The organism is Bacillus sp. EKM202B (assembly GCF_011066025.1).
Taxonomy (GTDB): domain Bacteria; phylum Bacillota; class Bacilli; order Bacillales; family Bacillaceae_G; genus Bacillus_A; species Bacillus_A toyonensis.
The window spans coordinates 1-57485 of record NZ_JAAMNK010000013.1; the positions used below are offsets into that span (position 1 = coordinate 1).

The following is a 57485-nucleotide window of genomic DNA, read 5'->3' on the forward strand; positions in this document are numbered from 1 at the left end:
GAACCATTTGATACTCTTCGTGAAAAAATTGTACTAGATCTTACTTTAAAAGTTTTACAAGTACAACAAGTACAAGTATAAAACTAAAAAAGCATTGTCTTTGATAAAAAGACAATGTCTTTTTTATTATTATAAAACATATATAATGATGAAATGGTCGCGTACAAAAAACATATTTTTATGAATTTCATTAGACGGGGGGATGGTGATGAAAAATCCATGGGTTGGTCAGGAAATATGGAACAAAGTTTATAAAGGGAAAAAGCTGAATGTTCAAGATGATGCACGCGAAATAAGAAAAAAGGAAAAAATTGAAGAAACAGAATCAGAGAAAGAAGATAAAGCAATTGAATTAAAGAAAGAAAGTAAAAAAACAGAATCAAAAAAGGGAGATAAAGCGATTGAATTAGAGAAAGAAAATAAAGAAACAGAATCAAAAAAGGGAGATAAAGCGATTGAATTAGAGAAAGAAAATAAAGAAACAGAATCAAAAACGGGAGATAAAGCGATTGAATTAGAGAAAAAAAGTAAAGAAACTGAGTCGAAAAAAGAAGAAGAAACAATTGAATTAGAGAAAGAAAGTAAAGAAACTGAGTCGGAAAAAGAAGAAGAAACAATTGAATCAGAGAAAGAAAGTAAAAAAACAAAGTCAAAAAAAGAAGAAGCAGTTAAATCCGAGAAAAAGAGTAAAGAAACAGAGTCACAGAAAAAACGTCAAGATTCAGAATCAAAAATAGAGACCTTAGTACGTTCAAAAATAGTAAAAACCCCATTTTCTATTATTTCAGATGTGACTAGTTTTATAAAATTCCCTAATATGAATGTGAAAAATCAAGAAGTATTTGTATTTCGGAATCAAAAAGATGAAAGGGGTCGTGAATTGGATACTAAGTTATTAACTACAGTGCAACATTATCAAGGAGAAGTTAATTGTAATTTAGTTTCTTCAAACCTTTATGAAAAGAGAGTGCTTTTAGAACTTTCTAATCAAAAAATAAAAAGTAATATGGAAGAGAATTGGGTAGGAACATCTTCGTGGATTCCTATACACGGAATAATTTTAGATAAGGAAGATGAAGGAGGAGTAAATAATTATATACCTGCGAAATTACCAATAGAAATAGGGAAGTATAAAGGTGAAATTAATTTACGAGAAAAAGTGGTATTTAAAGAAAAAGTTATAGAAATAAAAGAGGTGTCACAGGAAATTATTTTAACAAAAAAAGAGTTTTTATTACCAAAAATAATAAGGAAAGGAAATAATCCATCTAAAATTGAAAAAGGGAGCTTACTCGTAGAAGGTTATATTTTTCAATGTATTGAATTTATATCGGAACGAAGTACACCGCATGATAACGCGTATCAGTTAATACAAAACCTTGTATTGGAATTAACTGTGCAATTGTTACAAGAACAGGAAGTTTGGGTGCGGATTAGATAATTAATCATCTCTACATCAATTAGTTAAAAATTTCTTCAGGAAAATGTATTAGAGAAACTTAAAAATAATGCTAGCAAGTTTGTAAATGAGCTTGCTAATAAGCGTTTGGGAAAGATATGAAATACAATTGATGGATCGCTTTAAAAAACTAATTCTTTTAATAGATGAAATGGATAAATCTTTGTTAAAACATGAGGTGTAACACAAAGTGTATCCACCCCCATTATAGAAAACTTACAATTTAAACAGTAATACATGTTTATCATAATGTTTTAAACACCAATTATATTTTTTTAGAATAATTGGATGGACAACTTCTTTCGTAGTATCGACCTCAGTATAGCCATATTTCTTATAAAAGTTTTCTAGTTCCTCAAAAGGAAGACAATACACATTTTGTACTTGTAATTTTTTCGCAGTTTCTACTAAAAATGAAACAAGTTCCCCAGCTAATTGTAGACCTCTAAATTTTGGGAGAATAAAAATCCCACCCATTTCTATAGTATTATCATCTATTTTGATTAGTCGTCCAACACCTGCGTACTCATTGTTGTATGTAATGATTGCAACTTTATCTCGCTTTAAATCGCTCCGTACAAATCCTATTGATTCGTATTGATTATTAATCCATTCTAGATCATTATATGTAGCCAGTTGAATACTCATATGCATCCTCCTTCAGAAAACTTTTACTATTTCCATTATACATAATATATTTTCAGGAAAAAGTGGTTAAAATGGCATGATTTTTATTAACAGTTCAAGTTTTGGAGAATAGTGCATACAATATAAAGTGTTTTCCTTTCTTCATTTAAGTTTTACGTATATAATTTAAAAGTACTATTTTTATTTTATTATTTTATATTTATAACAGAATAGAGGTTTAAAAATGGGTGTTAAAATCATTACGGATAGTGCGGCGGATTTACCGGTAGAATTGCTGCAAGCATATGATATTGATTTAATTCCACTCCGTGTATATGATGAAGCAGAAACAGAGTATTTAGATGGAGTTACATTAGAGTCAGTTACATTATTGCAAAAAATGAGAGAAGGCGCTGTTTATAGAACATCATTGCCTTCACTTGAAACTTTCCAAGAAAAATTTGTTTCTTATGCAAAAGAAGGTAACCCTTGTATATATTTAGCTTTTTCATCTGAACTGTCTGGTACATATCAATCTTCAATTGTCATTAAAGAGGAAGTAAAAGAAACATATGCAGATTTAGATTTGGAGATTATTGATACGAAATGTGCTTCGCTTGGTCAAGGGCTTGTCGTTTTAGAAGCTGCTAAAATGGCGAAAGACGGCGCATCAAAAGAAGATATTTTAAAACGTGTCGCTTTTTTAATGAACCATATGGAACATATCTTCACTGTGGCTGACTTACAGTACCTTGTTAGAGGTGGACGTTTAAGTAAAGTAGCAGGTTTTATCGGCGGTTTATTAAACATTAAGCCGATCTTAAATGTGGAAGAAGGAAAACTTGTACCACTTGAAAAGGTAAGAGGGAAAAAGAAAGTACTTGGCCGAATTGTAGATATTATGGAAGAGCGTGGGAAAGAACTTAAAGGTCAAACAATCGCAATGACTCATGGCGACGACTTAGAAACAGCTGAAGCGTTAAAAGCATTAATTACGGAAAGATTCGGCTGTGAAGTATTTATCGTAAATACAATTGGAGCAGCAATCGGTGCACATACAGGACCTGGCGTTATAACATTATTTTTCTTAAATGAAGTAGAGTAAAGGATTGATCTTTTGATCAATCCTTTTTTATTTTTAATCTGTGATAATTGGTCGATATGGTATTGGTGAAGTGATACTTATATCAGTAATCGTGTACAGAGATAATAAAGTTGTTTAATTTACAATAAAGTCGTTTAAAACACAATAAAGTTGTTTAAAAACGCCAGTCATGTTATTCAACAATCGAACTATATAACGAAACGATTTCTTGTCAAAATTAAAAATATTTGAAATAATTGTTATTAAGTTAAAGGAGGGCGATTACAGAAAAGGTGATACGACTTTCTCTTACTTAAGAATTGTGGAATAGTTAAAGAATCCGATTAATTATATTCCGAAAGGGTGTGTGTAATATATTATCAACTAATGTTTTTACTTATAAATCTAAGGATGGACAAACAGTAATAATTAGAGAAGCTAAAGAACAGGACGCAGAAAGAATGCTAAATGCTGCTTCAAAAGCTTTAATAAATGCTCCATACATGCTAAGTACGGTTGAGGATGTAAAAAAGATGAGTGTTGATGCTATTCAAAAAACGTTAAAAGCTTATCATGAAAATCCAAATTATGTACAGTTTATTGCTGAAGTTGATGGTAAGTTAGTCGGTGCAATCGATTTTAAGAACGGAAACAAAGAAAAAATTAGTCATCAAGGGGCTTTTGCGATGACCATACTACCTGAATATCGAAATTATGGTATTGGAAGAGCTCTTCTAGAAACGTTAATCAATTGGGCTAAAAATAACAGTAAGATTGAAAAAGTTTGTCTTGAGGTAATGGAAGATAATCTAGGTGCAATCCAGTTATATAAGAATCTAGGATTTTTTGAAGAGGGTAGAAAAGCAAAGGGTGTAAAATTGGATGACGGCTATCAAAATTTAATATTAATGGCTTTATTCGTTTAAAATTGAACATTATTCAACAATAGGCGCTATTGTTGAATAATGTTCAATTTTAAACGACTTTATTGTTATATTTTTAAGTACAGTGAAGTATCTTATATCGAAAATTATACATCTATATTTTAACCCCGTCCTAAATTTAGAACGGGGTTATGCTTGTTTTAGGTTTAAAAGTAAATAACTTTATTGTCTTTTTTACACATCGTATCATTCATGTGTTTATGCTATTTGTGATTGAGTGGTGAAAGAAACGAATATAAATCTAGTCCTGCTCATCAAAAAACGAAATATTTAAAGATATTAAAAAATTGTAGTTTCATATATAATTGGGTAGGGAGAAATATCTGTAACTATTTGTAAAAATAGGAGGCGGCTATAAAAATGCATGAAATTGCTAGGTGGGATTTAGATCGATTATATTCGTGTGAAGATATTATATTTCCGATATTAGAGTTGAAAGAACAATATATAGTGACAAAGGATGTGGAAATCCTTTCAAAACTTATACAGGCTATTGAAAATGCAGAATACTATTTGTATTGCCGATCGGCTGAAGAAAGTGTTTCATCTGACAATACTATATTGACTGTGAAAGTAAAGGAACTAAAAAGTGAAGTACAGCAAGTAATACAACAAAGTGAGGTGGCAATTTCTGATAATATTAATACTAGGTTCATAAAAGATGAACTAAATGCGTGGGAAAATATGTACATACAATTAAGAAATAAGATAGAAATAGAGCACAATAATAAACAATTATCATTTGGTCAAGCAAATCATATTGCAATGAATAGTGATAATGAAAAGGAAAGGTTAGAAGTATTCGAGTTACTTACAAGTGCTTTGCATAAGGAAAAAGAAATCTTTGCTACTGTATTAAATCAAATAGGGCGATTACGTAATACAAAAAGTAACGAAATAGGGGATAGAGAGATTTTAACACAATCTCTCCAAGCGAATGAAATCTCTGAAACTGTATTATTACAAATGTGGGATGCGACAGAAGAAAATCTAGATAAATTAGCCAGCGTTTTAAAAGTGTATAAGAACGGAAAAGCTTTCATTACATGGCATGAACTTATGACAGTAAAGGAAAATAATGAGGCTATTATTCCTTTTTCAGAAGCAGTACAAAACATATATGATGCATTAAAAGATATTAATGAAGAATTAGCAGAATTTGCACGTAATGCGATAGAAAGTGGATGGGTAGATGCTGAACCGAGAGAGAATAAACCACCAGGTGGTTTTTGTGCTCCATTTTTCATTGAGAAAGAATCACGAATCTCCATGCGTTATGATGGGAGTATAGATAGTGTAAGAGTACTTGCTCATGAGCTAGGACATGCTTGGCATTTTTATAATATGAGTTTTGAACACTCTACTTCTTTTTTAGATGATTATTTGCCAATGAGTACAGCTGAATCAGCGTCTATTTTCTTTGAAACAGTACTCATAAACTATTTAATCGAAACAACAAAGTGTATAGATATGAAAAAGTCATTACTTAGCTGGAAAATAAGAAATACTTTTAATTATGTTATGGCCATTCGAGCATCATTTCAATTTGAGAAGAATTTTTATGAAAAATGTAAAGAAGGTCCCATAAGTGCTGACGAAATTGAGAAGTTATCTATATTGGCACAAGAAGAAGCATATGGACATGCTTTAAGTGAATATCAGCCGTTCGTGTGGATTAAATATATTCAATTTTATATTGCGGATGTTCCTTTTTACAATTATCCGTACACATTTGGATATTTAGCAAGTTTTAGTTTATTAGAAATAGCGAAGCAAAACTCAAGTACATTCCATTTAAAGTATAAAGAATTTCTACGAGAAACAGGAAAAGCTCCAGTAGAAGAGCTCATGAAAAAACATTTTCAAATAGATATAACAAGCTATGAATTTTGGGATAAAGCTTTTATACAAATTTCTAAAGATATTGATGAATATTTGCAGCTTATGTAAGGAGAGGATGACATGTTTCAAGCACTAATTTTCGATATGGACGGAACGTTATTTCAAACAGATAAAATTTTAGAAGTATCGCTAGATGATACTTTTAATCATTTGCGGTCACTACAATTATGGGATGCAGTAACGCCAATTGATAAGTATCGTGAAATTATGGGTGTGCCGTTACCGAAAGTTTGGGAGACGTTATTACCAGACCATTCTATTGAAGTGAGAGAACAAACAGACGCATTTTTTTTGGAAAGATTAATTGAAAACATAAAGAGCGGAAAAGGTGCTTTATATCCGAATGTAAAAGAAGTATTTACGCACATAAAAGAAAATAATTGTTCAATATACATCGCTAGTAATGGCTTAAAAGAATACTTACAAGCAATCGTATCTTATTATGCTTTGGATCAGTGGGTTACTGAAACATGTAGTATTGAACAAATACAATCGCTAAATAAAAGTGACTTAGTCAAAACCATTTTGAGCAAATATGATATAAAAGAGGCAGCCGTAGTTGGAGACCGACTATCTGATATAAATGCAGCGAAAGATAACGGTTTAATTGCGATTGGATGCAATTTTGATTTTGCACAAGAAGATGAACTGGCTCGTGCCGATATAGTAATAGATGATTTAATGGAGTTGAAGGGAATATTGTCTGAAGTGCAGAATACGCATGCTACGAATTGAATAAGGTAACAACCATAAAAATGCTCAGAATAAATGATTCTTGAGCATTTTTATATATTTTTATATTAAGGGAGGGAATTTACTTGAAAGATATACATATTCAACAAATAGAAAATTTAATGAAATATGAAATTAGTCATCTCGTTCAGGACAGTAAGGAAGGAGGTTTTAACTTCCTAATAAAATTAATAAATGAATATGAAAACAAAATAAATGTATTTAATAAAACTGGAGAATGTTTATATGGTATTTTTCAAGGGGAAAAGTTAATTGGAATAGGAGGGCTAAATGAGGATCCATATACAGAAAATAATAAGATTGGTAGGGTAAGAAGATTTTATATTGCAAAAGAATACCGAAGGAAAGGATTAGGGAGGTTACTGTTAGTGCGAATTTTAAGTGATGCTAAAAAATATTTTAATATCGTTGTCTTAAATACAGATACGGAACAGGGTGACAAATTTTATACTTCGGGTGGATTTGTGAAAGGGAAAAAATATGTAGGAGCGAGCCATTATTTGAACTTATATAAAAGGATGTAGTGAATTATTATTTATCCACTTTGATAGAACTTTTGTTCTATTTTTATGTGGATTGATGATATAATTCATTTGAATCTATTATTAGAATGGGGAATTGGATGATGGGAGAAAATAAAATTATTCATGATTTCAATGAATATTCAATTTGGTTAAATACATTGAAAGGTATGAAAGAAGAATTGTGGGTGGCACCAATATCAGAGGGGAAATGGACTATTGGTGAGATTGTATCTCATATTATGAATTGGGATGAATGTCTTTTAAGTAAGGTCTTACCATCAGTGAGAGAAGGAAAGGGAGTGGAGTTCCCTGACTTTAATACATATAATAAAATAGCCTCTATTTATGCCAAATCGGGTATATCTAAGATGAAACTTCTTGAAGAAGCAAAAACAAAAAGAGAGTTACTCGTAAAAGAACTTAGTTTATTGCCTGCTGGAAATCTAAAGAAACCTGTAACTGCCAATGGAGTATCACATTGTCCTCATACTGGAACGCCGTATTCTCTTATATATATTATTAAAGAATTTGTAGATCATGATAAACATCATAAAAGACAGGTTATGCATTTTTTTAATGAAAATCAAGTTGTTAACCGATAAAGAAAGATCCTGCAAATGATATTTGTGGGATCTTTCTTAAATTATAATGTAACATTCATTTGTTTCAATAATCTATTTGGATTACCTTTTACATAATAAAAATGCGGATTATTCTCATCATCATATAGCATAATATAAGGTTTTTCATTTTGTGGGAGCAGTATAAGTACTTCGTCTATTGTAGTATGTAACCATTGATTCGTAATAGAAATAGGTTTAGATAAAGGGATTTTTATCATATGTCCATCTTTCGGAACGACGTTTAAGTTTTTAAATGGTCCAGTTATTGCTTTAGCGTATTGAACTGCTTCTTTTTGGATTGCTGGATCTAAAGATTGTTTTTGAATGACCATTTCTTTTTTGCAATCAAACACTTCAATTTGTTGATTTGTATTTGCGAGCACATTTGTTGATAATAGGAAGAAAAGAAGAGAAATGAACCCGATTTTTTTTTTCATAATACAACACCTCATCTTTACTATACCCTCAAAAGGTTTAAATATTTTTCTGTCACATACATGTAACAAAGAAGTTGTATGATACAATTGGTTTTTGTTTAAAAGTAATGGAGGATAAATTATGAAAGTATTGATTGCAGATGATGAACAAGATATGTTGAAAATTTTAAAAGCTTATTTTGAAAAAGAAGGCTTCGAAGTTTTATTAGCAAAAGATGGAGAGGAAGCACTTCAAATTTTTTATGATGAGAAAATAGATTTAGCTATTTTAGATTGGATGATGCCGAAACATAGTGGTATTACAGTCTGTCAGGAAATAAAAAAGAATTCAAGTGTAAGAGTGTTAATGCTTACGGCGAAAAGTGAAAGTGAAGATGAATTAGCAGCGCTTCAAAGCGGGGCAGATGAATATGTGAAAAAACCATTTCATCCAGGAGTACTAATTACCCGAGCGAAAAAGCTTGTACAACAGGATGATGTAATTCAAGTGCAAGATGTAAAGATAAATTTCGCCAAAAATAAAGTATATAAAAATGATATAGAATTAGATATTACAAAAACAGAACTAGAATTAATAAAGTGCTTTTTAAATCATAAAGGAATGATTTTAACGCGTAAAAAATTGTTAGATATCGTATGGGGATTTGACTATTTTGGAGAAGAGAGAACGGTTGATACACATGTGAGGAGATTGCGTAAAAAAATCGGAGAGAATATTATAAAGACGCATCGTGGTTTAGGTTATAGTCTGGAGGAACAAAGTGAATAAACTTGGAAAAAAGCTATTTTTCAGCATTTCTTTAACGGTTATTCTTATTTTTATGATCTCTTTATTATTAATTAATTATCTTTTACCGAAATATAATATTTATAAAACACGTGAAAACTTAAATAAATTTACAATGCAAATACAAAATACATCAGTAAAAGATTTAGAAGATGTTATCCATACAATTGAAAATGAAAGTAATGTTTCAATTGTGTATACGCCAATCAACCAGTCAATAGTTGATATGAACGAAGCACTACACACAAAACTTATGAGAAAGAAGGTAACATTAAATAAACTGTGGATTACGAAAGACGAAGTCATAAAAGTGAAAACGGAAGGGCAATCGAATAAACTATATGATCAAGGAAAGGTAAAAGCAAGCTTTTTTGCTAAATATATTGCGAAAGATGATACGATAATTTTAATTGGGACTTCTATTGCAAATTCAAATGAAATTATTAATACGTTAAATACATTCTACTTATACATTTTGTGTTTCTCACTCCTTCTCATTATTTTACTTGTGTGGATACTTTCAAAAACAATCACGACACCATTGAAAGAATTAAGTGATGTCGCAGAAGAAATTTCACGTTTGAAGTTTAAAAGAACGAAAGTGAAAACGAACGATGAAATAGGAGACTTAGCCAATAGTATCAATATTATGAGTGATAAATTGCATGAAGCACATCAAGATTTAACAGATCGTAATGAACATTTAAAACAATTTATGGGTGATATGACTCATGAATTAAAAACACCTATCGCATTAGTAAAAGCATATTCTATGGGAATAAAAGATGGTTTAGATGATGGTACGTACGTAGATACAATTATTAAACAAACTGATCAAATTTCAAATCTAATTGAAGAGTTATTACGATTTTCTAAACTAGAAAGAGATATATTACAAAAAGAAGAATTCCCTATTGAGCCACTAGTCCAAAGTATAATAGATAAACATAAGATTGAACTGGAATCGAAAGAAATCAATTTGCAAGTGAACAATACTGTTGGTGATACAATCATTTATGCAGATTTAAATAAAATGGGAATGGTGTTTCAAAATTTAATTTCTAATGCGATTAAATATACAACGAATCAAAATGTGGAAATTTATTTACAAAATAGAAACGATGGTATATATTTTCAAATTCAAAATGGTATTCATGCTGAACAAATTAAAGATATCGATAAAATTTGGGAACCATTTTATGTATTAGAATCTTCTCGTAGTAAAGAAAAATCAGGTACAGGATTAGGATTAGCGATAGTGAAAAGTATTTTAGAAAGACATGGTTTTGAATATGGAGCCTCTACTATAGATGGAGAGATACAGTTTGATATTTATATGAAGAAGGGCTAATTAAAAACTAAAAAACATCGTCTATTTTCAATAGGAGACGATGCTTTTTTATGATTATAAGACAGTATTAAGTGGAACTATATAATTTTGAAAGCTCATAGGGAGAATGTTCTACAAATTTCTCAAGTTATTGTATAAAATATAAACTGAATTTTCAGTAATTTTGTTGTATAGTAAGAAGAGAAGTATTGGGGAGGGAAGGGCATGGAGAAAAAGAAAATTGCAATTACACTATCAGCTATTTTATCTTTATCAATTACATCAGGAGTTTCTACTATCACTGCGTATGCAGAAAATAAGGAAACAAACACTAGAAATGAAAATGGCGTTAAGTTAAATGGAAAAGTTTCAGAAGCATTACATTCGAACACAAAAATTGAATTAGAAAATGGGATGACAAAACCTATTTACTCACTTGATGAAGCGATTATTGAAAATTTGTTTGTAGAAACAGAAGTTGATAGTGATCGCGATGGTAAAAAGGATCGTGTATCAGTAAAGGTTATGCGTCCAAAAACTGATCCAAATGTGAAAGTTCCTGTTATTTATGAAATGAGTCCATATCGAGCTGGATTAAAAGATGTTCCTGTATATAATGTAGATGAAGAATTGTATGCGTATGAAGGAAAACCGTATGGAGCGGTTAATCTTGGTTCGTACGGAAACTATTACGTGCCAAGAGGTTATGCAGTTATTTTAGGGGAAAGTATCGGTACTGGAAAATCAGATGGCTGTCCTACGACTGGAGACGAACAGGAAATATTGGGGACGAAGTCTGTCATTGATTGGGTAAATGGGCGTGCGAAAGCATATACAGAAGATGGAAAAGAAGTAAATGCAAATTGGTCCACTGGAAATGTAGGTATGACAGGGGTTTCTTATAATGGTACGTTACCAAATGCTGTTGCGACGACTGGAGTTGAAGGGTTAAAAACAATTATTCCAATCGCAGCGATTAGTAGTTGGTATGATTATTATCGTGCAAATGGCGCAGTCATTGCGCCAGGTGGGTATCAAGGGGAAGATACAGATAATATGGCAGAAGCAGTACTAACAAGGGAAAACCCTGAAGTTTGCGGACAAGTTATAAAAGAGCTCACTGATGGACAAGACCGGAAAACTGGTAATTATAATGATTTTTGGGATAAACGTAACTATGTGAAAGATGCTAAAAATGTAAAAGCGAGCGTATTTGTCGTTCACGGTTTAAACGATTGGAACGTAAAAACGAAGCAGTTCGCGCAATGGTGGGATGCACTTGGAGAAAATGATGTACCTCGTAAAATGTGGTTACATCAAGGTGGACACGGCGGAACATCAAGTAATAACTGGCAGCAAACACAAAATAAATGGTTAGATTATTGGTTGTACGGAATTGAAAATGGAATTATGGATGAACCAATGGTTGATGTACAACGAGAAAATAAAACATGGGAAAAGTTAAAAAATTGGCCAGATCCAGCGGCTGTGCCGTCAAAAATCCGAATGTATTTAAGTAATAAAGCAGTCAATTTGCCATTAAGTATGGGATCTGCTAATAAGACTTTCTCATTCGTAGATGATGCAAAAATGAAATCAAACCAATTAGTAGCAAACCCGGAATTAGAAGTAGCAAATCGATTAGTGTATACAATGCCAGTATTGCAAAAAGATACACGAATAAGCGGTACAGCACAAGTTTCATTCAAAGGAAATATTGACCGTTCTGTAGCGAATTTAACAGCTTTACTTGTTGATTACGGTGGAGCAAAGCCTGAAATCGTCACGAGAGGCTGGATGGACCCGCAAAACTTAAATAGTATAAAAAATTCAACAGCACTTCAACCTGGAAAAGATTATACATTTACATGGGACATGCAGCCAGATGAATATGTATTTAAAGCAGGACATCAAATTGGGATCGTTTTAATTGCTAGTGACTATGATTATACAATTAGACCGAAAGCGGGTACGAAGCTTACAGTAAAATTAAGCGAAGTAATATTACCGATTGTGAAATAAATGATTTTTAATGAAGAGCTTACTATATAGTAAGCTCTTTAAATTTTGGGGTGTAATTGTTTATCAATACGAGGAGGCGATTATGAATTTCTATTAAAAATACTTACAACAAATAAAACAATTGCATTTAGGATTAAAATTCCACTAAAGGTAAGCCCAGCAGCACCTCCAGCGAAACCATCTCCAACTTTTTCACCAATTACATGCATAGTCGCGAAGAAAATGATGGGGGAAGAAAGGATGAAAATGCCACTGGCAATTTTCCATATTCGCCTATACTTCTTTGCAATAAAGAAAATTAGAGCATTAAAAGTGATAAGAAGAAAAAGAAATCCAATTAATGAATTCATCATATCATCCTTTCGAAATAAGTCTGAATTTTCGATTTCTATATATTCATTTTGAAGGAAATATTATACAATGTGATTATATTCTATGGAAAGCGAGTGATATAGTATGACAGTCAGCTCTTTCGAATTTTCATTAAAATTAAAGGTACAGGAAGATTAATTGAATTGAAATCTTCCGTACGTATAAAACGGAGGAGAAAATAAATGTTTAGTTTTTATAGTACACTTTGTACGGAACTTTATGATTACACAAAGCCTGTCGGTTATTCTTTAAATGGTGATATTGAGTATTATGAAGAACGTTTAAAAAATTGTAGAGGAAGAATTCTTGAAGCAGCTGTAGGATCAGGACGTGTCATTATTCCATTTCTTGAAGCTGGTTTTAACGTTGATGGGATAGATTATTCGCCTGAAATGCTAGATTCTTGCCGTAAGCGGTGTAAAGAGAGAGACTTACATCCTAATTTATATGAAGGAAGCTTACATCGATTTTCACTACCACATAAGTATGAGGCGATTATCATTCCTACTGGATCCTTTTGTTTAATTGAAAATCGTGAGGATTCTATAAATGCTTTGAAATGTTTGTATGAACATCTTAATCCAGGTGGGCGCTTAATTGTAGATCTTATACTTCCGTATGACTGGAAGACAGGTGAAATTCACACATCGACTTTTTCTCTGCCAAGCGGAGACGGAATTACGTTAGAAAAGAAATCAATTGAAATGGATTGGCTGAACCAAATTACTGTATCATATTTAAAATATGAAAAGTGGAGTAAAGGACAGTTAACGCAAACAGAACTACAACGTTTTGCAATGCGGTGGTATGGTATAGAAGAGTTTAAACTCCTTTTAGAAAGTATTGGTTTCTCTAACATTACTTGCTCTGCTGACTATGTATATGAAAAAGAGCCGTCAAATGCAAATCAAATGGTTACGTTTGAAGCTGTGCGAAAAAAATAGTACAGAAACTATTAATAAAAATAAGGCAATCGATACGAAATCGACTGCCTTATTTTCTATTTTATGTAATTGTTTATAGAGAGCGATAGGAGGGAAATAAATGAAATTCATATTAATATTTGGCCCACAAGCAGTTGGGAAAATGACAGTGGGGCAAGAATTAGCAACATTAACCGGTTTAAAACTTTTTCATAACCATATGACAATTGATTTAGTAAGTCCAATTTTTGATTACAGTACGAAAGAAGCAAAAAGACTAGTAAGTTTATTTCGTAATGAAATATTTGAAGAAGTATCTAAAAGTGATTTATCTGGAATGATTTTTACTTATGTATGGGCATTTGACCTCCAATCCGATTGGGATTATATACATCATGTAGTAAGTATTTTTGAATCAAAAGGTGGGACGGTATATTTTGTAGAGCTGGAAGCGGAATTAGATGAAAGATTAGAACGGAATAAAAGCCCGCATAGATTAGAACATAAACCGAAAAAAGAGATATTGAATGGTCTGAAAATAATTTAAAAGAAACGATGAAAAAGCATAGATTAAACTCTCTTCATGGTGAAATTGAAAAAGAAGAGTATATAAAAATTAATAATACTTACTTGAGTCCAAAAGAAGTAGCGGAAATGATTAAAGAGAAGTTTCGATTGTAAAATTTTTAAATGCTGATACGTTTTCATTGTCCAAGCATTCTTCTACTACCTACATATACTATTTATGTTAAAATCGGTCACTATTTTAAACAGGACTGCTATTTTAATATATATAACTATTCAAGGAAAAGGGGAGAATAAATTTGGAAAACGAAGAACAAGGAAGAATTGAACATCAAGTGTATTCTAATCGGGTAGTTAGATCAGAATTTGATGAGAATTGGGAAACGTGTATTTCAAAAAGCGGTTATGTAATCTATGTAGCTACAAGTGATCATGCGGAAGTAATAGTACTTCTTGCAGATGGTTCAAGTAAATTATTAATCTTTGGAAAAGGCGGTAAAGTAGTAGTAGGTGGCGGCGGAACGAGTCATTACAGCAAACCACATATTGCAAGAAATATATAAGGTAGAACGTGTTTATTAAAAAGACACTCGAAAACGGTTAGCCACTCATGTTTAGAAAATGGGTGGCTAACCGTTTTTATTTGTTTAAGTGATTTTAGAAAAACTTAATTTATTATTAACTTATGCATCATTCATATCATTTCGTCAAATGAATGTCACATAAAGGCTTTATAGTGTGAGTAGGAAGTGAAGTATACACAAAGCAGGAGATGAAATGATGAAAAAAGCGTTGCAATATATATTCATATTACTTACGTTAGTAACAGTAACGAATGCTCTTTATTCAAAATATGAGAAGTATAAAGAGATTGAAAATAATAAGAAAATAATTGGTGAAGTTGCTAAGAGGTATGATATTCCAGATTGGATTCCACTATCTATCGCAGACCATGAAACAAAATTGAATCGAAAAGCGATAGGGGATAAGGGCACATCATTTGGATTATTCCAATTGCATCGGGGCGGATTAGCACCAGCCTCTTTATCTGAAGAAAGTTTAATGGATTCACAAATCAATGCAAAAATAGCAATCACTAATATGGTCAAATCATATGAGCGCGGTGTGAAAAAAGGATTAAAAGATTGGGAGTTATTAAAATATGTCGCTAATACATCAGGATGGCCAGGTAATTTAGGAGAAGACTGGACGGATAAAAACACGAAATATAATATAGGTTTGGAACAATCATATAAGCAATATAAGAAAGTGAATTAAGAAAAGCATTTCCTATTTTGGGAAATGCTTTTTCTATGTTATAGTATAATAGTGTTTTAAAATGATGTTATTTTAGTATACTTCAAATTTTGTTATGTATTATTTTTATATTAAATAATCATTTAAAGTATTTTTTTATATAAGGAGCAATAATTAGAGAAATGAAAAATATAGACTTTATACTAGAAAGTGATGAGACATTAAAACCGTCAGAACGATTAGTACTATTATTATTAGAGAAGCATAGAATGTTATATACAAACGATCTATTGGCATTGTCTAATTTATCATATAAAACATTAACGGATTCATTAACTGCCCTTGTTTTAAAATCATATGTGTTAAAGGAAACAGGTAAGGGGAGAAGGCAAAATTGTTATAGATTAGTATGATAAGTCTGCTCATTTTAGAGGGTTTATACGTATTTTTTTCAAATGAAAGGTTAAAATACATTTTAACTTTCAAATGATAAATGTTTATTAGGCAGCTATTTTTTGATATGCATAATGTGCTCGGTTTTTTAATATATATTTTTATTTCATTATTATAAATCAAATTCAGTTAAGGTAAAAACGATTAAATTATTTAAAGAATTATAAAAATGAAACATAAAAACAATCCATTTGTTAGATGGATTGTTTTTTTATTGGGATAATAAATTATAAAAATAATAGTATTATGTAAACAATTTTAAATGGAGAAGTAATGCGCCGTTAGTAATAGAGTTTATCACGCTATTTGCCGGGAAGTAAAACTCCCACCTCAAAACTCGGCTGGGGCAAAGAAGTTAGGTGGGAGTGGGGCTGGACCGATTGGTGAGGGCTGATAATCAGTGGGGGTGAACATAACCTACATTGATTAAAGTTTTACTTTATAAAAATAAAAATGTTATATCTTAATAAAAAGATGTAATTGTAGAATGATTCATATTAATATTAGTTATAGGTTGGCATAAAATTCAACTTGTAGTCTGTAGTAAAATGGAACGATTGAATTAAATAATAATTTATTTTTAATAAAGGTGTGAGATTAATGGATGAAACGCAAGTAATGGTTTATTTCAATCTGTCCGGAGATGAATTTCCAGTAGAGGTTGTTTCTGAGAGATTGCAAGTAAGCCCAACTATAAGTTATAAAAAAGGGGACATAATTAGAAAAACAAACGAAACTGAAAACATAACAAGAAACTATACATCTTGGCAAATAAGTACAGGATATCAGGAATCATTAGATGTAGGAGATGTAATGGAGCAAGTAATTCTAAAACTAAAAGATAAGTCAGCCATTATTAATGAACTAAAAAGAGAATTTGGATTAGAATGTAGATTCACTATTGTAATTAAAATAAATGATGGCCATACACCAGCTGTTCATTTAGATAATCCAGTAATTGATTTTGCTAACAGTATTAAAGCTGATTTTGATATTGATTTATATGCGAATCCTTATGTTGAGGAGATAAAATAAAGTGCTAAGTAAAAAAACTCTTCTACAATAGTAGAAAAAGAATAACATAAACTACTATTTTATTGCAGCATACATAAAAAATCTCGATGTAAATATGGAAATGTCGTCGAATGCTATCTTTAATTGGTTAATTTGTGAGATATTTTTGTGAAGGAACTTATTTTATAAGAATAGAATTTAGTTTAGTAAGAAAACGTGCCTATGGTAGTGAAAAATATGGGTTGGGGGGACTTGAAATGAGGAAACTCAAAAGAGTAAATGTTCCTAATATACCAGAGCAACTATCACAACCTAGTGACAATCGTACTATAAACAAAAAGAAGTTAAGACGACTTATTTTAATGGTTCTTTTTATTGCAGCGACTACTTTGTATGTTCAATATATTTTAACGAAACAGCAAGAGATAATAATGAATAAAAAAGATACGATTACAAATCAAAAGAAACAATTAGTTACATTAAAGAAGGATCAATCGTTTCTAAAGACTAACATTGAGAATTTAACGGATAATGAAGAGGAAATTTTGAAGTTTGCGAGAAAAGAGTACCAATTTTCTAAGTCAAATGAAACGATTTTCGTATTACCAAAGTAATGAAACAGTTAGCGTTGGCTAACTGTTTTTTATTTGTAAATGAAGTACGAAAACAAAAAAGCTAAATTTTTGCATGGTACAAGGAGTTCTAACATAATGTAAGATGTACAGTTGAAGCCATTACATCAATGGAATTCAATTATCCATAATTATGAAATATGTGTAAAGATAAATGTTGTTAAAATTCTGATAATTTTATATAATATTCGTAAGCGGATACATTTTTTAATGAATGTTGAGTTTATCGCTCGTACGACTATTAAGAAACCCGTTATCCTTGTATAAGAAAGGAAGATAGCTGTGTATGCTTCAAATACAATTTATGTCGTAGGGGATGCGAAAGCGCCTCAAAATAATCCCATTACGGAAAAGTTTAAAAGCTATTTTGTAGCTTTTGTACTTGTGAAGGAGACAGGGGAAATTGTAGATGCAGATTGCTCAGCGACAATTGCATTAACATCTCAATTCGTTAAATATTTATTTCTACATAAAAATATTAATGATCCAGCGCTAGTAACAGAAATAAAAGATCGTTATTTCGGTTCATCTCAAAAGGCATTATTAGTAGCGCTAAAAGATGCGAAAAAAAATATAATCAGATTGCTGCTTTGTCTACTCAATCATAGACAAAATCCAGCCGTAAGGAAGTTCTTGCGGCTGGATTTTTTTATTGGACAACGAAAGGATGAGCGAAATGAAAATTACGGATATAAAGGTGAAGCGTCGTTGTGTAAAGCTTCATACTCCATTTAAAACCGCACTTCGTACCGTAACTGAAATTGAAAGTATTGATGTGTTTATTCATACAGATGAAGGAATTGTTGGAAAAGGAGCTGCGGCCGCAACACCGGTTATTACGGGAGATTTCGCTAGTGGGATTGAGGAAGCTATATTAGGGCCGCTGCGTTCATGCTTAATTGGTCAAGATATAATTCAATTTCAGCAGTTATTACAGCATATCCAAATGAGTTGTATAGGAAATACAAGTGCGAAAGCGGCGGTTGATATCGCTTTATATGATGTGTATTGCCAATATCAAAACGTCCCACTTTACGCATTATTAGGCGGTAAGAAAGAAATCTATACAGATATTACAGTAAGTGTAGATGATCCTATTATTATGGCAAAAGAGGCAAAGCAACATATAGAAAAAGGATTTCAAACTTTAAAAATTAAAGTTGGTAAATCTGTGCATTTAGATTTAGAGCGTATTGAGGCGATTCGAAATAGCGTACCAAAAAATACAACGTTACGATTAGATGCAAACCAAGGATGGAATCCAAAAGAAGCGGTTTCTATTGTTAAAGAGATGGAAAATCGTAATTTAAATATAGAATTCATTGAACAACCAGTTCACGCGAAAGATTTGGATGGATTAAAGTACGTAAAAGAAAATGTACAAACGCCTATTATGGCTGATGAAAGTATATTTTCAGCAAGTGACGCATTAAAACTCGTGCAAGGAAGCTATGCGGACTTAATCAATATTAAATTAATGAAATGCGGTGGTATACGTGAAGCGTGGCGTATTGCAGATATTGCAGAAGCGGCAGGTGTGAAATGTATGGTTGGCAGCATGATGGAATCTTCACTTTCCGTTAGTGCTGTAGCACACTTAGCTGCTGCACATCCAAATATTTATTATTTCGATCTTGATGCACCGCTATGGTTAATGGAAGAACCGGAAGGAATGACTTACTCCGGCTCAAAGGTAAACCTTCATTCTAAAGTGAATATGTAATCTTAGAAGAAATGACTAGTAACTTACCTTTTAAGGAGGATATATATGAAAAAAGTAGGAACTGCATTATTAACAACTCTATTTATATTTTCATCGTTTACATCGGCAAATGCTGAAGAGAAGAAAGATAGCAAAGCGTTTATAGATGTATCTGCCGCAACGTTATGGACTGCACCTGATTCGTTACGGCCAATTGATGCACCGAGTGCAACAAATCCAGTTGATTTATGGAAATGGACGAAATCAATGACGCTCGATGAAAAACTATGGTTAACAAATGCAAATAAATTAGAAACGCAAGCACTACTCGGTCAAGAAGTAACGGTTGTTGATAAGAAAGGTGACTGGGTAAAAGTGTTAGTACACGGACAACCGACACCGCGAAATGAAGAAGGTTATCCGGGATGGATGCCGGAAAAACAATTAACGTATAATCAAGAGTTTGCAGATAAAACAAACGAACCGTTCGTATTAGTAACGAAACCGACCGCAATTTTATATATAAATCCTTCTGAAAAACAAAAAGCACTTGAAGTTAGCTATAATACGCGACTGCCGCTACTAAGTGAAGATAGCATTTCATACCGCGTATTGTTGCCAAATGGACAGAAAGCATGGCTACGAAAAAATGATGGAGCGGTTTACCGTTCTCAAGAGGATATTCCAACACCGACAGCCGATGATTTAATCAACACAGGGAAAATGTTTTTAGGTTTACCATATATATGGGCTGGTACAAGTGGGTTTGGATTTGATTGCTCTGGATTCACACATACGATTTATAAATCGCACGGTATTACAATACCGCGCGATTCTGGACCGCAATCAAGAGCGGGGGTTGCCGTTGATAAAGAAAACTTACAAAAAGGGGACTTAATCTTCTTTGCGCATGATCAAGGGAAAGGTAGTGTCCATCACGTTGGGATGTATATTGGTGATGGTAATATGATTCACTCACCAAGAGCTGAAAGATCAGTTGAAATAATCCCGTTAAATACACCAGGATATATAGAAGAATACGCTGGTGCTCGCCGTTACTTACCGTAAAAAATAGAGGGGGTTTGGAAATGAAAAAGGTAGTTCGCTACTCGTTAGTTAGTACTCTATTAGTTTCTTCATTTTTAGTTGGTTGCGCAAAAGAAAAAACAGTTACAAAGCCGAAAGATGAGAAAAAAGTATTGCAGCTACTAGAAACGGGTGAAATTCCATCATTAAATTCAGGGAAAGTAACAGATGCGATATCATTTAACGTTTTGAATAACGTAATGGAAGGGCTATTCCGATTATCGAAAAATGATGAAGTAATTGAAGCCGGAGCGCAAAAATATGAGGTTAGTAAGGATGGAAAGACTTATACATTTCATTTACGTGATGCGAAATGGTCTAACGGAGATCCAGTAACGGCTCACGATTACGTATATGCTTGGAAGCAGCTTATTAATCCAGATACAGCTTCTCAATATGCATATATTGCGTATGATGTGAAAAATGCGGAGAAAATAAATAAGAAACAACTAGGATTAGATGAATTAGGAGTAAAAGCAAAGGATGATAAAACATTTGTCGTAGAGCTGGAACATCCTGTACCGTATTTTACGAAACTACTCATTTTGCCATCTTTCTATCCGATTAATGAAAAATATGCGAAAGAGCAAGGTGATAAATACGGATTAGAAGCAAATAAAACGGTATATAATGGACCGTTTACATTATCAGAATGGAAACATGAAGCTAGCTTTACAATAAAGAAAAATGATAAGTATTGGGATAAACAAGAAGTGAAGTTAGATGAAGTAAACTATCAAATTGTTAAAGAAATTTCAACTGCGGTAAATTTATATGAAACAGATAAGGTTGATAGAGCGGTCATTTCTACAGAATTTGTAGATAAATATAAAACGAATAAGGAACTGAAACAATATACAGATCCAGTCATGTATTTCTTCCGTTTCAATGAAAATGTACCGATTCTTAAAAATAAAAATGCGCGTCTGGCACTAAGTACAGTGTTTGATAAGAAGGGCCTTGCGACTTCATTTTTAAATGATGGTTCTGTTGCTGCAAACTACTATGTACCAAAAGGGTTTTTAAAAGGGCCAGATAAGAAAGACTTTAGAAGTACAGCGGGCGAATTTAATAAGACAGACGTAAAACTGGCAAAAGAATATTGGGAAAAGGCAAAGCAAGAAACAGGAACGAATGCAGTAACGCTTGAGTTATTAAACTATGACTTAGAAAACTTTAAAAAAGTAGGCGAATATATTAAAGAACAGCTTGAGAAAAACTTATCTGGCTTAAAAGTAAATGTGAAATTACAACCACATACGCAAAAACTAGCGTTAGAGAAGAAAAAAGAATATGAAATGTCGTTGTCGCGCTGGTTACCTGATTATCCAGATCCGATGACTTACTTAGAAGTATTCCTTTCAGGAAGTACTGTAAATAATACAGGGTATGCAAATCCAGAATATGATGCGTTAATTAAGAAGATAAAAACTGAATTAGGTAACGATGAAAAAGCACGTTGGAAAGCACTGCAAGATACTGAAAAAATGCTTCTGGATGATGCAGTAATTGCACCGGTATTCCAGCGCGGTCTATCTTACTTACAAAAACCATATGTGAAAGACTTATATGTGCATCAATTCGGTCCAGCTACAAGCTTAAAATGGGCAGAGGTACAAAAATAAAGTGATGAAGAAACAGACTTCACGTATGTGGTGGTCTGTTTTTTTCTTATGTAATACATAATCGGATGAATTATAGACATTTCATTTGTTTTTTCGACGTTTAAAAATAAAATTATTACTAAAATTCCAGTGTGAAATTTATGTAGAATCTTGTATAATTAACGTGTTTCTATGGAAACATTTGCTTGCGCTATTTGTATAGGACTTAATAGAACAAGGAAGGAAATACATACATGTATATAATAGATAAATAGAATGGAACATGTATAGAGAAAAAGGAGAGAAAAGATGACGTGTCAAAAACAAGGGTTACAATTTAATAGTAATGGAATGAGGAATATTTAATGAAGATGAAGCATGCTTTCGGACCAATTATTTTAGCCTGTGTACTTTTTTTCATTGTATTGCTTATTCCGTCTAAAAGTTTAGTATCGCTAATTAGTGATAAAAAGATAGAAGATGCGGCAACGTCCTTACAAAAAGAAAAACTACAAAGTGTTTTCTTACAACAGAAAATGTTAGAGAATTCGCAGTATTTACCGATGTACGGTTCATCTGAATTTTTACGAATGGATGCATACCATCCATCTAACTATTTCAAAGTAAATCCAGCAGGTTTTACACCATTTTTAATTGGAACTGGCGGTACGCAAAGTTTAGCTCATATTTTAAATATGACGTCTACAATGGATGATTTGGAAGGTAAAAAAGTCGTCTTTGTTCTTTCGCCACAATGGTTTACAAAAACGGGTGTATCACAAGGAGATTTTACTAATAATTTCTCCAAACAACAAGCATATCATTTTATTTTTAATGATGACATTAAACCTGAAATGAAGAAGCAGATCGCGAAACGACTATTAGATTATAAAGTTGTGCAAAAAGATGATATATTAAAAAATTCATTAGAAGGTATTGTTTATAATGATACGAAACATAACATAAAAGCAGGTCTAGCCAAACCACTTGCTTATATGTACCGAAACATTTTAGATCATAGAGATTTATTTAATTCTTTATTTAAGATTGAACCGATGAAAGAGAAAACAAATATGGGACTACGTTCAATTTCTTGGGAGAATGCACGTAAACATGCGGAACAAGAAGGGCAAGCGGAGTCTACTACAAATACATTTGGAATTGAAAACCCGTATTACTATAAACATAATTTAAAGAAAAAATTAAAAGGCCTAAAAAATTTTAGAGCAAATGAATCGTATGATGAATCACCAGAATATGATGACTTACAAATTGTTTTAGATCTTTTCAAAGAAAAAAATGTTAAGCCACTCTTTATCTCTGTACCTGTAAATGGACCTTGGTATGATTACGCTGGTTTCCCGAAAGAACGCCGTGAAGTGTATTATACAAAGGTTAGAGAGCAAGTTGAGAAAGCAGGGTATCCAGTAGTCGATTTCTCTAGCCATGAATATGATAAGTATTTCTTAAAAGATACGATTCATCTAGGCTGGAAAGGCTGGATCTATTTTGATGAAGCTGTGCAGAAGTTTTATTCTGAGAAATAACAACTAAGAAACAGGAACGGCTATGAGCTGTTCCTGTTTCTTAATAAAGAGGATTTTGATGTGGGCAATTCGGAAATGCGTGTATATCTTGAATTTGTCTGAAATCATAATGTTTCATCGCGAACTGAGATTGGTAAAGGTATTCATACACATATAATTGGCCATCATGTGCTGAACATAATACCCCAGTAGTTCCTTGCCCATTCATGAAGGAAATGCCGATAGGGCGTCCAATTAAGTATGGTATTTTTTGTTGCCAGTGCATTGGGGGAGTCACTCCTTTTTGGGATAATATACGAAAGGAATGCCTAAATTGTTGCTTATCCATGTAAATATGGGGGCTTTTCATACAATTTCTAGAAGGTGTTATTAGGAGTGGGTTATAAATGGCGGAAAGGAATGAAAAATGAAGAAAGAAAATATTATGGATGAAAAGTTAAGTTTAATAGAATGATGTTAAGCATTGAAAGAGGGATGTGATTTCATATTTTATCGTTCGAGACGAGTTTGTAATGAAATATCGAATTTCTTATTTTCTAAGTACTCAATCTGTACCTAATGTTTCGATAGATGTAGAGCAAATGAATAAGGGTGCAAAAAGATATGCGAGATCATGTATTTCAAAAGAAGAACAATTAGATCAATTTAGTGTTACTCATAAACAATTAGTGGAGCAAATTGAGCGGATTCCCACCCGATATTTTTATAATGACTACTAATTTGATACAAAAAAAGTAAGATTAATTAATTACTTTTCATTACTCATTCAGCATGACTTGAAGCATAAAGAGGAAATAATACAATTTTTAATACATAGTCGAGCCTATAATAAAAACCGCTATAATTCTGAATGAATTTTTAGCGGTTTTTTTATTATCTTAAGCAAGTTTTTTACGTTTTTTTGTCCACTTTTTTATTACGAAATATAAAAGAATAAGTACGACGCCACCGATAGCGAATGATTTCACATACGGTCCAGCAATATCATTAATATTCTCCCAGTTTTCACCTAGTTTTTTACCTAAATAAATAAAAATAATAGACCAAGGGATGATTGCAAGTGCCGTTAACGTAGTGAAACGTAGTAATGGCATTTTTGTAATACCAGCAGGGATTGAAATCGCATGACGCACTACCGGAATGAAGCGAGCTGTGAAAATTACGCCAGTTCCGTAACGATTAAACCAATCTTCGGCAGCATCGATTTGTTTTTTATGAATGAAAATATATTTTCCGTAACGTTCTAATATAGGGCGTCCACCGTATCGTCCAATCCAATAAATAAAGATTTGAGCAATAACGCCGCCAATAGTACTAAATACAACTGCGCCTATAAATGAGATGCTACCATTGAATACTAAGTATCCTGCATAAGCGAGAACAATTTCGCTTGGAATAATCTCGATCATAAGTCCAAGCATAATGCCCCAATAACCTAATCCTTCAAAAAACGTTAATACTGAGTGAATAAAACTACTTAACATTGTTGCACCTTCTAATGTATGGATTTTTGAATATACGCCCTTTTACTTAATGATATAAAAGGTTCACTATGTGTAGATTATACCTTATTTATATAGGGGATTGCTATTTCAATTCTTTTATGTCTCGTATAAGTATTATAGTAAAGGATATAAGCCAAATTTTCATGCGGAAATAATGAAAAGTTCATTAAAAATTTCTCATATATTAATGAAAATAGACTGAAAATTAAGTATAATAATATAGGTTTTAATTTACAAAATAGGAGGAGAATGTATGCATGTTGCAGATCCAATTTATGGCCCAATCTCTATTCATGATATAGATATCCTTCAATTGATAGATACAAAAGCATTTCAAAGGTTGGCCTATATTAAACAACAAGGACATACTTATTTTTTACATGAGAACGCAATACATACGAGGGAAGAACATTCGATAGGTGTATATGTACTAGTAAATAAAGTGATCGAACACCTTACTGAGATTGGTGATATACATTTATCGAAATATGAACGAAAGCTAGTATCTACTGTAGCTCTTCTACATGATGTTGGACATGGTCCGTATTCACATTGTTTTCAGCAAATATCAGGTGAAGATCATGGTGAGTGGACGATACGAATCATTCAGGAGGATGAAAAAATACGCGCGATTTTAAACCAAACTCCTGGATTATTAGATGATGTAATGAAAGCTTTAACAGAAGATGGAGTTTTTCCAATTATAGATGAACTATTATTTAATTCATTAGGAATGGATCAATTAGATTTTTGGAATAGAGATTTATATTATTCCTCGCTTGAATTCGAGTGCTTGCGAATAGAAGGATTGATTGCTAATATGCGTTTTATTAACGGTAAACTGGTTATTGCAGAACAAGGAATCCCGTACATTGAACAACTAATGAAAATGAAAAAAGGGCTTTACAATAATGGCTTTGGCCATCCGTTTGTAGTAGGGAAAGACTTATTGTTGCAATCCATTTTTCAAAAGATAAAGGAGAAAAATCTTTCGTTCCATACTCCTGAGATACAAAATTTCTTTTATAAAAGAAAGCAGATAGAGATAGAGGACTTTCTTCCGTTACAAGATGAAATGATTATAAATGAAATAAAGTGCTTTGCAAAATCAGATGACATAGAAATAGCAGAATTAATCCATCTTTACTTCTCAGCAACTAAAAGTTTGTCATTTGAAAAAGGAATAGAGGGCGATTATAAAAAGGAAAATAGCACCGCAGTGGTAATAACTGAGAAAAAGGCTTACAGTTCATACGTAGGTGGTATTTATGTTTATAGTGAGGGGCAGCTAGATGACATTTTAGAAAAATCGAATTTCATTCAAGAGATAGTAAAATTGCCTAAAAAAGAATATGCGTATTTTTTTTAATTAGGTGTAGTAATTTGAAATGTAGATGAGGTGAAAATATGGATTGGCATGAACGTTTATTACAAATAGATGATTTATCAATTATATTAGAATGGTATAACAATGAGGAATTACAAAATATAGCAGATGTGAAATCATTTAAGCGATATACAATTGAAGAGCTTCGGCAGTATTGGACTGAAAAATTGTCGCGGTCTTATGCGAGCTATCATGTAATAGTAGTAGAAGATGAAGTAATAGGGAGAGTCGGATTAAAAAAGAAGAAATATGAAGATGCGTACATGATGGAATACTCTATCCTCATTGGTGTTTCGAATTTATATTCAAAAGGGCTTGGAACAGAGATTACAAAGTATTTTATTAGTAAATCATTTTTAGATCCTGATATAGAAGCTGTTGTATTACAAGTTAGGGAAGATAATAAGAGGGCCATTCGTTGTTATGAGAAAGCTGGATTTAAAAAAGAAAAATCGTATATAGAGAATCAAGTGAAAGTGTATGATATGCACAGAGTTAAGAAAGGAGAAACAATATAGAAAAATACACGCAGTTAATTCGGAATATAATGTTAATTTAGGGGGATGAAATACATGAAACATAAAATTGCTGTACTGGCAGATGTACATGGAAATGCAACTGCTTTAAAAGCAGTTATCGAAGATTCTTTGAAAGAAGGTGTGACTGATTATTGGTTTTTAGGAGATTTAATTATGCCTGGTCCTGGATCGAATGATTTATTTGAAATGTTAGATAGTGTTAACGTTGATACTTATGTACAAGGAAACTGGGAAGATAGCTTTCTTGACGTTCTTAATAAAAACATTGATATTGATAACGCAACCGATATTTATGTTTCTAGATTAGTTCAGTATCAATGTGAAAACTTGGATAAAAACTATATTAATCATATTAAAAATTTACCATTACATATAACAAAACAGGTTAATGATTTATCAATAAGTATTAGTCATAATCTACAAAATAAAAATTACGGAGGGGATTTATGGCCCACTAATAATCAAGAACAGTTTGATCGGTTATTTGATTGTGATTATGATATTGCGATTTACGCTCATACCCACCATCAATTGTTGCGCTATAGTAGCAATGATCAATTAATTATTAACCCAGGAACAGTTGGACAACCTTTTTACAAGTGGAATAAGCTAAACTCTGACTTACGTGCTCAGTATGCAATTCTTGAAATTGATGAGGCAGGGATTACTGACGTGAGGTTTAAAAAGGTTTTTTACGATGTAGAAAAGGAATATAAAAATGCCACTAATAAAAATCTTCCTTATATTGATTTATACCGTGAGCTGCTAGAGACAGGAAAAACTCATACGCATGATATTGAATTATTACAAGAAATTAATGATAAATATAATTATAAAAATGAAGTAATTAAGTTTATCGAGAAAATCTGATAGGAATTTAATAGAAAGAAATGAACATTGTTGAATGTTAGGTTAGTAATGATTTTTACATAATCAAGAGCTATTGTAGAACGAAACTTAAATGTAAAATGATTTGTGTAGTTTATATTGATTGAAAACAAGCATCCCCCTGTCATATACGTAGGACAGGGGGATGCTTGTTTTTTACTGTTTCACATCTAAGTTTTGTAAAAATAACGTTGCTGTTACGTAACGTTTCGCTAACATTTGTACATATGCGGTATGTACAGAAAGGGTCGCAATAATAATAGCGTTACGAATTGCTTCGCGTTGTTCGTTATTAATTTGATCGAACTTTCTTGCGATTTTATCAGCTTTTTCTTTTACGATATTTTCAATTGTATGAACGGTATCTGTTGCATTTAATTGTAAGCAATTCCCTTGATTGAGTTCTTCAAATAGAGAAGAGTATGCTACATATAAATGAACAGGATTGATTAAATCATCACTTCGATCGGCTGGGTCATTTACAATAAGGCGTAATAGCTTACGAATGGATTCAAAATCAAGTGCTGTTTTTAAATCTTCGACAATAAATAGTAAGGCTGCTTGTTCAATTGAATATTTTTTCCCTTTTTGAGGAGAGCCAATCATTTCTTTTATATCTCGTTTCACCCAGTTTTGCATAGCAGTTACAGAGAAACTTGTGTTTTCAATCTGATTGCCAAGCGCAACTATTTCATTTAAAGAAAAACCGACATCAGTATCGTCAATTTTAATCAGCTTTTCAAAAATAGGTGAAAGTGCGGTAGTAATAAAAGCTGTAACGCTTTGTCCGCTTTCAATATCTTTTTTATGTGACTTTGCCCAAGCTTCTTGTAAAATACCGAGAGGCTTTTTCGTATTCCATCCTCTTAGTGATAGAAGAAGGGTAGCCATTTCGTTTCGTGTGAGATGAAATGTTTCCATCTTTTCACCTCCAAAATAATAAAAAGTTCTTATGAACTTATAATATGTTTTGTTTCATTTAAAGTCAATTCTGTTTTGCTTAATTTTTCCTTTGTGACCAAACTGTTGAAAGTAAATAATACTTGCATATTTCGACAAAAGTTCATATAATAAGTTCATAAGAACCTTTAAAATGTTCTTAAAAACAAATCTATCATTCTAAATTTACAAGAAAGATAGATTTCACATATATCTATATAAAAGGAGAATGGATATAATATGTTGAAAAAACTTGTAGCAGTAATGACAGCATTCATGGTTATCTTTGGAGCTAGTAGCTTCATGTTTGTAGATCACGCAGCAGCGAAGAGTTACAAATCTGGTAAAAAATCATTTACACCAAGTTCAGGTCAAAAGTCAAAAGTTGATTTAAACAAAAAAGACTCAAACGTGAATTCTCAAAAAACGAATCCAGATTCAAAAACAAAAGCAGCAAACACAGCGCCAAAAAGTAATAAAGGAAGCTTTATGAAAGGTTTATTACTAGGTGGTCTTGGTGGTTTACTAATGGGTAGCTTATTTGCAAATATGGGAGCTCTTGGTTCTGTATTAGCGTTTATGGTAAATATGTTAGTAATGGCTGGTATCGTAATGTTAGCAGTTCGTGCATTTAAATACTTCAAAGATCAACGTAAGAAAAAGGCAGATGAAGTAGCATGGAAACAATAAAAATTTCTGAGCAAGAGCTTATAAATGCGCTTTGCGTATATATCGCTGAAAAAAGACAAGTGGGTCCAGAAGAAGTATTAGTTGAACTAATGTATGATGATGAGTATGGTTTCTCTGCTGAAGTAGAGGTAAATGGTCGTCAACAAATTTTAATTCAAGCGAACTTAATCGAGGCACTACGCTTATTACTTGACAGAGAATACAATGTCAATTCATTCGCAGCAAGATTACAACTTGAATTAGATGATGAAGAAGGCATTTATGCATTAGCGAAATTTAATAACTCGGATGAGTAGTGAAAAGAGCTGTTGAGAGTAATCTCAGCAGCTCTTTTTAGTATGTGCATATGTGGTGGAATAATCACGCCAAATTTCATTCATCTTTCGTCTACCAGCATCAATCATTGGATTAAACTGAATCGCAGCATGATGGCGTACGGTGTGAACATGTTGGATTGCTTGTTGTAAGTGTTGTTCAACTGAATTTGATTTTATATTAGCTTGTTTTACGATTGAATATCCAGCGACACTCCCTTGCGCCATCGCGATTTTCCCACTTTCAATCCCAGTAATATTTCCGGCTACAAATAAACCTGGAAGAGAGGTTTCCATTGTTTCGGAATGAAGAGGGACGTGTCCACCTAATTCTGGGATGTAATGGAAAGGGCATCCAGCTACAGCAGCAAGCTCAGCAAGCGGATATAAACCTCCAGCGATACAAACGAAATCTGCCTCATATATCTTCTCTGATCCATTCATAATGTTTCCTTTAGAATCAATAGTAGCAACACGAACACCTTCAACTTGATCTGTTCCAATAATTTCAAGTGCAGCTTTCCGAAGATGAAGTGGTGTCCCGTTTATTTTCATTCCGTTATTTGGATAGAAGGTTAATCCGGCTTTTCGAATCCAATCATATTTCATAAAACGGCTACCTATACGCAAAAAAGCAGAAGGAGCGAGATGAGCTGCATTTAAAAGGGAGTTCAAAACTTCTTCTGGTTCACCCGCTTTTTGGCTTAACTCACTTTTTTCAGGTAGTACGATATGATCCACTTTAATTCCAGCTAATTGCAATTCATTTAAAATGGCGAATGATAAAATGTTAGCACCAATAATGATTCCTTTTTTTCCGACTTGCACGCGATGAACATTTGTCATAACTTGAGCCGCTCCAATTGACATAACTCCTGGAAGTGTCCAGCCAGGAAGGGGGATAGAATACTCCGCAGCGCCAGTAGCAATTAATACGAACGGAGCTTCTAACATACCGATATTTGTATGTACGAACCAAGAACTATCATCTTTATCTAAATTATAGACGGAAACACCGCACCGAATATCGACTGACAATGATTCGGCTTCTTCGTAAAGACGTTTTGCTTCTTCAATTCCGTTCCACCATTCTCCAGTAGGCTCTTGATGTAACTGTCCTAACAATCTCCCGCCAGGTTTCATAAATTCATCAATAACAAGTACGTTAAGTCCAAAACGTGCACAAGAGATGGAAGCTGATAATCCTGCCGGCCCTGCACCAATAATAATTACATCGATCATCGCTTTTTCACCATCTCTCTCACGATATTTGGATGCTGTTTTCCGCTTTCAACAATCATATCGTTTTCTACAACTGTTAAGCATGCGCGTACATTCGTTTGATTATTTACTGTCACACGGCATTCTGAACAATGACCGATATTACAATAAATACCTCGCGGGTTCCCGCTATCTTCATGTACGCGTAGCGTTCGTATTCCATTTGCTAGCAGGGCAGCAGCAATTGTTTCATGCCCATATGCTTCATATTGTTGCCCGTTAAATTGAAAAGTGATGCGCTGACTATTATGTAAACTACCTAAAATAGGGTGATGTGTAATTCTACTCATTTATTATCACCTACCGCTCCAAAGGTAACAGCACGTATTGGTGGTTGATATTTTAACGGTATTTCATTAGGAGTTACGTCAGGATTTGCACTTTCAATCATTCGATCTAACATCATTCTACATGTGCGGCCACCGCAAAATCCCATACCGGCACGTGTTCTTAGTTTTAATTCTCTTGCCGAGCATTTATATTCAGCAATTGTCGATTGAAGTTGTCCGTATGTAATCTCTTCACAACGACAAACAATTAAGTTCTCTTTATTCGTCATATGTATTCCTCCTCTAGTTCGGTTTGCACAAATTATAATGCAAAAACTATGCCAATATAGAGGAGTTAAGAATTATCCCGCATTAACGGGCAGTAAGACCCCACCGCAAAATCCAGCGAAAGTAAAGAAGTTAGGAGGGGGATCAACTGCCCGTAAAAGCCTGATTGGTGAGGGCTGATAATCAAGTGGGGATGAACAAAACCCCCACTGATTAAAGTTTCACTTTATTGTAACCCAAGTTTTTTTAAACGATTATATAAAGTGGCTCGCGTTACCCCAAGTTTTTTCGCACATTCTAATTTATTCCCCTTTAAAATGTGTAAAGCTCTTTCAATTACTTTTTTCTCATGCTCAACCATCTCTTCTTGTAAAGAAAGAATCGTATGATTATTGCTGAGTAATAGGGAATGAGACGTATGATTGTCTATAGTATCATTTGTATGAAATGGTAAATATTCTTGTTTTATAATACCGTCTGTCGCAAATACGACGAGTCTCTCAACTACATTTCGAAGTTCACGAATATTACCAGGCCAATCGTAATGAAGTAGTTCATGCATAATGCTTGAAGGTAAGTCACGAATAGGTCTGTTATAGTTAATCGAAAAATCGTTTAAGAAAGAGTATGTTAATTCAATAATATCTTCTCGTCTTTCTCGCAGCGGTGGAATCTGTAAGCTAACTACATTTAAACGATAGTATAAATCTTCTCGGAAAGTTCCTTTTCGCATTTCTTCTTGTAAATCACGATTTGTAGCAGCGATAATACGGAAATCAATATTTATTTCTTTCTCTCCACCAACTCGATAATACTTTCTTTCTTGCAATACACGTAAAAGTTTCACTTGCATATCGAGAGGCATTTCACCTATTTCATCAAGGAACAAAGTACCACCTTGAGCGAGCTCTATTTTACCTTTTTTTCCTTTACTATTCGCTCCAGAAAACGCCCCACGTTCATATCCGAATAATTCACTTTCAAATAAAGCTTCTGGAATTGCGCCGCAGTTAATTGAAATGAAAGGCGCCTTTGCTGCCTCACTTGCTTCATGTATTGCTTTCGCAAATACTTCTTTTCCGACACCGCTTTCGCCGAGTATTAAAACGGTTGATTTCACTGAACAGACCTTTCTAGCTAATTGAATAGTCCTTTGTATAACAGGGCTTTTTCCATTCATCGCGAGGAAAGGATCGGATGTATCTTTATATTTTGCTACTTCTTGCTCTAATCGGTGCATTTCATGTGACATATTAAATAGTTTTTCATTCAATACAACTTGATTTGTCACATCTGTTTCTGAAACGACTGCTCCTATAATTTCATCGTTACAGTAAACGGGGTTTGAATTTATTAATACGAACAAATCAGGACGAGGCTGATGGAATTGAGCGATTATACTTTTTCCGTCATGCAATGATTGCAAGATTTCCAAGTCTTTATAATCAAAAAAACGAGTAATTGGTTGTCCAATAATTTCATTATGATTAACCGAAAAGATTTTTTCAGCACCATCTGTCCACGTACGGACACATTCTTTTTCATCAATGACTGTAACAGAAGAATCAGTCGTTTGAATTACAGTGTTATAAAAAGATTGTAGCTCAGTGTAAGACTTATAAAGAAACGGAATCATTTGCTGAGCCGTTATACAACATATTGGCTCTTCGTTTTTGTTAATGATGACAACGGCTAATGCATGTGAAAGTGCATCAATTAAAGTAGTGAACGAGTCGTCCTCATATATATAGCCGCAACTATATTCTTCTGTAGTAGAAGGGAGGTAATAAAATGTCCCATCTACTGTGTTAATGTGTTTCATGTTACTTGTACAATCGATAGACAAAATTTTCATAAACTCTTTGATTGTTGGAAATGAAAATGTCATAGCGTCCTCCTGATATGTATAAAAATTTAGACAGTGATAAAAAAATAATACACCTATTTACGATAAATTTAAAATATTTTTACAAATAAAAATATTATTTATAAAAAGTGTATATATGTAGAGTTGGCACGTCAATTGCATAAAAGAAAATGAGAGATGTAAGTGAAAGGAGGGGTGTTTTGTGAGGCACTGTGACGTTTTAATAATAGGTGGTGGAATTATAGGATGTTCTATTGCATATTACACTTCAAAATACGGAAGAGACGTAACAATCATTGAAAAAGGTGAGTTTGTCAGTGGGACGTCTTCACGATGTGACGGAAACATTTTGGCGATTGATAAAGACCCAGGGTTTGATAGTCAAATGTCATTAGTAAGTCAAAAATTAGTAACAGATTTAAGTGAGGAGTTGGAGCACTCATTTGAATATAGGGCGCCAGGAAGTATTCTAGTCTGTGAATCAGACGAAGAGATGGAGGCAGCGCAGCAATGGGTGAATCGTCAAAAAGATGCTGGGTTACCGTTTCGAATGCTTGATAGGCAAGACATAAGAGAGGAATCACCATTTTTTGCGGATGATTTATTGGGTGGTTTAGAATGCGCAACTGATTCTACTGTAAATCCATATCTCCTTGCATTTTCACTTCTAGCAGAGTCGAAAAAAATGGGTGCGAAAGCGATTAATCATACAGAAGTAAAAGAAATGAAAAGAGATATAGACGGCTCCTTTATTGTAGAAACGACAAATGGGACGTTTACTGCGAAGCAAATTGTGAACGCAGCCGGTGTGTGGGCTCCTAAAATCGGGCAGATGTTAGATGTAAATATTCCAATCGAACCGAGAAAAGGGCATATTATTGTAGCCTCAAGGCAACAACATGTAGGTTGCCGTAAAGTAATGGAATTTGGTTATTTAATTTCTAAATTTGGCGGAAAACGAAAAGTGGATGCTTTAACTGAAAAATACGGGGTAGCTCTTGTATTTGAACCGACAGAAAGCCAAAATTTTTTAATTGGTAGTAGTCGAGAGTTTGTAGGATTTCATACGAGAATTAACAACGAGGTTATTAAATGCATTGCGAACAGAGCAATTCGTTTTTATCCGAAAATGGCAGATATGATGGTGATTCGTTCATATGCCGGCTTACGTCCGTGGACAGAAGATCATTTGCCAATTATTTCACGAGTGGATCATATTCCAAATTATTATATTGCAGCTGGACATGAAGGTGATGGAATTAGTCTTGCGGCAGTTACTGGGAAAGTGATTGAAGAGTTATTAAATGAAAAAGAAACAATTATTCCTATTGAACCACTTCGTTTGAGTCGTTTTACAGAAAGGGTGTTAAACGGATGAGGTCACAAAAAGTCTTTACGACGATTGATACACATACGGGCGGGAATCCAACGAGGACATTAATTAGCGGCCTTCCTAAGCTAATTGGAGAGACGATGGCAGAGAAGATGTTACATATGAAAAAGGAATATGACTGGATTCGCAAATTGTTAATGAATGAGCCGCGTGGTCATGATGTAATGTCTGGAGCATTGTTAACAGATCCATGTCATCCTGAAGCTGATATAGGCGTTATATACATAGAGACAGGTGGATATTTACCGATGTGTGGTCACGATACAATTGGTGTGTGTACAGCTTTAATTGAATCAGGTTTAATTCCAATAGTTGAACCGATTACTTCTTTAAAGCTTGATACACCAGCCGGCTTAGTTGAAGTGGATATTACTGTTCAAAATGGAAAGGCGAAAGAAGTTTCATTCTGTAACATACCAGCTTTTTTACTGAAAAATATTACTGTACAAGTCGAAGGAATTGGAACTGTAGAGGCTGATATTGCGTATGGAGGGAATTTTTATGCCATTATCGATGCGAAGTCAGTAGGTTTAGAGTTAGTACCAGAAAATGCATCCATAATTATTGATAAGGCGATTCATATTCGAAACACAATAAATGAGAAGTTTGAAATTATTCATCCAGAGTATTCGTTTATAAAAGGATTAACACATGTTGAATTTTATACAGATCCTACTCATAAAAGTGCGCATGTGAAAAATACAGTTGTTGTTCCGCCAGGAGGAATTGATCGATCTCCATGTGGTACAGGAACATCAGCGAAGTTAGCTGTATTATACGCTCATAAAAAAATCGACATCGATGAAGAATTTGTTCATGAGAGTATTGTAGGTTCACTATTTAAAGGGTGTGTCATGAATACAACATATGTAGAAAATATTGAAGCGGTAGTAACAAAGATTACCGGCTCAGCTTGGCTTATGGGGATGCATAGATTTTTCTACAATGAAAAGGATCCACTGAAAGAAGGCTTTTTGCTAATTCCGCCGATGGAACATGAAACGGAGGATGTAAAATGAACATTCAAAAAATGTATACAGCAGTAGATGTGCACGTAGCTGGCGAAGCGTTTCGTGTAATAAAGGACGTACCATGCAAATACTACTACAGTTTAGAACATTTAAATGAACAATTTTCAGGCGAATTAGCAGAAGAAATGCAGCTTTTATTAAATGAACCACGTGGTTTTATTGGGTTAAATGGATGTATTGTCGTTCCTTCTATTCATAAGGAAGTGGATGCAGCTGTGTTATTTTTTAATCATGAAGGAACCATTCCTCTTCATTATGGAGGTATTGTCGCAGTGATAACGATGTTACTAGAAAGTGGATATTTAAAAAAGAAAGAGTCTAATCAATACAAAATTGAAACACTATCTGGAATATTTTCAGTCCATGCCTATGTAGTGGATGATGAAGTGATATCGGTGTCGTTTGAAAGTAAACTATGTTATATGGTTGAGAAAGATTTGAAGATTGGTAATATACGTTACTCTCTTATACAGGCTGATAAAGTATATGCAGTTGTAGAAAAGGATGCGTACTCACCAGAAATTGGTATTAAAAATATCTCTGAATTAAAGAAATGGGGAGAAGCTACACTTCAAGCGATACAAAAACAGTCGCTTATAAAAAGACTTATTTTAGTAGATTCTTCGCAAACAGAAGAGAAACATATAAAGTCGATTACATTTCATGAAGATAACTTTATTGTCCGTTCGCCCGGTTTTGTTTCTACTATTGTGTCCTATGTACATGCGTTATTTAATAATGAGTATATAACGGATAAACCTTTTAAAAATGAAAGTATATTTAATAGTTTTATAACAGTAGAAAAAGTGAAGAAAGAAGAATTAGGATATATTTTCCGTTTTGAGAGTAGAGGATTTATTACAGGGATGCAGACGTTTCTATTAGACCCTACTGATCCATTTCCAACAGGTTTTTTATTAAAATAAAATGTTAAAGGGAGAGATAAATATGCAAAAAATTAAAGGGGCATTTCCAGTATTAATAACACCAATGGATGAATTTCAAGAGATTGATTGGAAAGGTGTAAAACAAAACGTAAACTACTTTATTGAGCAAAAGGTAGCTGGAATTATTATTAATGGAAGTACAGGGGAGTTTGTTAGTTTATCAAAAGAAGAACGATTTAACATGGTAGAAACAGTATTAAAAGAAGTCGATGGCCGTATTCCAGTCATTGTTGGAACTGCAGCAGAAACGACGAAAGAAACGATTGAATATACGAAACATGCAGAAGCACACGGAGCGGATTGCGCATTAATTATAAACTCTTACTATTGTAAACCAAAGGAAGAGGAAATTTATTTTCATTTTAAAGAAATCTCACACGCTGTAAATATACCAATTATGTTATACAATAATCCATTTACTTCTGGTGTTGATATGAGTACAGAGCTAATGCTTCGAATTGGAAAAGAGTGTGAAAATGTTACACATATTAAAGAGTCTAGTGGAGATATTCGTAAAGCAAGAGATTTAGTAAGACAAGGCGAAGGTGCTTTTCAAGTTTTCTGCGGATCTGAAGATTTAGTTATGGAGTCTTATTTAGTTGGTGCCTCGGGATGGGTTTCAGTTGCAGGAAATATCGTACCAGGACTCGTTACGAAAATGTATGAGCATTTTCAAAATGGTGAATTAGAAAAAGCATGGGAGATAAACGATGCGATTTTACCGCTTTGTGAATTTCTTGAAGGATCAGGGAAATATGTACAAATTGTTAAACGGTCAATGGAATTACACGGGCAAGTTGGAGGACCTTCTCGTTATCCGAGATTAGGATTAACTGAAGTAGAAGATCAAAAGCTTCAAACGATATTATCCGAAATCGCAGCTCATGCAGCTGTTTAAATAGGGAGGCGTGTATATATGTTAACGACAAACATTGAGCTAAAATCAAAAGTGAAAGCGTTTTTAAATGAAGAAATTAAAATGTTTATTAATGGTGAATTTGTTCCTTCTATTAGCGGGAAGACGTTTGAAACATATAATCCAGCAACAGAGGATGTTCTAGCTGTCGTATGTGAAGCACAAGAAGAAGATATTGATGTCGCAGTAAAAGCTGCGAGATTGGCCTTTGAATCAGGCCCTTGGACAGAAATGACTACTGCTGAAAGAGCACATCTTATATATAAACTAGCGGATTTAATTGAAGAACATAAAGAAGAATTAGCACAGCTAGAAGCATTAGATAATGGAAAACCATATCAAGTAGCACTTGAAGATGATATTGCAGCGACGGTTGAAAACTACCGTTATTATGCAGGTTGGGCTACAAAAATTATCGGACAAACAATTCCGATTTCAAAAGATTACTTAAATTACACACGCCATGAACCAGTTGGTGTTGTAGGTCAAATTATTCCGTGGAATTTTCCGCTCGTTATGTCTTCTTGGAAAATGGGAGCTGCACTTGCAACTGGTTGTACGATTGTATTAAAACCTGCAGAACAAACACCTTTATCGTTGCTATATACAGCAAAACTTTTTAAAGAAGCTGGTTTTCCAAACGGTGTTGTAAACTTTGTACCAGGTTTCGGCCCTGAAGCAGGAGCTGCGATAGTAAATCATCATGATATTAATAAAGTTGCTTTTACAGGATCTACTGTTACGGGAAAATATATTATGCGTCAATCTGCAGAAACAATTAAACATGTAACGTTAGAGCTTGGTGGTAAGTCACCAAATATCATTTTAGAAGATGCTGATTTAGAAGAAGCGATTAATGGTGCATTCCAAGGGATTATGTATAATCATGGCCAAAATTGTAGTGCGGGATCCCGCGTATTCGTTCATCGGAAGCATTATGAAACGGTAGTAGAAGAGTTAGTAAAAAGGGCAAATAATATTAAACTTGGAGCTGGGATGGAAACTGATACAGAAATGGGGCCACTCGTATCTAAAAAACAACAAGAGCGTGTGCTGCATTATATTGAACAAGGAAAGAAGGAAGGTGCTACTGTTGCAGCTGGTGGTGAACGTGCATTTGAAAAAGGCTATTTTGTTCAGCCAACCGTATTCACAAATGTTACTGATGATATGACAATTGTTAAGGAAGAAATCTTTGGACCGGTTGTCGTTGTACTTCCATTCGATTCAACAGAAGAGGTAATCGAAAGGGCAAATCACTCTTCATATGGACTTGCAGCAGGCGTATGGACACAAAATATTAAAACAGGACATCAAGTTGCCAATAAATTAAAGGCAGGAACAGTATGGATTAATGATTATAACTTAGAAAATGCAGCTGCACCATTTGGTGGATATAAGCAATCTGGTATTGGGCGCGAACTAGGTTCCTATGCGCTTGATAATTATACAGAAGTGAAGAGTGTTTGGGTAAATATTAAGTGAAAAACTAGTTTGTGAGAGTCTTGCAGACGATGAATAGTGAGATAAAAGAATGATGAAATAGTATGAGAAGCGGACAACTGGAATGTGGGATAAAGGTTGTCCGTTTTCTTATATAAAAAATTACTTTTTCAAAAGAATGATAAGGGGGATTTGGATGGAAAAGTTAGTAGAGTGGTTAGTGGGGCAAGTATGGAGTATAGGTTTAGTTGTTTTCGCATTAGGAGCAGGAGTGTATTTTACCATTGCGACTCGTTTTTTACAGATTCGTTATTTTAAAGAGATGATTAAGCTACTTTTTGAAGGGAAAAGTTCAGAGACTGGAATATCATCCTTCCAAGCATTTTGTTTGGCTCTATCAGGAAGGGTTGGAATAGGTAATATCGCAGGGGTAGCAACAGCAATAGCTTTTGGGGGACCGGGCGCTGTATTTTGGATGTGGGTGATGGCACTTTTAGGGGCCGCTAGTGCATTTGTTGAATCAACATTATCTCAAGTATATAAAAGTAAAGTAGGAAATGAATATCGTGGCGGTACACCATATTTCATTGAGAAAGGTTTAAAAATGAAATGGTTTGCAGTCATTGTAGCGGTAGTTGTAACACTTTCATACGGCGTTTTATTACCAGGTATTCAATCGAGTAGTATCGCTGTTGGATTTGAAAACTCTAACGGTATTAGTAAATATGTAACAGGTATATTTTTAGTTGTGTTACTAGCAGCGATTATTTTTGGGGGAGTAAAAAGAATTGCTGGTGTGTCACAAATGTTAGTACCTTTTATGGCAATTGGCTATGTAATTGTTACATGCATCATTTTAATTGCAAATGTAACAGAAATTCCAAGTATGTTTGCTTTAATTTTCTCAAGTGCATTTGGTGTAAATGAAATGTTTGGCGGGATCGTTGGTGCAGCAATTGCATGGGGTGTAAAGCGAGCGGTGTTTTCAAACGTTGCAGGTGTTGGAGAGGCAACATATAGTTCGGCTGCTGCAGAAGTATCGCATCCTGCAAAACAAGGGTTAGTTCAAGCGTTTTCTGTATATATCGATACAATTGTAGTTTGTACAGCGACAGCGCTTATGATATTAATAACAGGTATGTACAATGTTATACCTGAAGGGAAAAGTGCAATTGTACAAAATATAGGCAATGTAGAAGCAGGTCCTATTTATACACAACAAGCAGTTGAAACTGTTATGACTGGATTTGGTCCAATATTTATTTCAATCGCAATCTTCTTCTTCGCATTTACAACTTTGCTTGCTTATTACTATATCGCAGAAACGACTCTCACTTATTTAGATTGTGAATTGAAATATGGATGGTTAAAACCAGTTTTAAAAATTGGATTTTTAATTATGGTATACATCGGTAGCGTAGAATCAGCTTCACTTTTATGGAATCTTGGAGATTTAGGAATCGGTAGTATGGCATGGTTAAACCTTATTGCAATCCTATTATTAAGCAAAACCGCATTAAAAGTGTTAAAAGATTATGAGGCGCAGAAAAAAGAAGGGAAAGATCCAGTATTTGATCCTAAAAAAGTAGGAATGGAAGGTTTAACGATTTGGGAAGAGCGAAGTAAAGAGGGAGAAAGGAAAAGTTCTAAAGAAAAAATGTCGGTGGATGATGGGCTGAAACTGTAAACGTGTAAATTTAAAAGTTTAATAAACTGAAAATTCTTTCTATTTTTAAAGTGAGTATTTGTATATATCATTCATTTTATCTCATACTAAAGTAAGTGTAAATAAAATGAATGGAGGATATACGATGGAAAATCAACAATTTGGCTCTATAAATGATGTATTACTTCATTACAAAGAAGGTATTGGGAATTTCACACAACAAATTCCTGAAATTGCAGAAACCTATAACGCTTTTACACAAGCGTGTTTTCAGGAGGGGGCATTAACTAAAAGAGAAAAACAGCTTATTGCATTAGGGATTAGTTTAGCAACACAAGACGAATATTGTACGATTTATCATACAAAGGGATGTATTGACCAAGGATGTTCTGATAAAGAAATTTTAGAAGCTTGTGGTGTTTCGACCGCGTTTGCTGGCGGAGCTGCAATGAGTCAAGCAGTAACTTTAGTACAAGAGTGTATGGTGGAATTAAAAAATCAAAGTCATTAAACTAGAAAACCCTCCTTAAAATATTATTTTAAGGAGGGTTTTCTAGTTTATCCTAATTTTTTTGAAAAAGTTTCAATTGCTTCATATAGTCGATAGCTTTTGTTTTATTTCTTTGCTTAGAAACATATTGTGCCTCGTTTAAATGTCTATAATAATTTTTAAATATTTCTTCAGAAAGAATTCCATCAGACATGGCTTTTTTAACCGCGCATTGTGGTTCATTTGTATGTGAACAGTTAGAAAATTTACATTTCCTAGAGATATCAACTATATCTTCATATCCAATATTTAAGTTACCTTCATGATTTATTAAGTCAAATCCTATTTTACTAATAAGTAATCCCTCCACTTTTAAATGAGTTTTTTAGAAGCATACTTACAAATTGTATCGTTTTTAAGTTATGATTGTTTTAATATTCTGTATTCTTATAAATTGATTTCTCTACATCAGGGAGAAGGGTGTATATGCTCTTCCCAATTAAAGATTCTAATTCATTCTTAATTGTATAGAATCCTTTCCAATGTAAAGAAGTATGAGAGGTTGTGCCATGACGTAAACCAACAGAAACCAATCTTCTTTCAAGCGTAGTAAAACCATCTGCATCAGCGAGAGCGTCGCAAAGAGTAATTACTTTATTGTATAAGTCATAGTCACTATGTTCATTCAATATTTCAATTAACCGGCTTTTCATATAATCAGGAACAAGGCTCCACTCTGCTGCGATATCTATATGCTCATTTTTGCAAGGAAATGAATGCGTCACACATATAACGGCGTTTCCTGTATACCCTAAATCATTCATATACATGTAACCATCATAGGAATGAATAACAGATTTAGTAAAACCTTTATATCTTCCTATATCATGCAGGAGAGCGGCATTGTATGCTATATCAACATCTAAGTCATACCCATTTTTTATAAGTTCTACAATTATTTTTTCAGTTGCATTGGCAACATGAATTGAATGTTCGAACCAAGGACCTGGGTTTTGTTCATATGCCCAATCCAGTAATTTTCTTACGTATTTCCTGTCTAATATATATTTCATATAGTGATCCTTTCTCTAAAAAATCGTATCTTAATCAATTTCATCTTAATATTTAATTATTCCTGCTATAAAAATTGTTAAAATGAAAACAAAAGGGGGAAAAGTAATGCGAAATTTAGTAATTGAAGAAATGAAGCAACTAGAAAATGAGATTGAAGATCTTTCTAAACTTTTGACAACGGTTGTAGATGATGGGGCATCAATTGGTTTTTTACCTCCACTGGAACAAAAAGAAGCAACAAATTATTGGCAAGCGGTATTAGCACCAGAAGTAATATTGTATGTTGCTAAAATAAACAATGAAGTGGCAGGAAGTGTTCAATTACATTTAGTTACAAAGCCTAACGGGACCCATAGAGCTGAGATTTGCAAGTTAATGACTCATCCGAATTTTAGACGTAACGGTATTGGACGTTCACTTATGCAAAAAGCAGAGGAAAGAGCGAAACTAGAAAACAGATCTCTTTTAGTATTAGATACTAGAGAAGGAGACCCTTCCAATAGATTGTACAAGTCATTAGGCTTTCAAGAATCCGGTAAAATACCAGGGTATGCAATTTCTCCGGATGGTGAGTTAGATGCAACGGTTATTTATTATAAAATGATTTAGTTTTTTCTTTTCATTCTTTAACTTCAAATTGAACGTTCAATTTGAAGTCCAGTTTATATAAGAGTTTAACAGGTTTTTAAGAGGTAGTATTAAAATAGGGATTTTGAAGCCATTTGGTGAATAGTAAATGTTAATCTAAAAGATGGAGGTTGCTGTGATGTTGAAACTGTTTCAATATAACTGGCAAGTTCGTGATGATTGGTTTACATGGTGCGAAGACATATCGGCTGAAGAACTAGTAAAGAAACGGGTCGGTGGGTTCGGCAGTATACTACATACCCTATTTCATATTGTAGATGTGGAATATATGTGGATCTTAGGGTTGCGCGGTGAATCAGTCCCTGAGGAACCAGTGTTTGAAGAGTATGCCAGCTTACAAAAAGTGAAAAATCTTTCAGCTCAATACCACGAGAAAGTGAAGCCGTTTGTGACTTCTTGGACAAATGAAATGGATTCTCGGAAACTTTCAAAAGCTGACTTCAAGGAAGAGCCGATTAGCTCAAGAGACGCACCAATTAGGCGCCGAGTCATTGAATGTACACACGGAGAGTTAATACGTCATGTCATTGTCCACGAAATCCATCATATCGGCCAGTTGTCTATATGGGCACGTGAGATAGGAAAGGAGCCAGTTTCCGCAAATCTGAGAGGGAGAGGGCTATTTGATAACTAGACTACCTTTGCCAAATTCGTAATTGCACGCTTTAATGGCACAAGGATCAAGTAATAATCAATCTTTTTCAAAACCCACTTTTTCTATTTATTATTTTATCTAGGTTTATAGAGTTAATGTAATCAAACTTTTTTAAGCGCTACACTGTGATATATAATTGTAAGTAGTTAACAATAAAACGACAAAATAAATAATAAATGTGATAACTGGTAATTAAAATGCGTGAAGAATTGATATTGTTGTAGTTAAACGAATTTGAGAAAGTTTTTAGAGGGTTCTTTTAGTAATGCTCTTCCACTTATAATGGATGTAGAGAAGATGACTAGGCAACTATAGTTATTTTCGTTTCATTTTTGGGAAGGGGATGAAAGAATGAAAAAGACAAGTTTACAAAAGATGAAAAAGGTTATGTTAAGTGGTGGGATATTACTTACGGGATTATTAACATTTGGGTTTTCAGAAAAGGCTTCAGCTCATGGGTATGTAGAATCACCAGCGAGCCGATCTTATTTATGTAAGCAAGGGGTAAATGTAAATTGCGGTCCAGTTCAATATGAACCGCAAAGTGTAGAAGGAATAGGCGGCTTTCCGCAATTAGGACCTTCTGATGGACAAATTGCAGGTGCTGGTAATTTTCCTGCTTTAGACGCTCAATCAGTGGATAGGTGGAAGAAAATTACGTTAAACGGCGGGACGAATACATTCAAGTGGAAACTAACGGCTCCTCATAGTACGAAAGAATGGAAATACTACATTACAAAGAAGGATTGGAATCCAAATATGCCTTTAACAAGGTCTAGTTTAGATATAGTGCCGTTCTATGTGAAAAATGATGGCGGAGTTAGACCGGGGACAACAGTAACGCATGAAGCAAATGTACCAACTGATCGTAGTGGCTACCATCTTATTTTAGCTGTTTGGGAGATTGCGGACACTGGAAATGCATTTTATCAAGTTATTGATGTGAACCTTGTGAATAATGGTTTAAATTCCAATTTTGCATTTAACAATGCAGTGCAAGTTCCTACACTATTTTAAATTAAATATACATTTTGATCATCTAATTCATTTTAGATGATCTTTTTTATGAAAAATATAGAGGAAAGTACAATTATTTATAAAAAATTCGGGTTTAAATATTGTCATATTTGCTTCTTTAAGATATCCTTTTCATGAAGAGGTGGAAAACATGGAAAAAGTACTAGTTTTCGGGCATAAAAACCCAGATACAGATGCAATTTGTTCTGCAATTGCTTATGCAGAATTGAAAAAAGAATTAGGAATGAATGCTGAGCCTGTACGTTTAGGCGAAATCAGCGGTGAAACTCAATTTGCGTTAGACTATTTTAAAGTAGAAGGACCGCGTTTTGTTGAGACAGTTGCAAGCGAAGTGGACAACGTTATTTTAGTTGACCATAACGAGCGTCAACAAAGTGCTAACGATATCGAATCTGTTCGTGTGTTAGAAGTAATCGATCATCACCGTATTGCTAACTTTGAAACAAGCGATCCTATTTACTACCGTTGTGAGCCAGTTGGATGTACAGCTACAATCTTAAACAAAATGTACAAAGAAAATGGCGTTACAATTCGTAAAGAAGTTGCAGGTTTAATGTTATCTGCAATCATTTCAGATTCTTTATTATTCAAATCTCCAACTTGCACAGAACAAGACGTAGCAGCAGCTCGTGAATTAGCGGAAATCGCTGGTGTAGATGCAGATAGCTATGGCTTAGAAATGTTAAAAGCTGGTGCTGACTTAAGCGGAAAAACAATGGAGCAATTAATCTCTCTTGATGCTAAAGAATTCCAAATGGCTAACGCGAAAGTTGAAATTGCACAAGTAAACGCTGTCGATACTAACGAAGTTCTTGTACACCAAGCGGAACTTGAAAAAGTTATCTCTGCAGTAGTAGAAGAAAAAGGGTTAGACCTATTCTTATTCGTTGTAACTGATATCTTAACTAACGATTCTGTCGGTCTTGCGATCGGTAAAGCAGCAAACGTTGTTGAGAAAGCATACAACGTAACATTACAAAACAACACAGCTACATTAAAAGGTGTTGTATCTCGTAAAAAACAAATCGTACCAGTATTAACTGAAGCATTCCAAGCTTAATACTATTCAGTACTGATTAACAAAAAGGACAAGTAGTCGGATGGCTACTTGTCTTTTTTATTTGTTACATAGGATACTGGTATGAAAATAAGGACAGCATTAGCTATCCTTATAACTGTTTATTCCGCATTAACGGACAGTAAGAGCATTACCTCAAAGTTCAGCGAAAGTAAAGAAGTTAGGTGAGGGATCAACTGTCCGTAAGAGCCCGATTGGTGAAGGCCAATAATCCGTGGGGGATGAAGAAAACCCTCACGGATTAAAGTTTCACTTTATTCGTAAGACTTTTTCCTGTTTATATAAAATGTAAAAACAGCAGTAATGAGGAAAATGGGTATTGCGTACGCTTGCCCAACAAACAACTTCCAACTAATAGAATTATAGCCTTCAGATGCTGGAACAATCATAACAATAACACAAACGATAAAATAGACGAATAGTGCAGGGATAATATTTTTCATTATTGTTCACCTCCTTTAAAAAAACAATAAAATAAACATATTCATATATTAAAATTTTTATGATTCGTTTTAAAGATTAAGCTCACAAAATGTTTATGAAGTAGTATTATATTTGTAAAGAGTGCAGTGTACTACGTAGATGTAGAACGAAAAAAATTGGACTATGCTTCTGAAAAGAAGTGAAATATGAGTGGAAATCGATATAAATATGGTAAAATATTCAATTGTGACGTTTGGAATTATTATATAGTATTTTGCGAGGGAAATGTATGAAATAATTGATTTAACATAAGGAAGAAAAGAGGTAAAAAATATAGATGAAAAGATTATGTATAATCCCATGTGGAAAGAAGAAAATCTGGGATAAGTATGTAGATTATGGACCTACTGAGGCGAAGAATGTATATATTAGTCCTTTCGGGAAAGCATGTCAGGCGTACGCAACTGAGTTTTTTGATGATTGGGTTATTTTATCAGCAAAGCATGGATTTTTAAAGCCGAATGATATTGTACAAGAAAACTATGATCTTGCATTTGATTCGAAGAGTGATGAAGTTATTAGTATAGAGCAACTACAAAAACAGATGATTGATAAAGGTTTAATACAGTTTGACGAAATTGTTTTGCTTGCGGGAAAGAAGCATAAAAAAGTAGTCACAAAGTTATATCCAGAAGAAATCATTACATATCCGTTAGAAGGATGTAAAGGGATCGGGTATATGCTGCAGAGGTTGAAAGGAGCTGTGGCGGAGGTAAAGGAACTATAGTAGTGGTGTTTCATATTTAGTTAACGTAGTAGTTACCTATTATTATGAACGAGAAGTAAGAAAATATACATGAATGTAAAGCCCAAGCATTGGGCTTTTTTATTTGCAATATTTCCTACGAATATTTAATAGAAAATTTTTAAGAAAGTGTAATACTTAAAAAACTATTGTTTAAAAGTAGAAAATAGACTAGTAAACAAGCCTTTTTCTACTTTTAAACATAGAATATGATGAATTCTATTGAGGAGGAAGCATATTCATGGGGAATCATTGTCATTGTGGACGTTCATTTTGGGATGATTTAATGTTTGGAAGATGTAGATGTAAACGCAGGGACTGTGACGAATGTTGCTGCAAAGAGAAACCGAAATGTGATTGTGACGAGTGTCGTTGCAAGGAAAAGCCGAAGTGTGATTGCGAAAAATGTCATTGTAAAGAGAAACCGAAATGCCATTGTAAACAGGAAGGGTATTAATAATAAAAGAGTACTTTACGTACTCTTTTATTTTATGAGTTTATATTCCATCTTGAACTAAATTTTTTTCAATTTCCCATGTATCTCGCTTTTTAATTTTTATAGCTACATTAGTTCCGCCAGATTCTTTATAAAAAATATAGCCATTGTTTGCGTTTACGTATGTTATTGGTTCACTTATGCAATCTCGTGAACAAGATGTATTAACGAGCTCAAGTAAGGATAGTTCGCTCGGGTCGGTTTTACTTTCAGCTATAACGGCATCAATGTTTGTTTTACGATAACCTTGTAAATTCACATGGAAAATCTGTTCAATTTCTCCTGTAATGCTAGTATTCATTGCTTCTACTGAATTCTTTTTTTCTTGAAGAAATCCATTTTCATAAAGTAATTTTGTATATCCAAGCCAGGCGATTAAAACTAGCATGATAAACATACTAGACATTTTTAGTGTTCGAAGTCTTTTACTAACAATTGTTTCTGAGTATTTCATTCACTCTAATCCTCCAATGTTTTTAATTTAAAGTATGCCTGGATACATACATTTAGAAGAGGATAGAAGGCAACAAGTTGTTGATTCAAAAAAGAAAACATCAGAAGTTAGATGTTTTCTTTTTTGAATGATTATTGTTATCTGTTCGTTACTTGTTTCATAAGCGGTCTTATTTCTTTAACAGGTGGTTTTTTATCATAGGCATCAACGTAAGAAAAGTAATAATTTAAATTTCTAAGAAGTCCTTTTCCTATTTTAGCGCTTAAAAAGGGGAATACTTGTCCAGTATAATCATCGAGAGATTTACAGTAGTATTTTTCATCTAAATATATACTGTATTTACAAGTGAGTTCTACTAATGAGTTACCTTCATCATCAATTACCTCTTTAGAATCAATAATGTCTATTAATGCAAATTTTTCATTCAAATACACTTTCTTCTTTTTCTCGTGTTTATTTGTGAGTATAAATACGAGACCAATGGCGTTAATCAAACTATTTCCTCCTATAAAAAACGGATATAAATAAAATATATCGATATACGTTAAATGTAAAGAGGAGAGGCGAAATAACATTGAGAGAAAGCTAAATAAGCCGATTTTTTTTTGAAATCGGCTTATGCTTATTTTTATCCCGCATTGACGAGAAGTAAGAATCACACCTTGAAATTCAGCTTAAGTAGAGAAGTTAGGCGGGAGATAAAATGCTCGTGAAACCCTGATTGGTCTGGGTTAGTAATCGGTGGGGATGTACAAACCCATCACTGGTTAACGTCTCAGTTTATTGAAATACTTGCGGGAATTGTTTTACGATTGCGTTTGTTATCATGTCGGCCATTTCTAATGCTTCTTTTTCAATTTTATCGTAAAGTTTTATTCCTGCTTCATAATCTTTATTTAGGAAGGCAAGCGCTTCTGCTTTCGTTAGTGCTAAATGTTCATAAAACATTTTTCTAAATTCCTCTTTATCTATATATGGATTGATACTGTGAAGAAATTCAGTAATTTCATCACCATTAGCGTACCATTTCTTCTCTATAGCGGCAGCTGCATTTTGATCACCAGCTTTTGCGGCTTTCACAAGATCGGCTGCAATTACTAAATGATCTTTAATTAATGCACTATATTTCTTTACTGCATCCTCGCCATAGAAGGGCTCAAGTGATAGTCCCATATGTGTTGCGTTTTGTAGAAGCCGTCCAACAGTAACGTTAACATCGGGTAAATTAAAGACAATACTTATAATAGCCAATCTCGTCCAAGCGACGTGTTGTTCCCATAAAGAACGCATATATCCTTTTAAAAAATTCTCGTTTTTACTTATTCGGTAGTTACGTACGGATAAATCATAGTTTACATAAGGGTTATGATAGGGGGAGTAATACGATTGCCAATAAGAATACATAAAAAGTAACACTCCTTTGAACATGTATAACTCAAAGTATGATAAAGATTTATTTTTAGTTACGTGTCCTAGATAATTTTCAGGTAATTTGAAATGGAGAAATTCGATAAATGATGTTGTGATATATATAAATAAATTGAATATAAAGTAAAAGAGGCTCTGCAAGGGAAGTTGCAGAGCCTCTAAAGGGTATTGCCGAGATGTCGGACTCGACTACGTAATATTATCATAAAATTCTTTTAAAAAAACCTGGTAAATGTGTCCAAATAAAAATGGAACTTTAATAAAGTCAAAGGGACCTGCTTCCCGCGGCAGGCCCCATTAACTAGATAATGTAGATGAGCAAAAACTCATCTGGATTACTTTTATAGTAACAAGTAAAATGCGTTTTGTGTATTGAGAAAAAAGAATTGCATAATTACATGTGAACAATTTATATTTTACTTTTTATGATTATCATGAATTGTTGGGATTTAAATCTGGTTATAAAATGGAGAAAAGACTTGGAAGTGAAATTGAAGTGCACAGAAATATGTAATCATGAAAAAGACCTGCTATTATGAGCAGGTCAACTTAAGGGGTTTATCCAACAGATTATTATATATGGTAGCAACTGAATTGTAGTAAGTCTATACGTTTCATATTGAGAAAACTTCTGTGGATGATCTATTTTTTGCGCATATATTAACGTCTAAAAAGTTGAGAAAGAAAATCAAAAAAATTTCTATAAGAAAATAATGGCTGGTACTTATAATATGATTCATATTTCCACGCATCATTATTAGAGAATTGGAGTTGTTTTGTTTTTGCTTTGATGGAACTCATATTACGATGCTTCATATAATAACCTCCTGCATTTATATATATACGATTAGTAGTATTCAAGAAAGGGCAATAAAATGAATATTTAAATTGAAATGCTTTCTTCATGTGTAATGGATGTATGTTTTAAATGTTGTGAAACATACAAAACACCGATGCTAATTAATATTAAATACGAGGTGAAATATAGAATAATGAAAAAATAATAAGCATTTATTCATCGCTTTCAAGTCGCATAAGTGATGATATAATAGAAGTAGATGAAAGATAAAGAAAAGCAGGTGAATCTTTTTTGTTTACAAAAGCACAAGAAATTTTAGCGTCTTATTTCGGTTATTCGTCATTCCGAAGAGGGCAAGATGAAACAATTAAAAATGTATTAGAGGGGAAAGATACAGTTTGCATTATGCCTACGGGCGGAGGTAAGTCAATTTGTTATCAAATTCCCGCATTAGTATTCGAAGGAACGACGTTAGTAATATCACCTTTGATTTCACTTATGAAAGACCAAGTAGATACACTAATACAAAACGGTATATCCGCTACGTATATTAATAGTTCTATTTCAATGACAGAAGCTAATCATAGAATTCAATTAGCGAAACAAGGGCATTATAAGTTACTTTATGTCGCTCCTGAGCGTCTTGATTCAATGGAGTTTGTTGATCAACTTATCGATATGAAAATCCCGATGATTGCGATTGATGAGGCGCACTGTATTTCGCAGTGGGGACATGATTTCCGTCCAAGTTATTTACATATACATCGTATACTAGATTATCTCCCAGAAAAACCGCTCGTATTAGCGTTAACAGCGACAGCAACTCCGCAAGTACGTGATGATATTTGCAAAACGCTTGAAATTAATCAAGAAAATACAATTATGACAACTTTTGAGCGTGAGAACTTATCATTTTCTGTCATTAAAGGACAGGATCGTAATGCTTATTTAGCGGATTATATTCGTCAAAATCAAAAGGAATCAGGGATTATATATGCAGCTACTAGAAAAGTAGTTGATCAGTTGTATGAAGATTTAATGAAAGCGGAAGTTTCGGTATCAAAATATCACGCTGGTATGAGTGATCATGATCGAAATGAGCAACAAGAACTCTTTTTACGAGATGAAGTAAGTGTAATGATAGCGACATCTGCATTCGGAATGGGTATTGATAAATCGAATATTCGTTACGTTATTCATTATCAGCTGCCAAAAAATATGGAAAGTTACTATCAAGAAGCAGGACGTGCTGGTCGTGACGGATTAGATAGTGAATGTATTTTGTTATATTCTTCTCAAGATGTGCAAGTACAACGCTTTTTAATTGATCAATCAACAGGAGAATCACGTTTTTCGAATGAACTTGAAAAATTGCAAAATATGACTGATTACTGTCATACAGAACAATGTTTACAATCATTCATTTTGCAATACTTTGGAGAAGAACCGAAAGAAGATTGTGGACGCTGCGGTAATTGTACGGATGACCGTGAGAGCATCGATGTGACGAGAGAATCACAAATGGTTTTATCCTGTATGATTAGAACGAACCAACGATTTGGAAAACAAATGATTGCACAAGTATTAACTGGATCGAAAAATAAGAAAGTTATTGAATTTAATTTTCATACTTTACCAACGTATGGCCTTTTATCAAACCGTAGTGTAAAAGAAGTGAGTGACTTTATAGAGTTTTTAATTTCAGATGAGTTAATTGCAGTTGAACATGGTACGTATCCGACATTAAAAGTAACGGGAAAAGGGAAAGAAGTATTACTTGGTAATGAGAATGTTCTACGAAAAGAACGAGTAGAGACGAGACAAATCGTCCAAGATCATCCTTTATTTGAAGTGTTGCGTGAAGTACGTAAAGAAATCGCACAAGGAGAAGGTGTACCTCCGTTCGTTATTTTCTCTGACCAAACATTAAAAGATATGTGTGCCAAAATGCCGCGAAATGATTCCGAACTGTTAACAGTAAAAGGTATTGGAGAACACAAACTTGTGAAGTATGGCTCGCACTTCTTACAAGCAGTTCAGCATTTTATTGATGAAAATCCAAACTATGTAGAAACAATTAAGACAGAAGTTGTTTCTGAGCGTAAAAAATCAGGAAAAGCTTCAGCGAATTCTCATTTGGAAACGTATGAAATGTATAAACAAGGAATTGACCTAAATGAGATTGCAAAAGAACGTGATCTATCAAGACAAACAATTGAAAACCATTTAATTCGCTCTTTTGAGGATGGGATGGAAGTAGATTGGCAAAGTTTTGTACCAAAAGAGTATGAATCTCTTATAGAAACTGCTGTACAAAATGCAGAAGGTGGTTTGAAATCTATTAAAGAACAGCTTCCAAATGAAGTGAGTTACTTTATGATCCGTGCTTATTTACAAATAAGAAAGTAGAGACATATAAAGGGGATAGGGATTTATGTATCATGTTTTCGTTTATGGCACGTTAAGAAGAGGGCAAACGAATGCTCATTATATGCAAGGTGCAACATGCATCGCAGACGGAGCATGGACGTATGGGGAATTATTTGATACAAACGAAGGATATCCGGCCATGATTTGTTCTAATGAAGTAAAGGTATATGGGGAAGTTTATGAAGTAAATGATGATGTTTTGCATAAGTTAGATGAACTAGAAGAATATACAGGTAATGCAGAGACTGATTTATATGACCGAATAACGCAAACAGTGTATGTTGCTGATACGGAAATACATGCGTATGTGTATATTGCTCAGGATAAAAAGATGTTAAAGAAAGTGATTGATTCTGGGGATTGGCTTTTATATCAAAAAGTATAATAAAAGTAACTATATAAAATTGGAAAGCAGATAATGAAATATTTCATTATCTGCTTTTTATTGTTTCTTTTAATTGAACTTCTCAAATTAATAAAGAATGTTTTAAATATGTTATATCGAATTAAAGCAAAGCAGAGTAGGGATTAATGGTTACTCTTTTATATTTTAGAAAATTCTCACTAGAACTATTGACTTTGCGAATGGATTTTTAATACAATTGTATTTCGACTGAAAAATTAGAACGGACAGGAGGGAATCGTCGAAATGAGCAACATATTTGAAGATGAGTTACAAAAAATGAGGGATACTTTACATACGATGGATGATCAATTAGAACAGCTTGAAAAAATCCCGGTTTATTATGGAGAAGATTTTAAAGAGCAAATTCTTGAAAGCATGAGGGAGTCAAATAGACAGAACTTACGTATCGGTGTGGAAGAGCCGTATTTTGGAAGACTAGACTTTCAAGAGGATGGAAAAGAACAAGTTATGCCGATTTATATCGGTAAAGTAGGTGTTTCAGATAAGGACACGATGAAACCAATTGTTATCGATTGGCGAGCGCCTGTCGCAAGTATGTTTTATTCATTTACCGGTGGAGAAGAACTAGCGTTTTATCAATCACCAGATGGGTTAGTTGAAGGTGATGTGTATTTAAAACGAAACATTTCCATTCGTAAAAGAGAACTTGAACGTGTTGTTGATACATATGTGAAAGGAAATGAAGATGTATCGCATGCCGATGATTTTCTTCTATATCGATTAGGTGAGAATAAAGATAATAAACTAAAGGATATTGTTTCAACGATTCAATCGGAACAAAATGATATTATTCGAGCGGAAAGAAATTTACCATTACTTATTCAAGGGGTTGCAGGGAGCGGAAAGACAACAATCGCTTTACATCGCCTTGCTTTTTTAATTTATGAATACCGTGAACAGTTAGAGGCAGAAAGAATGATTGTATTTGCTCCGAACAGCTTGTTTTTAGATTATATTTCGAGTGTACTGCCTGAATTAGGGGTAGGGAATATTAGTCAAACAACGTTTCCAGATTGGGCATTGCGTACGTTAGATGATTCAGTGAAACTAAAGCAAACAGAAGAGAAATTGAAAGAAGCATTTTCAATTAATCGTGATGAAAGTAAGGTAATGCTCGGTAAATTAAAGGGTACACTGGAATTTAAGGCGTTTATTGAAGAGAGAATGATTCAATTTGAAAATGACTTAGTTCCGACAAAGGATTTTGAGGCGTGGGATAAAGCGATTATTCCAGTAGAAGACATTAAAAAATGGATGCAAGTTGAATATAAACATTATCCACTAAAGAAAAGAAGAGAACGTTTAGTAGGCCGCATGAAGCGCTGGATTGAAATTGAACTTAAAAAGTTTGGGGAAACGAACGAGAAAAAATTGCTCAAAAAAGAAGCGACTAAGAGATTGAACACATATATGAAGTTTTGGCCAAAAATGAGTGCTCTTTCACTGTATAGTTCAATATTGAAAAGTAAAGAAATACTCGAAGTTTTACCTGAAGAACTTGTTAAAGAAACAGAAAAGAGTTGTCGTAAAAAAGAAGTGTATGTAGAAGATTTACCTGCCTTAATTTACATCCATCATCGCATAACAGGTATTGAAATCGGTCAGAAGTTTCATCATGTCGTTATTGATGAAGCGCAAGATTTTTCGCCATTTCAAGTGTATGTATTAAAAGAAATTACACTAGGTAATTCTTTCACTATATTAGGTGATTTATCGCAAGCGATTTATGATTACCAAGGAATTGAAGATTGGAACGCATTTAAGGAAGTATTCCAAGAAACAGGTTATTTTGAATTGACTAGAAGTTATCGTTCTACAAAAGAAATTATTGAATTCGCAAATGAAATAATTAAAAATGCAGAAATACCAGTGGGGCTCGCAACACCAGTTTTCCGTAGCGGTGAAGACGTAAAAGTAATCCATGCAGAAGATCAATTCACTGAAGTTTTGAAGACAATAAAGCATTTGCAAAATGCAGATGTAAAAACAATTGCAGTAATAGGTAGAACAGATGATGAATGCCACGATATGTATGAGAAATTAACGAATGCAGGATTGACGGTAAATGTCATTGAAGCAAATCAAAGTAAATATGAAGGTGGTATTTCAGTAGTACCTGTATATTTAGCGAAAGGTTTAGAATTTGACGCTGTAATTCTAATGGATGTTGATGAAGAACATTATAAAAATACAAAGCATGATGCGAAGTTAATGTATGTCGCATGTACGAGATCACTGCATGATTTATGGATTTTCCATAGCGGTGAAGCGTCGCCTTTAATTAAAGGATTAAAATAAATGTAAAAAGAGGATTTTCTAGTAGGGTATGAAAATCCTCTTTTTTATATTTAAAAGCTAGATGAATTAACGACCTGAGCGGTTATTTAAATAATATAATAAAGTAAAAAAAGTGCAATGGAGTTATATGCATTAATATGTGCGTTTAAGTATAAATCTTGGTGATGGAAGTGTTTCTTGTTCTGCTTCAAAATACGCAACTTGATTTGTAATTGAGTATAGAATAGAAGGCATTCCCATTCCAACAGCAGCCTCTAATGCGTCCAGCAAAGGGAGTGTTTTTCCATCGATTTTTGTGTCCTATGATATGGCGTAACAAGAATCAACAGCCCCATGTTTTTTTAACAGATCTCCTATATCAATTGGACAAGAATTAGGCTTAGGAATTTCAATCATATATTCTTCACGTAACGTAGTTCTGTAATTATGGCAAAGTCGACCGATCGCATCTTTACGTTTTTTTGAAGAAGAAAGCTCAAATAGTACTCTATTTTGAAGGCGCTTAGTAAAAAATGATTTTACAATGATCTCTTCTAATTTTTTATCCATTAAGATTCTCCAATCAACTAATCATTTGTTGGAAATTTTAGTGTTATTATATCATTACATATATTAAAAAAGGGGAAAAGCTATGATTACAAAAGTAATAACAAAAAGAAAATGGGAAATCGCAAAAACAACTGGAGAAATTCATGAAGAGTCACTTATAAAAGAGGGGTTTATTCATTGTTCATTATTTGAACAAGCTTTAAAGGTTGCAGAAAAACATTTCTTTCATGAAGAAGAGGTTTTATTACTTACAATAAATCCATCCTTGGTAAAAGCAGAAATAAAATATGAACTTGCTTCAAATGGTCAAGAATACCCGCATGTATATGGAGTAATCAATGTTGAGTCGATTGTAGGGGTTATCCCATTTCCTAAAGAAAAAGGAGAGTTTATATTACCAGAGGTACAAAGTTAAGCGTGTTATAAATATATAAGTTAGCTAGAAAAGCACAAATCGTATAGTTTGTGCTTTTTTTATCCGTTTTTTGGTAAATGATAATTGTTTTTGTCACACGAATACTGTACGATACATAGTATAAAACACATACTGTATGACATATAGTAATAAAAATGAGGTGGGTGAATGGATACTTTATTAAATTCATTAATTACTGAGTTAAGAAGAGGGACATTGACATTAGCGGTTTTAAGTCAATTAAGAACGCCGCAGTATGGATATTCACTTGTCCAATTATTGGAGCAATCAGGGATTACAATTGATCAAAGTACTTTATATCCACTACTTCGTCGATTAGAAAAGCAGAAACTAGTTACGAGTAGTTGGGATAAAACGGAGAGTAGACCTCGTAAGTATTATGTTTTAAGTGAATATGGACTAGAGATATTTTTACAATTGAAAAAGGAGTGGATAAAGGATTCGAAAGAACTTTATAACCTATTAAAGGAGGAGGACGAGAATGAGTTTGATTGATATGTACGTCCAAGAAGTGGCGAAGAGATTACCTGAAAAAAATCGTGAAGATATTACGCTTGAGCTACGGTCGACAATAGAGGATATGTTACCAGACGATTATAATGAAGATGATGTGAAGAGCGTTCTCGAAAAATTGGGAAGTCCGGTTTCATTGGCTAATGGGTATTTGGATAGACCGATGCATTTAATTGGACCACGTTATTTTGATGTATATACGACGTTATTAAAAATGATTATACCAATTGCAGCTGTTATCGCACTCATTGCAATGGTTGCAGAAAATTTTATAGGCTATACTGGTAATCAAGTAGTATTAGATGTTATTTTAAAATTGATAGGTAAAGGCATTGGGGAAATTGTTGAAGTAGGCCTCCATGTGTTTTTCTGGTTGACACTTGTATTTGCTGTTTTAGAAAGAACTGATAAAGAAAAGGATCCACACCCATTAACAACAAGTTTAAAAAAATGGACGCCAGATGATTTGAAAAA

The 57485-nt window shown here is 33.5% G+C and carries 64 protein-coding genes and 3 pseudogenes (1 of these 67 running past the window's edge); 48 read left to right on the forward strand and 19 right to left on the reverse strand.

What is annotated here, in order from left to right:
* A pseudogene (locus G9F74_RS30685) lies at window positions 1–81 on the forward strand (CsxC family protein); the annotation flags it as partial.
* 127 nt (window positions 82–208) lie between these two features.
* The gene (locus tag G9F74_RS16370) at window positions 209–1441 is read left to right on the forward strand and encodes a BC_2427 family protein (protein WP_016108590.1); all 1233 of its coding nucleotides are present in this window, start codon (window positions 209–211) and stop codon (window positions 1439–1441) included.
* Window positions 1442–1675: 234 nt separating this feature from the next.
* Here the strand turns inward: G9F74_RS16370 and G9F74_RS16375 are convergent, their stop codons facing one another.
* Window positions 1676–2107, reverse strand: coding sequence for a GNAT family N-acetyltransferase (locus G9F74_RS16375; RefSeq protein WP_016108589.1), 432 nt, complete (start codon window positions 2105–2107; stop codon window positions 1676–1678).
* A 223-nt stretch (window positions 2108–2330) separates the two neighbouring features.
* Here G9F74_RS16375 and G9F74_RS16380 point away from each other — a divergent pair, with 223 nt between their 5' ends.
* The 6 genes from G9F74_RS16380 to G9F74_RS16405 all read left to right on the forward strand — a co-directional run bounded on the left by G9F74_RS16380 (window position 2331) and on the right by G9F74_RS16405 (window position 7895).
* Window positions 2331–3191, forward strand: coding sequence for a DegV family protein (locus G9F74_RS16380; RefSeq protein ID WP_000538270.1), 861 nt, complete (start codon window positions 2331–2333; stop codon window positions 3189–3191).
* Between the two features lie 344 nt (window positions 3192–3535).
* Window positions 3536–4096, forward strand: coding sequence for a GNAT family N-acetyltransferase (locus tag G9F74_RS16385; protein WP_080119710.1), 561 nt, complete (start codon window positions 3536–3538; stop codon window positions 4094–4096).
* 378 nt (window positions 4097–4474) lie between these two features.
* Window positions 4475–6064 carry a M3 family metallopeptidase gene (locus G9F74_RS16390; protein ID WP_016108587.1) on the forward strand — a complete coding sequence of 530 codons (1590 nt, stop codon included), beginning with the start codon at window positions 4475–4477 and terminating at the stop codon, window positions 6062–6064.
* Between the two features lie 12 nt (window positions 6065–6076).
* Window positions 6077–6751 (forward strand): HAD hydrolase-like protein, encoded by a 675-nt coding sequence (locus tag G9F74_RS16395; RefSeq protein ID WP_016108586.1) that lies wholly within the window; start codon window positions 6077–6079, stop codon window positions 6749–6751.
* Between the two features lie 83 nt (window positions 6752–6834).
* A complete protein-coding gene (locus G9F74_RS16400; RefSeq protein WP_016108585.1) occupies window positions 6835–7293 on the forward strand; it encodes a GNAT family N-acetyltransferase in 459 nt (152 codons plus the stop codon).
* Window positions 7294–7394: 101 nt separating this feature from the next.
* Window positions 7395–7895 carry a DinB family protein gene (locus tag G9F74_RS16405; RefSeq protein ID WP_016108584.1) on the forward strand — a complete coding sequence of 167 codons (501 nt, stop codon included), beginning with the start codon at window positions 7395–7397 and terminating at the stop codon, window positions 7893–7895.
* 41 nt (window positions 7896–7936) lie between these two features.
* Here the strand turns inward: G9F74_RS16405 and G9F74_RS16410 are convergent, their stop codons facing one another.
* Window positions 7937–8353 (reverse strand): hypothetical protein, encoded by a 417-nt coding sequence (locus G9F74_RS16410; protein WP_000726753.1) that lies wholly within the window; start codon window positions 8351–8353, stop codon window positions 7937–7939.
* A gap of 121 nt (window positions 8354–8474) precedes the next feature.
* On the opposite strand from G9F74_RS16410, the gene G9F74_RS16415 reads away from it, so the two are divergent.
* The 3 genes from G9F74_RS16415 (at window position 8475) to G9F74_RS16425 (ending at window position 12492) form a co-directional block, all read left to right on the forward strand.
* Window positions 8475–9122, forward strand: a complete 648-nt coding sequence (locus tag G9F74_RS16415; protein WP_000865955.1) for a response regulator transcription factor — start codon at window positions 8475–8477, stop codon at window positions 9120–9122.
* The gene (locus G9F74_RS16420) at window positions 9115–10491 is read left to right on the forward strand and encodes a HAMP domain-containing sensor histidine kinase (protein WP_016108583.1); all 1377 of its coding nucleotides are present in this window, start codon (window positions 9115–9117) and stop codon (window positions 10489–10491) included. The genes G9F74_RS16415 and G9F74_RS16420 overlap by 8 nt, the downstream gene beginning before the upstream one ends.
* 204 nt (window positions 10492–10695) lie before the next feature.
* Window positions 10696–12492, forward strand: a complete 1797-nt coding sequence (locus tag G9F74_RS16425) for a Xaa-Pro dipeptidyl-peptidase (protein WP_000412267.1) — start codon at window positions 10696–10698, stop codon at window positions 12490–12492.
* A gap of 80 nt (window positions 12493–12572) precedes the next feature.
* Here the strand turns inward: G9F74_RS16425 and G9F74_RS16430 are convergent, their stop codons facing one another.
* Window positions 12573–12842 carry a hypothetical protein gene (locus G9F74_RS16430; protein WP_001086638.1) on the reverse strand — a complete coding sequence of 90 codons (270 nt, stop codon included), beginning with the start codon at window positions 12840–12842 and terminating at the stop codon, window positions 12573–12575.
* Between the two features lie 204 nt (window positions 12843–13046).
* Here G9F74_RS16430 and G9F74_RS16435 point away from each other — a divergent pair, with 204 nt between their 5' ends.
* From G9F74_RS16435 to dltD, 12 genes and pseudogenes are all read left to right on the forward strand, one after another.
* Entirely contained in the window at window positions 13047–13808 is a 762-nt protein-coding gene (locus tag G9F74_RS16435) for a class I SAM-dependent methyltransferase (RefSeq protein ID WP_000490894.1), read from the forward strand.
* A 100-nt stretch (window positions 13809–13908) separates the two neighbouring features.
* A pseudogene (locus G9F74_RS16440) lies at window positions 13909–14468 on the forward strand (AAA family ATPase).
* A 143-nt stretch (window positions 14469–14611) separates the two neighbouring features.
* Entirely contained in the window at window positions 14612–14875 is a 264-nt protein-coding gene (locus G9F74_RS16445; protein ID WP_016108582.1) for a hypothetical protein, read from the forward strand.
* 214 nt (window positions 14876–15089) lie between these two features.
* On the forward strand, window positions 15090–15590 hold the full coding sequence (locus G9F74_RS16450) for a hypothetical protein (RefSeq protein ID WP_002038830.1): 501 nt from the start codon (window positions 15090–15092) through the stop codon (window positions 15588–15590).
* Between the two features lie 161 nt (window positions 15591–15751).
* On the forward strand, window positions 15752–15982 hold the full coding sequence (locus G9F74_RS16455) for a hypothetical protein (protein WP_000789036.1): 231 nt from the start codon (window positions 15752–15754) through the stop codon (window positions 15980–15982).
* Window positions 15983–16622: 640 nt separating this feature from the next.
* Entirely contained in the window at window positions 16623–17057 is a 435-nt protein-coding gene (locus G9F74_RS16460) for a DUF4279 domain-containing protein (RefSeq protein ID WP_000344618.1), read from the forward strand.
* Window positions 17058–17293: 236 nt separating this feature from the next.
* Window positions 17294–17650: an FtsB family cell division protein gene (locus G9F74_RS16465; RefSeq protein ID WP_001228732.1), complete on the forward strand. Its 357-nt coding sequence runs from the start codon at window positions 17294–17296 to the stop codon at window positions 17648–17650.
* 300 nt (window positions 17651–17950) lie between these two features.
* Window positions 17951–18276: pseudogene (locus G9F74_RS16470) on the forward strand (DUF3870 domain-containing protein).
* A 68-nt stretch (window positions 18277–18344) separates the two neighbouring features.
* Window positions 18345–19391, forward strand: a complete 1047-nt coding sequence (locus tag G9F74_RS16475; protein ID WP_000704542.1) for a dipeptide epimerase — start codon at window positions 18345–18347, stop codon at window positions 19389–19391.
* Window positions 19392–19436: 45 nt separating this feature from the next.
* Window positions 19437–20438: a C40 family peptidase gene (locus G9F74_RS16480; protein WP_000755463.1), complete on the forward strand. Its 1002-nt coding sequence runs from the start codon at window positions 19437–19439 to the stop codon at window positions 20436–20438.
* Between the two features lie 20 nt (window positions 20439–20458).
* Window positions 20459–22081 (forward strand): peptide ABC transporter substrate-binding protein, encoded by a 1623-nt coding sequence (locus G9F74_RS16485; RefSeq protein ID WP_000758272.1) that lies wholly within the window; start codon window positions 20459–20461, stop codon window positions 22079–22081.
* A gap of 344 nt (window positions 22082–22425) precedes the next feature.
* Entirely contained in the window at window positions 22426–23607 is a 1182-nt protein-coding gene (gene dltD, locus G9F74_RS16490; RefSeq protein WP_000782332.1) for a D-alanyl-lipoteichoic acid biosynthesis protein DltD, read from the forward strand.
* A gap of 40 nt (window positions 23608–23647) precedes the next feature.
* Here the strand turns inward: dltD and G9F74_RS16495 are convergent, their stop codons facing one another.
* Window positions 23648–23872 carry a hypothetical protein gene (locus tag G9F74_RS16495; protein ID WP_000558696.1) on the reverse strand — a complete coding sequence of 75 codons (225 nt, stop codon included), beginning with the start codon at window positions 23870–23872 and terminating at the stop codon, window positions 23648–23650.
* Between the two features lie 247 nt (window positions 23873–24119).
* Here G9F74_RS16495 and G9F74_RS16500 point away from each other — a divergent pair, with 247 nt between their 5' ends.
* Window positions 24120–24326: a hypothetical protein gene (locus G9F74_RS16500; protein WP_002093687.1), complete on the forward strand. Its 207-nt coding sequence runs from the start codon at window positions 24120–24122 to the stop codon at window positions 24324–24326.
* A gap of 159 nt (window positions 24327–24485) precedes the next feature.
* On the opposite strand, the gene uptA is transcribed toward G9F74_RS16500, so the two are convergent.
* Window positions 24486–25091: an undecaprenyl phosphate transporter UptA gene (gene uptA, locus G9F74_RS16505; protein ID WP_016108580.1), complete on the reverse strand. Its 606-nt coding sequence runs from the start codon at window positions 25089–25091 to the stop codon at window positions 24486–24488.
* A gap of 274 nt (window positions 25092–25365) precedes the next feature.
* On the opposite strand from uptA, the gene G9F74_RS16510 reads away from it, so the two are divergent.
* The 3 genes from G9F74_RS16510 to G9F74_RS16520 are packed head-to-tail and all read left to right on the forward strand — an operon-like array spanning window position 25366 to window position 27908.
* Window positions 25366–26481, forward strand: a complete 1116-nt coding sequence (locus tag G9F74_RS16510) for an HD domain-containing protein (RefSeq protein WP_000557836.1) — start codon at window positions 25366–25368, stop codon at window positions 26479–26481.
* Between the two features lie 38 nt (window positions 26482–26519).
* The gene (locus G9F74_RS16515) at window positions 26520–27017 is read left to right on the forward strand and encodes a GNAT family N-acetyltransferase (RefSeq protein WP_000383784.1); all 498 of its coding nucleotides are present in this window, start codon (window positions 26520–26522) and stop codon (window positions 27015–27017) included.
* A 54-nt stretch (window positions 27018–27071) separates the two neighbouring features.
* The gene (locus G9F74_RS16520) at window positions 27072–27908 is read left to right on the forward strand and encodes a metallophosphoesterase family protein (protein WP_000680864.1); all 837 of its coding nucleotides are present in this window, start codon (window positions 27072–27074) and stop codon (window positions 27906–27908) included.
* A 174-nt stretch (window positions 27909–28082) separates the two neighbouring features.
* Here the strand turns inward: G9F74_RS16520 and G9F74_RS16525 are convergent, their stop codons facing one another.
* Window positions 28083–28847, reverse strand: a complete 765-nt coding sequence (locus G9F74_RS16525; protein WP_016108579.1) for a DUF1836 domain-containing protein — start codon at window positions 28845–28847, stop codon at window positions 28083–28085.
* Between the two features lie 258 nt (window positions 28848–29105).
* Here G9F74_RS16525 and G9F74_RS16530 point away from each other — a divergent pair, with 258 nt between their 5' ends.
* Window positions 29106–29555, forward strand: a complete 450-nt coding sequence (locus G9F74_RS16530; RefSeq protein ID WP_000914475.1) for a hypothetical protein — start codon at window positions 29106–29108, stop codon at window positions 29553–29555.
* On the forward strand, window positions 29543–29851 hold the full coding sequence (locus tag G9F74_RS16535; protein ID WP_000447764.1) for a YxcD family protein: 309 nt from the start codon (window positions 29543–29545) through the stop codon (window positions 29849–29851). Before G9F74_RS16530 ends, G9F74_RS16535 begins: the two co-directional genes overlap by 13 nt.
* Before the next feature lie 24 nt (window positions 29852–29875).
* On the opposite strand, the gene G9F74_RS16540 is transcribed toward G9F74_RS16535, so the two are convergent.
* From G9F74_RS16540 to G9F74_RS16555, 4 genes are all read right to left on the reverse strand, one after another.
* Window positions 29876–31111 carry an NAD(P)/FAD-dependent oxidoreductase gene (locus tag G9F74_RS16540; protein WP_000567614.1) on the reverse strand — a complete coding sequence of 412 codons (1236 nt, stop codon included), beginning with the start codon at window positions 31109–31111 and terminating at the stop codon, window positions 29876–29878.
* Entirely contained in the window at window positions 31108–31440 is a 333-nt protein-coding gene (locus G9F74_RS16545; protein WP_000087054.1) for a (2Fe-2S)-binding protein, read from the reverse strand. Before G9F74_RS16545 ends, G9F74_RS16540 begins: the two co-directional genes overlap by 4 nt.
* Window positions 31437–31709, reverse strand: a complete 273-nt coding sequence (locus G9F74_RS16550) for a (2Fe-2S)-binding protein (RefSeq protein ID WP_000182283.1) — start codon at window positions 31707–31709, stop codon at window positions 31437–31439. The genes G9F74_RS16545 and G9F74_RS16550 overlap by 4 nt, the downstream gene beginning before the upstream one ends.
* 224 nt (window positions 31710–31933) lie before the next feature.
* A complete protein-coding gene (locus G9F74_RS16555) occupies window positions 31934–33595 on the reverse strand; it encodes a sigma-54 interaction domain-containing protein (protein ID WP_016108578.1) in 1662 nt (553 codons plus the stop codon).
* Between the two features lie 181 nt (window positions 33596–33776).
* Here G9F74_RS16555 and G9F74_RS16560 point away from each other — a divergent pair, with 181 nt between their 5' ends.
* From G9F74_RS16560 to G9F74_RS16590, 7 genes are all read left to right on the forward strand, one after another.
* The gene (locus G9F74_RS16560) at window positions 33777–34952 is read left to right on the forward strand and encodes an NAD(P)/FAD-dependent oxidoreductase (RefSeq protein WP_001215237.1); all 1176 of its coding nucleotides are present in this window, start codon (window positions 33777–33779) and stop codon (window positions 34950–34952) included.
* Complete coding sequence (locus tag G9F74_RS16565; RefSeq protein WP_016108577.1) at window positions 34949–35986, forward strand: proline racemase family protein; 1038 nt, start codon at window positions 34949–34951, stop codon at window positions 35984–35986. Before G9F74_RS16560 ends, G9F74_RS16565 begins: the two co-directional genes overlap by 4 nt.
* Window positions 35983–36924 (forward strand): proline racemase family protein, encoded by a 942-nt coding sequence (locus G9F74_RS16570; RefSeq protein WP_001025533.1) that lies wholly within the window; start codon window positions 35983–35985, stop codon window positions 36922–36924. The genes G9F74_RS16565 and G9F74_RS16570 overlap by 4 nt, the downstream gene beginning before the upstream one ends.
* A gap of 22 nt (window positions 36925–36946) precedes the next feature.
* On the forward strand, window positions 36947–37843 hold the full coding sequence (gene dapA / locus G9F74_RS16575; protein ID WP_001169442.1) for a 4-hydroxy-tetrahydrodipicolinate synthase: 897 nt from the start codon (window positions 36947–36949) through the stop codon (window positions 37841–37843).
* An 18-nt stretch (window positions 37844–37861) separates the two neighbouring features.
* Window positions 37862–39346, forward strand: coding sequence for an aldehyde dehydrogenase family protein (locus G9F74_RS16580; protein WP_000958339.1), 1485 nt, complete (start codon window positions 37862–37864; stop codon window positions 39344–39346).
* A gap of 136 nt (window positions 39347–39482) precedes the next feature.
* Entirely contained in the window at window positions 39483–40991 is a 1509-nt protein-coding gene (locus G9F74_RS16585; protein ID WP_170958064.1) for an alanine/glycine:cation symporter family protein, read from the forward strand.
* 124 nt (window positions 40992–41115) lie between these two features.
* Window positions 41116–41481: a carboxymuconolactone decarboxylase family protein gene (locus tag G9F74_RS16590; RefSeq protein WP_000431413.1), complete on the forward strand. Its 366-nt coding sequence runs from the start codon at window positions 41116–41118 to the stop codon at window positions 41479–41481.
* A 52-nt stretch (window positions 41482–41533) separates the two neighbouring features.
* Here the strand turns inward: G9F74_RS16590 and G9F74_RS16595 are convergent, their stop codons facing one another.
* Both G9F74_RS16595 and G9F74_RS16600 read right to left on the reverse strand, forming a co-directional pair.
* Entirely contained in the window at window positions 41534–41830 is a 297-nt protein-coding gene (locus G9F74_RS16595; protein ID WP_000398687.1) for a ribosome small subunit-dependent GTPase A, read from the reverse strand.
* A 61-nt stretch (window positions 41831–41891) separates the two neighbouring features.
* Window positions 41892–42533 carry an HD domain-containing protein gene (locus G9F74_RS16600; RefSeq protein ID WP_016108575.1) on the reverse strand — a complete coding sequence of 214 codons (642 nt, stop codon included), beginning with the start codon at window positions 42531–42533 and terminating at the stop codon, window positions 41892–41894.
* Window positions 42534–42639: 106 nt separating this feature from the next.
* Between G9F74_RS16600 and G9F74_RS16605 the strand changes: the two genes are divergently transcribed.
* The 4 genes from G9F74_RS16605 to ppaC all read left to right on the forward strand — a co-directional run bounded on the left by G9F74_RS16605 (window position 42640) and on the right by ppaC (window position 45935).
* Window positions 42640–43143 (forward strand): GNAT family N-acetyltransferase, encoded by a 504-nt coding sequence (locus tag G9F74_RS16605; protein ID WP_001245264.1) that lies wholly within the window; start codon window positions 42640–42642, stop codon window positions 43141–43143.
* A 157-nt stretch (window positions 43144–43300) separates the two neighbouring features.
* Window positions 43301–43816, forward strand: a complete 516-nt coding sequence (locus G9F74_RS16610) for a DinB family protein (protein WP_016108574.1) — start codon at window positions 43301–43303, stop codon at window positions 43814–43816.
* A gap of 372 nt (window positions 43817–44188) precedes the next feature.
* The gene (locus tag G9F74_RS16615; RefSeq protein ID WP_016108573.1) at window positions 44189–44854 is read left to right on the forward strand and encodes a lytic polysaccharide monooxygenase; all 666 of its coding nucleotides are present in this window, start codon (window positions 44189–44191) and stop codon (window positions 44852–44854) included.
* A 151-nt stretch (window positions 44855–45005) separates the two neighbouring features.
* On the forward strand, window positions 45006–45935 hold the full coding sequence (gene ppaC, locus G9F74_RS16620; protein WP_016108572.1) for a manganese-dependent inorganic pyrophosphatase: 930 nt from the start codon (window positions 45006–45008) through the stop codon (window positions 45933–45935).
* Window positions 45936–46207: 272 nt separating this feature from the next.
* On the opposite strand, the gene G9F74_RS16625 is transcribed toward ppaC, so the two are convergent.
* On the reverse strand, window positions 46208–46396 hold the full coding sequence (locus G9F74_RS16625; protein ID WP_000789480.1) for a DUF4017 family protein: 189 nt from the start codon (window positions 46394–46396) through the stop codon (window positions 46208–46210).
* 317 nt (window positions 46397–46713) lie between these two features.
* Here G9F74_RS16625 and G9F74_RS16630 point away from each other — a divergent pair, with 317 nt between their 5' ends.
* Window positions 46714–47163, forward strand: coding sequence for a DUF6884 domain-containing protein (locus tag G9F74_RS16630; protein ID WP_000824892.1), 450 nt, complete (start codon window positions 46714–46716; stop codon window positions 47161–47163).
* A 308-nt stretch (window positions 47164–47471) separates the two neighbouring features.
* Window positions 47472–47699 (forward strand): hypothetical protein, encoded by a 228-nt coding sequence (locus G9F74_RS16635; RefSeq protein ID WP_023440958.1) that lies wholly within the window; start codon window positions 47472–47474, stop codon window positions 47697–47699.
* Here G9F74_RS16635 and G9F74_RS16640 read toward each other — a convergent pair.
* From G9F74_RS16640 to G9F74_RS16655, 4 genes are all read right to left on the reverse strand, one after another.
* On the reverse strand, window positions 47679–48131 hold the full coding sequence (locus G9F74_RS16640) for a hypothetical protein (protein WP_016108571.1): 453 nt from the start codon (window positions 48129–48131) through the stop codon (window positions 47679–47681). The two genes, G9F74_RS16635 and G9F74_RS16640, sit on opposite strands and share 21 nt — an antisense overlap.
* A gap of 137 nt (window positions 48132–48268) precedes the next feature.
* Window positions 48269–48625: a hypothetical protein gene (locus G9F74_RS16645; protein ID WP_000606238.1), complete on the reverse strand. Its 357-nt coding sequence runs from the start codon at window positions 48623–48625 to the stop codon at window positions 48269–48271.
* A gap of 286 nt (window positions 48626–48911) precedes the next feature.
* Window positions 48912–49535, reverse strand: coding sequence for a hypothetical protein (locus G9F74_RS16650; protein ID WP_000287721.1), 624 nt, complete (start codon window positions 49533–49535; stop codon window positions 48912–48914).
* A gap of 684 nt (window positions 49536–50219) precedes the next feature.
* Window positions 50220–50375 (reverse strand): hypothetical protein, encoded by a 156-nt coding sequence (locus tag G9F74_RS16655; protein WP_000682737.1) that lies wholly within the window; start codon window positions 50373–50375, stop codon window positions 50220–50222.
* Between the two features lie 274 nt (window positions 50376–50649).
* On the opposite strand from G9F74_RS16655, the gene recQ reads away from it, so the two are divergent.
* The 3 genes from recQ to G9F74_RS16670 all read left to right on the forward strand — a co-directional run bounded on the left by recQ (window position 50650) and on the right by G9F74_RS16670 (window position 55513).
* The gene (recQ, locus tag G9F74_RS16660) at window positions 50650–52767 is read left to right on the forward strand and encodes a DNA helicase RecQ (RefSeq protein ID WP_016108570.1); all 2118 of its coding nucleotides are present in this window, start codon (window positions 50650–50652) and stop codon (window positions 52765–52767) included.
* Between the two features lie 25 nt (window positions 52768–52792).
* Complete coding sequence (locus tag G9F74_RS16665; protein WP_000274911.1) at window positions 52793–53173, forward strand: gamma-glutamylcyclotransferase family protein; 381 nt, start codon at window positions 52793–52795, stop codon at window positions 53171–53173.
* A gap of 264 nt (window positions 53174–53437) precedes the next feature.
* Window positions 53438–55513: a HelD family protein gene (locus tag G9F74_RS16670; protein ID WP_016108569.1), complete on the forward strand. Its 2076-nt coding sequence runs from the start codon at window positions 53438–53440 to the stop codon at window positions 55511–55513.
* A gap of 132 nt (window positions 55514–55645) precedes the next feature.
* On the opposite strand, the gene G9F74_RS16675 is transcribed toward G9F74_RS16670, so the two are convergent.
* On the reverse strand, window positions 55646–55783 hold the full coding sequence (locus tag G9F74_RS16675) for a hypothetical protein (protein WP_000882914.1): 138 nt from the start codon (window positions 55781–55783) through the stop codon (window positions 55646–55648).
* Window positions 55784–55813: 30 nt separating this feature from the next.
* The gene (locus G9F74_RS16680) at window positions 55814–56062 is read right to left on the reverse strand and encodes a hypothetical protein (protein WP_000358553.1); all 249 of its coding nucleotides are present in this window, start codon (window positions 56060–56062) and stop codon (window positions 55814–55816) included.
* Between the two features lie 82 nt (window positions 56063–56144).
* On the opposite strand from G9F74_RS16680, the gene G9F74_RS16685 reads away from it, so the two are divergent.
* From G9F74_RS16685 to G9F74_RS16695, 3 genes are all read left to right on the forward strand, one after another.
* Window positions 56145–56477, forward strand: a complete 333-nt coding sequence (locus G9F74_RS16685) for a DUF952 domain-containing protein (protein WP_000629055.1) — start codon at window positions 56145–56147, stop codon at window positions 56475–56477.
* Between the two features lie 168 nt (window positions 56478–56645).
* Window positions 56646–56993 (forward strand): PadR family transcriptional regulator, encoded by a 348-nt coding sequence (locus tag G9F74_RS16690; protein ID WP_000380297.1) that lies wholly within the window; start codon window positions 56646–56648, stop codon window positions 56991–56993.
* Window positions 56980–57485, forward strand: the 5' portion of a protein-coding gene (locus G9F74_RS16695; protein ID WP_000052360.1) for an HAAS signaling domain-containing protein. 502 nt of this gene lie beyond the right edge of the window; 506 of the gene's 1008 nt are visible here — the first part of the coding sequence; it begins with the start codon at window positions 56980–56982; its stop codon lies off the right edge, out of view. The genes G9F74_RS16690 and G9F74_RS16695 overlap by 14 nt, the downstream gene beginning before the upstream one ends.

Excerpts from the sequence above, each read along its gene's own strand:
- G9F74_RS16370 (WP_016108590.1), top strand. The coding sequence starts at position 209 with ATGAAAAATCCATGGGTTGGTCAGGAAATATGGAACAAAGTTTATAAA.
- G9F74_RS16375 (WP_016108589.1), bottom strand. The coding sequence starts at position 2,107 with ATGAGTATTCAACTGGCTACATATAATGATCTAGAATGGATTAATAAT.
- G9F74_RS16380 (WP_000538270.1), top strand. The coding sequence starts at position 2,331 with ATGGGTGTTAAAATCATTACGGATAGTGCGGCGGATTTACCGGTAGAA.
- G9F74_RS16390 (WP_016108587.1), top strand. The coding sequence starts at position 4,475 with ATGCATGAAATTGCTAGGTGGGATTTAGATCGATTATATTCGTGTGAA.
- G9F74_RS16395 (WP_016108586.1), top strand. The coding sequence starts at position 6,077 with ATGTTTCAAGCACTAATTTTCGATATGGACGGAACGTTATTTCAAACA.
- G9F74_RS16405 (WP_016108584.1), top strand. The coding sequence starts at position 7,395 with ATGGGAGAAAATAAAATTATTCATGATTTCAATGAATATTCAATTTGG.
- G9F74_RS16410 (WP_000726753.1), bottom strand. The coding sequence starts at position 8,353 with ATGAAAAAAAAAATCGGGTTCATTTCTCTTCTTTTCTTCCTATTATCA.
- G9F74_RS16415 (WP_000865955.1), top strand. The coding sequence starts at position 8,475 with ATGAAAGTATTGATTGCAGATGATGAACAAGATATGTTGAAAATTTTA.
- G9F74_RS16425 (WP_000412267.1), top strand. The coding sequence starts at position 10,696 with ATGGAGAAAAAGAAAATTGCAATTACACTATCAGCTATTTTATCTTTA.
- G9F74_RS16430 (WP_001086638.1), bottom strand. The coding sequence starts at position 12,842 with ATGAATTCATTAATTGGATTTCTTTTTCTTCTTATCACTTTTAATGCT.
- G9F74_RS16435 (WP_000490894.1), top strand. The coding sequence starts at position 13,047 with ATGTTTAGTTTTTATAGTACACTTTGTACGGAACTTTATGATTACACA.
- G9F74_RS16450 (WP_002038830.1), top strand. The coding sequence starts at position 15,090 with ATGATGAAAAAAGCGTTGCAATATATATTCATATTACTTACGTTAGTA.
- G9F74_RS16455 (WP_000789036.1), top strand. The coding sequence starts at position 15,752 with ATGAAAAATATAGACTTTATACTAGAAAGTGATGAGACATTAAAACCG.
- G9F74_RS16460 (WP_000344618.1), top strand. The coding sequence starts at position 16,623 with ATGGATGAAACGCAAGTAATGGTTTATTTCAATCTGTCCGGAGATGAA.
- G9F74_RS16465 (WP_001228732.1), top strand. The coding sequence starts at position 17,294 with ATGAGGAAACTCAAAAGAGTAAATGTTCCTAATATACCAGAGCAACTA.
- G9F74_RS16475 (WP_000704542.1), top strand. The coding sequence starts at position 18,345 with ATGAAAATTACGGATATAAAGGTGAAGCGTCGTTGTGTAAAGCTTCAT.
- G9F74_RS16480 (WP_000755463.1), top strand. The coding sequence starts at position 19,437 with ATGAAAAAAGTAGGAACTGCATTATTAACAACTCTATTTATATTTTCA.
- G9F74_RS16485 (WP_000758272.1), top strand. The coding sequence starts at position 20,459 with ATGAAAAAGGTAGTTCGCTACTCGTTAGTTAGTACTCTATTAGTTTCT.
- dltD (WP_000782332.1), top strand. The coding sequence starts at position 22,426 with ATGAAGATGAAGCATGCTTTCGGACCAATTATTTTAGCCTGTGTACTT.
- G9F74_RS16495 (WP_000558696.1), bottom strand. The coding sequence starts at position 23,872 with ATGCACTGGCAACAAAAAATACCATACTTAATTGGACGCCCTATCGGC.
- G9F74_RS16500 (WP_002093687.1), top strand. The coding sequence starts at position 24,120 with ATGAAATATCGAATTTCTTATTTTCTAAGTACTCAATCTGTACCTAAT.
- uptA (WP_016108580.1), bottom strand. The coding sequence starts at position 25,091 with ATGTTAAGTAGTTTTATTCACTCAGTATTAACGTTTTTTGAAGGATTA.
- G9F74_RS16510 (WP_000557836.1), top strand. The coding sequence starts at position 25,366 with ATGCATGTTGCAGATCCAATTTATGGCCCAATCTCTATTCATGATATA.
- G9F74_RS16515 (WP_000383784.1), top strand. The coding sequence starts at position 26,520 with ATGGATTGGCATGAACGTTTATTACAAATAGATGATTTATCAATTATA.
- G9F74_RS16520 (WP_000680864.1), top strand. The coding sequence starts at position 27,072 with ATGAAACATAAAATTGCTGTACTGGCAGATGTACATGGAAATGCAACT.
- G9F74_RS16525 (WP_016108579.1), bottom strand. The coding sequence starts at position 28,847 with ATGGAAACATTTCATCTCACACGAAACGAAATGGCTACCCTTCTTCTA.
- G9F74_RS16530 (WP_000914475.1), top strand. The coding sequence starts at position 29,106 with ATGTTGAAAAAACTTGTAGCAGTAATGACAGCATTCATGGTTATCTTT.
- G9F74_RS16535 (WP_000447764.1), top strand. The coding sequence starts at position 29,543 with ATGGAAACAATAAAAATTTCTGAGCAAGAGCTTATAAATGCGCTTTGC.
- G9F74_RS16540 (WP_000567614.1), bottom strand. The coding sequence starts at position 31,111 with ATGATCGATGTAATTATTATTGGTGCAGGGCCGGCAGGATTATCAGCT.
- G9F74_RS16545 (WP_000087054.1), bottom strand. The coding sequence starts at position 31,440 with ATGAGTAGAATTACACATCACCCTATTTTAGGTAGTTTACATAATAGT.
- G9F74_RS16550 (WP_000182283.1), bottom strand. The coding sequence starts at position 31,709 with ATGACGAATAAAGAGAACTTAATTGTTTGTCGTTGTGAAGAGATTACA.
- G9F74_RS16555 (WP_016108578.1), bottom strand. The coding sequence starts at position 33,595 with ATGACATTTTCATTTCCAACAATCAAAGAGTTTATGAAAATTTTGTCT.
- G9F74_RS16565 (WP_016108577.1), top strand. The coding sequence starts at position 34,949 with ATGAGGTCACAAAAAGTCTTTACGACGATTGATACACATACGGGCGGG.
- G9F74_RS16570 (WP_001025533.1), top strand. The coding sequence starts at position 35,983 with ATGAACATTCAAAAAATGTATACAGCAGTAGATGTGCACGTAGCTGGC.
- dapA (WP_001169442.1), top strand. The coding sequence starts at position 36,947 with ATGCAAAAAATTAAAGGGGCATTTCCAGTATTAATAACACCAATGGAT.
- G9F74_RS16580 (WP_000958339.1), top strand. The coding sequence starts at position 37,862 with ATGTTAACGACAAACATTGAGCTAAAATCAAAAGTGAAAGCGTTTTTA.
- G9F74_RS16585 (WP_170958064.1), top strand. The coding sequence starts at position 39,483 with ATGATAAGGGGGATTTGGATGGAAAAGTTAGTAGAGTGGTTAGTGGGG.
- G9F74_RS16590 (WP_000431413.1), top strand. The coding sequence starts at position 41,116 with ATGGAAAATCAACAATTTGGCTCTATAAATGATGTATTACTTCATTAC.
- G9F74_RS16600 (WP_016108575.1), bottom strand. The coding sequence starts at position 42,533 with ATGAAATATATATTAGACAGGAAATACGTAAGAAAATTACTGGATTGG.
- G9F74_RS16605 (WP_001245264.1), top strand. The coding sequence starts at position 42,640 with ATGCGAAATTTAGTAATTGAAGAAATGAAGCAACTAGAAAATGAGATT.
- G9F74_RS16610 (WP_016108574.1), top strand. The coding sequence starts at position 43,301 with ATGTTGAAACTGTTTCAATATAACTGGCAAGTTCGTGATGATTGGTTT.
- G9F74_RS16615 (WP_016108573.1), top strand. The coding sequence starts at position 44,189 with ATGAAAAAGACAAGTTTACAAAAGATGAAAAAGGTTATGTTAAGTGGT.
- ppaC (WP_016108572.1), top strand. The coding sequence starts at position 45,006 with ATGGAAAAAGTACTAGTTTTCGGGCATAAAAACCCAGATACAGATGCA.
- G9F74_RS16625 (WP_000789480.1), bottom strand. The coding sequence starts at position 46,396 with ATGAAAAATATTATCCCTGCACTATTCGTCTATTTTATCGTTTGTGTT.
- G9F74_RS16630 (WP_000824892.1), top strand. The coding sequence starts at position 46,714 with ATGAAAAGATTATGTATAATCCCATGTGGAAAGAAGAAAATCTGGGAT.
- G9F74_RS16640 (WP_016108571.1), bottom strand. The coding sequence starts at position 48,131 with ATGAAATACTCAGAAACAATTGTTAGTAAAAGACTTCGAACACTAAAA.
- G9F74_RS16650 (WP_000287721.1), bottom strand. The coding sequence starts at position 49,535 with ATGTATTCTTATTGGCAATCGTATTACTCCCCCTATCATAACCCTTAT.
- G9F74_RS16655 (WP_000682737.1), bottom strand. The coding sequence starts at position 50,375 with ATGAAGCATCGTAATATGAGTTCCATCAAAGCAAAAACAAAACAACTC.
- G9F74_RS16665 (WP_000274911.1), top strand. The coding sequence starts at position 52,793 with ATGTATCATGTTTTCGTTTATGGCACGTTAAGAAGAGGGCAAACGAAT.
- G9F74_RS16670 (WP_016108569.1), top strand. The coding sequence starts at position 53,438 with ATGAGCAACATATTTGAAGATGAGTTACAAAAAATGAGGGATACTTTA.
- G9F74_RS16680 (WP_000358553.1), bottom strand. The coding sequence starts at position 56,062 with ATGGATAAAAAATTAGAAGAGATCATTGTAAAATCATTTTTTACTAAG.
- G9F74_RS16685 (WP_000629055.1), top strand. The coding sequence starts at position 56,145 with ATGATTACAAAAGTAATAACAAAAAGAAAATGGGAAATCGCAAAAACA.
- G9F74_RS16690 (WP_000380297.1), top strand. The coding sequence starts at position 56,646 with ATGGATACTTTATTAAATTCATTAATTACTGAGTTAAGAAGAGGGACA.